The sequence below is a fragment of the Candidatus Brocadiia bacterium genome (assembly GCA_041658285.1).
Classification (GTDB): domain Bacteria; phylum Planctomycetota; class MHYJ01; order JACQXL01; family JACQXL01; genus JBBAAP01.
Genome location: JBBAAP010000010.1, coordinates 1 through 57,671 on the forward strand (window position 1 = coordinate 1; position 57,671 = coordinate 57,671).

Annotated in this window: 45 protein-coding genes and 1 tRNA gene (1 of these 46 running past the window's edge); 15 read left to right on the forward strand and 31 right to left on the reverse strand. The window is 50.6% G+C overall.

Translation table 11 applies throughout. The annotated features are described in order from the left end of the window. Positions 1 to 846 precede the first annotated feature (846 nt). The 3 genes from WC980_08700 to WC980_08710 are packed head-to-tail and all read right to left on the reverse strand — an operon-like array spanning position 847 to position 7,256. Positions 847 to 1,848 carry a type II secretion system protein gene (locus WC980_08700; GenBank protein MFA5795122.1) on the reverse strand — a complete coding sequence of 334 codons (1,002 nt, stop codon included), beginning with the start codon at positions 1,846 to 1,848 and terminating at the stop codon, positions 847 to 849. A 10-nt stretch (positions 1,849 to 1,858) separates the two neighbouring features. After that, positions 1,859 to 6,190, reverse strand: a complete 4,332-nt coding sequence (locus WC980_08705; GenBank protein MFA5795123.1) for a prepilin-type N-terminal cleavage/methylation domain-containing protein — start codon at positions 6,188 to 6,190, stop codon at positions 1,859 to 1,861. Beyond that, positions 6,111 to 7,256: a hypothetical protein gene (locus tag WC980_08710; GenBank protein ID MFA5795124.1), complete on the reverse strand. Its 1,146-nt coding sequence runs from the start codon at positions 7,254 to 7,256 to the stop codon at positions 6,111 to 6,113. The genes WC980_08705 and WC980_08710 overlap by 80 nt, the downstream gene beginning before the upstream one ends. A gap of 259 nt (positions 7,257 to 7,515) precedes the next feature. Here WC980_08710 and carA point away from each other — a divergent pair, with 259 nt between their 5' ends. After that, positions 7,516 to 8,673 carry a glutamine-hydrolyzing carbamoyl-phosphate synthase small subunit gene (gene carA, locus WC980_08715; protein MFA5795125.1) on the forward strand — a complete coding sequence of 386 codons (1,158 nt, stop codon included), beginning with the start codon at positions 7,516 to 7,518 and terminating at the stop codon, positions 8,671 to 8,673. Between the two features lie 54 nt (positions 8,674 to 8,727). Next, complete coding sequence (gene carB / locus WC980_08720; GenBank protein MFA5795126.1) at positions 8,728 to 12,108, forward strand: carbamoyl-phosphate synthase large subunit; 3,381 nt, start codon at positions 8,728 to 8,730, stop codon at positions 12,106 to 12,108. A gap of 43 nt (positions 12,109 to 12,151) precedes the next feature. On the opposite strand, the gene WC980_08725 is transcribed toward carB, so the two are convergent. The 9 genes from WC980_08725 to WC980_08765 are packed head-to-tail and all read right to left on the reverse strand — an operon-like array spanning position 12,152 to position 21,212. After that, the gene (locus WC980_08725; protein MFA5795127.1) at positions 12,152 to 13,234 is read right to left on the reverse strand and encodes an MraY family glycosyltransferase; all 1,083 of its coding nucleotides are present in this window, start codon (positions 13,232 to 13,234) and stop codon (positions 12,152 to 12,154) included. Between the two features lie 12 nt (positions 13,235 to 13,246). Beyond that, entirely contained in the window at positions 13,247 to 13,936 is a 690-nt protein-coding gene (locus WC980_08730; GenBank protein ID MFA5795128.1) for a WbqC family protein, read from the reverse strand. A 12-nt stretch (positions 13,937 to 13,948) separates the two neighbouring features. Further along, positions 13,949 to 14,620, reverse strand: coding sequence for a TIGR03936 family radical SAM-associated protein (locus tag WC980_08735; protein ID MFA5795129.1), 672 nt, complete (start codon positions 14,618 to 14,620; stop codon positions 13,949 to 13,951). A gap of 12 nt (positions 14,621 to 14,632) precedes the next feature. Continuing rightward, on the reverse strand, positions 14,633 to 16,429 hold the full coding sequence (locus WC980_08740; protein ID MFA5795130.1) for a hypothetical protein: 1,797 nt from the start codon (positions 16,427 to 16,429) through the stop codon (positions 14,633 to 14,635). A 12-nt stretch (positions 16,430 to 16,441) separates the two neighbouring features. Then, positions 16,442 to 18,082 carry a hypothetical protein gene (locus WC980_08745; protein MFA5795131.1) on the reverse strand — a complete coding sequence of 547 codons (1,641 nt, stop codon included), beginning with the start codon at positions 18,080 to 18,082 and terminating at the stop codon, positions 16,442 to 16,444. Between the two features lie 28 nt (positions 18,083 to 18,110). Then, the gene (locus WC980_08750) at positions 18,111 to 18,719 is read right to left on the reverse strand and encodes a GspMb/PilO family protein (protein ID MFA5795132.1); all 609 of its coding nucleotides are present in this window, start codon (positions 18,717 to 18,719) and stop codon (positions 18,111 to 18,113) included. 1 nt (position 18,720) lies between these two features. Next, positions 18,721 to 19,353 (reverse strand): hypothetical protein, encoded by a 633-nt coding sequence (locus WC980_08755; protein MFA5795133.1) that lies wholly within the window; start codon positions 19,351 to 19,353, stop codon positions 18,721 to 18,723. A 6-nt stretch (positions 19,354 to 19,359) separates the two neighbouring features. Beyond that, positions 19,360 to 20,418 (reverse strand): type IV pilus assembly protein PilM, encoded by a 1,059-nt coding sequence (gene pilM / locus WC980_08760; protein MFA5795134.1) that lies wholly within the window; start codon positions 20,416 to 20,418, stop codon positions 19,360 to 19,362. 17 nt (positions 20,419 to 20,435) lie between these two features. Next, positions 20,436 to 21,212 (reverse strand): nucleotidyltransferase family protein, encoded by a 777-nt coding sequence (locus WC980_08765; protein ID MFA5795135.1) that lies wholly within the window; start codon positions 21,210 to 21,212, stop codon positions 20,436 to 20,438. A 112-nt stretch (positions 21,213 to 21,324) separates the two neighbouring features. On the opposite strand from WC980_08765, the gene miaB reads away from it, so the two are divergent. The 5 genes from miaB to WC980_08790 all read left to right on the forward strand — a co-directional run bounded on the left by miaB (position 21,325) and on the right by WC980_08790 (position 26,623). Then, entirely contained in the window at positions 21,325 to 22,446 is a 1,122-nt protein-coding gene (miaB, locus tag WC980_08770; GenBank protein MFA5795136.1) for a tRNA (N6-isopentenyl adenosine(37)-C2)-methylthiotransferase MiaB, read from the forward strand. A gap of 26 nt (positions 22,447 to 22,472) precedes the next feature. Next, a complete protein-coding gene (gene ribD, locus WC980_08775) occupies positions 22,473 to 23,573 on the forward strand; it encodes a bifunctional diaminohydroxyphosphoribosylaminopyrimidine deaminase/5-amino-6-(5-phosphoribosylamino)uracil reductase RibD (GenBank protein MFA5795137.1) in 1,101 nt (366 codons plus the stop codon). 263 nt (positions 23,574 to 23,836) lie between these two features. Further along, positions 23,837 to 24,292: a hypothetical protein gene (locus WC980_08780; protein ID MFA5795138.1), complete on the forward strand. Its 456-nt coding sequence runs from the start codon at positions 23,837 to 23,839 to the stop codon at positions 24,290 to 24,292. A gap of 29 nt (positions 24,293 to 24,321) precedes the next feature. Beyond that, positions 24,322 to 26,094, forward strand: coding sequence for an aspartate--tRNA ligase (gene aspS / locus WC980_08785; GenBank protein MFA5795139.1), 1,773 nt, complete (start codon positions 24,322 to 24,324; stop codon positions 26,092 to 26,094). 4 nt (positions 26,095 to 26,098) lie between these two features. Beyond that, the gene (locus WC980_08790; protein MFA5795140.1) at positions 26,099 to 26,623 is read left to right on the forward strand and encodes a nitroreductase family protein; all 525 of its coding nucleotides are present in this window, start codon (positions 26,099 to 26,101) and stop codon (positions 26,621 to 26,623) included. A gap of 27 nt (positions 26,624 to 26,650) precedes the next feature. Here WC980_08790 and WC980_08795 read toward each other — a convergent pair whose 3' ends face one another. Both WC980_08795 and WC980_08800 read right to left on the reverse strand, forming a co-directional pair. Beyond that, positions 26,651 to 28,429, reverse strand: coding sequence for a TIGR03545 family protein (locus WC980_08795; protein MFA5795141.1), 1,779 nt, complete (start codon positions 28,427 to 28,429; stop codon positions 26,651 to 26,653). 11 nt (positions 28,430 to 28,440) lie between these two features. Next, positions 28,441 to 28,965, reverse strand: coding sequence for a TIGR03546 family protein (locus WC980_08800; GenBank protein MFA5795142.1), 525 nt, complete (start codon positions 28,963 to 28,965; stop codon positions 28,441 to 28,443). Between the two features lie 187 nt (positions 28,966 to 29,152). Here WC980_08800 and WC980_08805 point away from each other — a divergent pair, with 187 nt between their 5' ends. Then, positions 29,153 to 29,782, forward strand: coding sequence for an RluA family pseudouridine synthase (locus WC980_08805; GenBank protein MFA5795143.1), 630 nt, complete (start codon positions 29,153 to 29,155; stop codon positions 29,780 to 29,782). Positions 29,783 to 29,915: 133 nt separating this feature from the next. Next, complete coding sequence (locus WC980_08810; protein ID MFA5795144.1) at positions 29,916 to 30,446, forward strand: DUF2914 domain-containing protein; 531 nt, start codon at positions 29,916 to 29,918, stop codon at positions 30,444 to 30,446. A 594-nt stretch (positions 30,447 to 31,040) separates the two neighbouring features. On the opposite strand, the gene WC980_08815 is transcribed toward WC980_08810, so the two are convergent. The 5 genes from WC980_08815 to WC980_08835 form a co-directional block, all read right to left on the reverse strand. Then, a complete protein-coding gene (locus tag WC980_08815; protein ID MFA5795145.1) occupies positions 31,041 to 34,727 on the reverse strand; it encodes a fibronectin type III domain-containing protein in 3,687 nt (1,228 codons plus the stop codon). Positions 34,728 to 34,862: 135 nt separating this feature from the next. Next, positions 34,863 to 37,523, reverse strand: coding sequence for a zinc-dependent metalloprotease (locus tag WC980_08820; protein MFA5795146.1), 2,661 nt, complete (start codon positions 37,521 to 37,523; stop codon positions 34,863 to 34,865). Between the two features lie 60 nt (positions 37,524 to 37,583). Then, positions 37,584 to 38,762: a phosphoglycerate kinase gene (locus tag WC980_08825; protein ID MFA5795147.1), complete on the reverse strand. Its 1,179-nt coding sequence runs from the start codon at positions 38,760 to 38,762 to the stop codon at positions 37,584 to 37,586. 85 nt (positions 38,763 to 38,847) lie between these two features. Continuing rightward, a complete protein-coding gene (gap, locus tag WC980_08830; GenBank protein MFA5795148.1) occupies positions 38,848 to 39,852 on the reverse strand; it encodes a type I glyceraldehyde-3-phosphate dehydrogenase in 1,005 nt (334 codons plus the stop codon). Between the two features lie 147 nt (positions 39,853 to 39,999). Then, a complete protein-coding gene (locus tag WC980_08835; protein MFA5795149.1) occupies positions 40,000 to 42,015 on the reverse strand; it encodes a sulfatase-like hydrolase/transferase in 2,016 nt (671 codons plus the stop codon). Positions 42,016 to 42,152: 137 nt separating this feature from the next. Between WC980_08835 and WC980_08840 the strand changes: the two genes are divergently transcribed. The 3 genes from WC980_08840 (at position 42,153) to WC980_08850 (ending at position 44,465) form a co-directional block, all read left to right on the forward strand. Further along, the gene (locus WC980_08840) at positions 42,153 to 42,932 is read left to right on the forward strand and encodes a class I SAM-dependent methyltransferase (protein MFA5795150.1); all 780 of its coding nucleotides are present in this window, start codon (positions 42,153 to 42,155) and stop codon (positions 42,930 to 42,932) included. Position 42,933: 1 nt separating this feature from the next. Beyond that, positions 42,934 to 44,280, forward strand: a complete 1,347-nt coding sequence (locus WC980_08845) for a CCA tRNA nucleotidyltransferase (protein MFA5795151.1) — start codon at positions 42,934 to 42,936, stop codon at positions 44,278 to 44,280. 109 nt (positions 44,281 to 44,389) lie between these two features. Next, positions 44,390 to 44,465 (forward strand) — tRNA-Pro (locus WC980_08850). Positions 44,466 to 44,539: 74 nt separating this feature from the next. On the opposite strand, the gene mce is transcribed toward WC980_08850, so the two are convergent. From mce to WC980_08900, 10 genes are all read right to left on the reverse strand, one after another. Continuing rightward, the gene (gene mce / locus WC980_08855) at positions 44,540 to 44,932 is read right to left on the reverse strand and encodes a methylmalonyl-CoA epimerase (protein MFA5795152.1); all 393 of its coding nucleotides are present in this window, start codon (positions 44,930 to 44,932) and stop codon (positions 44,540 to 44,542) included. A gap of 8 nt (positions 44,933 to 44,940) precedes the next feature. Then, positions 44,941 to 46,503, reverse strand: a complete 1,563-nt coding sequence (locus WC980_08860) for a methylmalonyl-CoA mutase family protein (GenBank protein ID MFA5795153.1) — start codon at positions 46,501 to 46,503, stop codon at positions 44,941 to 44,943. Between the two features lie 32 nt (positions 46,504 to 46,535). Beyond that, entirely contained in the window at positions 46,536 to 47,837 is a 1,302-nt protein-coding gene (locus WC980_08865; protein MFA5795154.1) for a (Fe-S)-binding protein, read from the reverse strand. A 6-nt stretch (positions 47,838 to 47,843) separates the two neighbouring features. After that, positions 47,844 to 48,509: a hypothetical protein gene (locus WC980_08870; protein MFA5795155.1), complete on the reverse strand. Its 666-nt coding sequence runs from the start codon at positions 48,507 to 48,509 to the stop codon at positions 47,844 to 47,846. 7 nt (positions 48,510 to 48,516) lie between these two features. After that, positions 48,517 to 48,834: a TusE/DsrC/DsvC family sulfur relay protein gene (locus WC980_08875; GenBank protein MFA5795156.1), complete on the reverse strand. Its 318-nt coding sequence runs from the start codon at positions 48,832 to 48,834 to the stop codon at positions 48,517 to 48,519. Between the two features lie 33 nt (positions 48,835 to 48,867). Continuing rightward, positions 48,868 to 50,076 carry an aminotransferase class V-fold PLP-dependent enzyme gene (locus tag WC980_08880; GenBank protein ID MFA5795157.1) on the reverse strand — a complete coding sequence of 403 codons (1,209 nt, stop codon included), beginning with the start codon at positions 50,074 to 50,076 and terminating at the stop codon, positions 48,868 to 48,870. A gap of 277 nt (positions 50,077 to 50,353) precedes the next feature. Further along, positions 50,354 to 51,454 carry a hypothetical protein gene (locus WC980_08885; GenBank protein MFA5795158.1) on the reverse strand — a complete coding sequence of 367 codons (1,101 nt, stop codon included), beginning with the start codon at positions 51,452 to 51,454 and terminating at the stop codon, positions 50,354 to 50,356. A gap of 168 nt (positions 51,455 to 51,622) precedes the next feature. Further along, positions 51,623 to 52,429: a hypothetical protein gene (locus WC980_08890; protein MFA5795159.1), complete on the reverse strand. Its 807-nt coding sequence runs from the start codon at positions 52,427 to 52,429 to the stop codon at positions 51,623 to 51,625. Between the two features lie 194 nt (positions 52,430 to 52,623). Further along, complete coding sequence (locus WC980_08895; GenBank protein ID MFA5795160.1) at positions 52,624 to 53,328, reverse strand: serine protease; 705 nt, start codon at positions 53,326 to 53,328, stop codon at positions 52,624 to 52,626. A 7-nt stretch (positions 53,329 to 53,335) separates the two neighbouring features. Then, a complete protein-coding gene (locus WC980_08900; GenBank protein ID MFA5795161.1) occupies positions 53,336 to 53,605 on the reverse strand; it encodes a hypothetical protein in 270 nt (89 codons plus the stop codon). 655 nt (positions 53,606 to 54,260) lie between these two features. On the opposite strand from WC980_08900, the gene WC980_08905 reads away from it, so the two are divergent. Together WC980_08905 and WC980_08910 are read left to right on the forward strand one after the other, a co-directional pair. Further along, a complete protein-coding gene (locus WC980_08905) occupies positions 54,261 to 54,848 on the forward strand; it encodes a hypothetical protein (GenBank protein MFA5795162.1) in 588 nt (195 codons plus the stop codon). 36 nt (positions 54,849 to 54,884) lie between these two features. Further along, positions 54,885 to 55,415 carry a winged helix-turn-helix domain-containing protein gene (locus tag WC980_08910; GenBank protein ID MFA5795163.1) on the forward strand — a complete coding sequence of 177 codons (531 nt, stop codon included), beginning with the start codon at positions 54,885 to 54,887 and terminating at the stop codon, positions 55,413 to 55,415. A gap of 934 nt (positions 55,416 to 56,349) precedes the next feature. On the opposite strand, the gene WC980_08915 is transcribed toward WC980_08910, so the two are convergent. Together WC980_08915 and WC980_08920 are read right to left on the reverse strand one after the other, a co-directional pair. Then, complete coding sequence (locus tag WC980_08915; protein MFA5795164.1) at positions 56,350 to 56,760, reverse strand: hypothetical protein; 411 nt, start codon at positions 56,758 to 56,760, stop codon at positions 56,350 to 56,352. Positions 56,761 to 56,781: 21 nt separating this feature from the next. Continuing rightward, complete coding sequence (locus WC980_08920; protein MFA5795165.1) at positions 56,782 to 56,916, reverse strand: OadG family protein; 135 nt, start codon at positions 56,914 to 56,916, stop codon at positions 56,782 to 56,784. A 309-nt stretch (positions 56,917 to 57,225) separates the two neighbouring features. On the opposite strand from WC980_08920, the gene WC980_08925 reads away from it, so the two are divergent. Then, positions 57,226 to 57,671 carry the 5' portion of an adenylate/guanylate cyclase domain-containing protein gene (locus WC980_08925; protein ID MFA5795166.1) on the forward strand. It continues 1,279 nt past the right edge of the window, so the window shows 446 of its 1,725 coding nt (coding positions 1-446); its start codon is at positions 57,226 to 57,228; its stop codon lies off the right edge, out of view.

Genomic DNA, 57,671 nt, shown 5'->3' on the forward strand with positions numbered 1-57,671 from the left:
TCGAACCAACCCCGGCGTGAGCGACGATTAAGACTAACATCCTCTTTTTATCGGATATTTAGGCCGGAGTCTTTAATCTACCCCCCACCCCCTCCGGGAGGACTCCCCTCCCCGTATATCCCCCCCGGGTTATCTATGGAAGCGGTAAGTGCTTCCTTCGCCTCCAATACAGTAAATCCCTTATGCCGGTGGCATAATATATTTATGCTACGTACATAATGGCCTTGTGCCGGTGGCATAGTATACTTGTGCTACGTACATAATTGGCTTGTGCCGGTGGCATAGTATACTTGTGCTACGTACATAATTGGCTTGTGCCGGTGGCATAGTATACCTGTGCTACGTACATAATAGTCTTGTGCCGGTGGCATAATATACTTGTGCTACGTACATAATTGGCTTGTGCCGGTGGCATAGCAGATTTATGCCGGTGGCATAAACGGTTTAAACCTATAGGGAGAGAGTTGGTTTTTGTATTTTGCAGGCTTGTGCACTGAGAGAAAAGCCTCCCGCAGTGGCAATTTCTGTCACTTTATCCTCAAAAACCCCAGATTTTAGGCAAAAAGTGACAATTTTTGTCACTATGGGCGGTTACACTCTCACTTCTGATTGCGTGTCGCACCTACACACTAGCCCCGATGATGCTTTGCTCATCGGGATAAGTGCCGGATAACTCGTTTTACTCGAACCGACACTAATGCACTTCGGTCGCACTAATCCCACCCCACGAAGTTCATCCTGAGTATTTCGAAGGGTTTCGGGGAGTGCGTAGCCTCCAGCAGTCACTAATCCTGCTCCCTGTGGTCGCTGGATAAGTGCCACTAACTCCCTTCGGTCGAAGTGGCACTAAAATTCGTGCATGGTGGCAATGGTGCTGGCTTCGTTGGAGAAGATGGTTTGATTAGTACTGACGTAATAAGCCAGGACCAACCGGACAAATACCTGCCGGGCGCCGGTCGGGCCGATTATCTGGACCTCTAATCCGTGCGGGAATCCGGCGCCGGTAGCGTCCAGCGCCCCGAACTTGGGCACCGGGTCGGGCACCCAGAAGTCGTTGTCTTTATTCCAGGACACGCTGGCCCGGCCCATACCCAGATTACCGATAACCGAGGTGGCTGATTCTTGCTCGATGACATAAGCCGCGTCGGGCGCGTCGTCGATGCCGTCGCTGTCGGCGTCGCCCGCGCCGTCGTCATCCAGCTTGTAAAAAGCGCTGTCCGGGTCGTTCCCGGGAATCAAATAGTAGTTAATATTCCGGCTGGCCTGCAGGACGTTGGCAAACAAACTGCGCGAAACGGCCGGCGTGATGGCCATTATCTGCTGGTAATCGGCGAATTCCTTGCTCTGCCAGCGGACCAGCCTGAGGCTTGAATTCTTCTTGGCGATGGGCGTGGTGTTGGGCGAAAGGTAGTAATAAACCAGGTAATAGGTGTTGACCGACCGGGTTATGCCCAGTGCCGCGGAATCAATATAAGGATTGGATTCCTTTATGAACAGCAGGGCGTTACCGGTCCGGGTGGCCGGCGCCACGTCATTGTAAAAAGTACCCATCTGGTCGATGCAGGCCAGGCGCGTGGTGGTCAGCGCCGGGTAACGGGACTCCAAATCCAGCGCCGCCCGGTAGGCGTTGCCCTGGGTATCGTTCTGGTAGTTGACTCGAGCCTGGGTCAGGTTGAAGTTTATTTCGTCAATGGCTATCTGCCCCCATTGTATCACCTGGGTCTGCCCGTTGAGGTATTCGCTTGAGACGGTAACCTGCTGAATCATCAGTACAATAGAAAACATTATGGCCGTAGATAAGGCCATAACCATTACCAATTCTATCAAAGTAAAGCCTTTACGGTTCATAATATGATTCTCACCTATTGATGAATATCTTCTGCCGATGGTAGGCGTAATGCAGGTCCTGGGTCATACGGTAAGCCTCAAGCATTACGAGATAACTGCCTTCACCGAAAGACCCAACATTGGAAACATCCCAGAGATAACTTTCGTTGACGCCGGTGGCCGTGTCGGCAACCCATAGTGTTTTGTTTGGAACACCCGGCGTGGCCGCGGAGTCATCAACCATATGTAGCCAGTTTTTACCGTTATCACGGGAATAAAGCAGGGCGTATGCTAAATCAGGTTCGTTTTCGGTGAATCCTACCGGATAAGCGGTGGTATAAGTCTGCCCGTCCCAGCGGCACCATTCGGTTGACCAGGTCATACTGATAACCGTGGGATTTTCCAGTTCGGTGGTGACATTAGGCGTTTTAATCTCACAGCGCGGCACCTGAACAATCCGGCTGGGCGTAGCTGGGAGGCCGGCCGTCAGGAAGCTGTTTACCAGGCTGACCACCGCATAACGGCCGATAAAAGCCGAACCGCTTTCGACCGTCCGGTCCAGCCCATTGACCACGATAAAAGCGTTTGAGCCGGCCGGGTCAGCCAGCTCCATCAGCGAACTGCCCTGCCAGGCGGCGCCGTCTTGATGCCCGTAAAAATTGGTATTAACCGCGGCGGTACAGCGAATACCGGAATAATCGGCCAGGCTAAACTCATTAGACACATTACCCCAGTTATTATCATGCCGGAAAGGCCTGGAAATAGCGGCCTGGGTGGGCAGAGGGAAGTTATAACCGCTGGCCATAGCCTGCCCGGCCAGCGACAGGTTGCCGGTGGTGCCGTCCCGGCCGGTATGCCGAAAAGTCGAGGTGGTCGTGCCAACGTTAAAGAACGAGGTGCAACCATAGGCATTGGTCCGGCGGAGGCAGGCAAGCCCGTCAAAAGTCGTGCCGGCCGGCAAGGTCGATGCGGCAACCAGCGGCGCCGCGCCGGAGGTGCGGATATCCTGCCGCCTGATACGGACAAATGTACCGGCGCCGGTGCCGGTGCTAAGATTTCCGTTAGCCGACCATTGGGCCGCGTAAACGCCGTCCGGATAAATCTCGCCCAGCCATGGTTTGGACCACCAGGTGTATGGTGAAATGCTTTCCCGAACATATTTGACGCCTCCGGTCAGAGCATCGGTGATGGAATCTTCATTACGACTGCCAACAGCTCCGCCGTCAAAAGGCTTGCGGTGGGTGGGAATACTGTTTGCAAACCCGTTGGCCGAGTCGTAACCGATTTCATTGCCCAGCCCCATATAATAATAAGACCAGCCGGTAATGGATGTATAAACCGCGTTTGAACCGGTCACGGCCGTCCTGATGAACTGGAAAAACCTGGGCACGTCTATTTCCATCCTATCGCCGCCGGTGCCGCCGGCGCCGTGCCAGCCGTCGGTGGTATCGGCGGCGCCATTCATCCGGCCGCTGTCAAACCCGGGCCATTCGGCCTGGGCGTTCTTGGCCGCATCACGCAGATTATCGAAATACCAGTTATACCTGTGCCCCGCCTTGACATCGGCATAAGGACTGTGCCGCGGGTCGCCCTGGAACTGGTAGCGCTCGCTGAAAGGCACGTTATCATCACTGTCGGTGCGCCAGATATAGGTGGTGGACAGGTTGGCCGGTTTGTTGTTGACCGGCCACCTGGTGCCGGTATCCAAATCGGTGCCGATTCTGGTGTTTACGGTAACCAACGAATCGCCCACGCCTTTTTCCCGGTCAACCACAGCCTGAGGAACAGTAATAACCCAACGAGCAGTATTTTTGGGCAACGATGCCCCGCGCCAGAATGTAGTTGCCCCGCCCCTGAAGCCATAGATATACTCGCTGGTTGCAACCAAGGCGCCGCCTACGGCAACAGTAGCCGGAGCCGCCGCCGGCATAACCGCCCAGGAATTACCCGAAATGGAATAACGCAGGAAAGGCAGACTGGTATTACCCTGGAAGCCGTAGATATAATCGCCGGTGCCGGGATAAACCAAAGAGCCGCCGGCCCCGATATTATAAGGATTAGTAGCTGCCATGGCTACCCAGAGATTAGTCGAAATGGAATAACGCCAGAAGGCGGTATTTCCGCCCCCCTGGAAGGCGTAAATGAAGTCTCCGCCGGTAGCCGCCAAGGCGCCGCCGGTACCGACAACACCTAATGCATTAGCCCGTAAATCCCAGGCGTTTGCAGCCACTCCATCGCTGGCCGCGGCGGTAAAATTATAGCGCCAGAAAGCGTTGGTTCCGCCCTGAAAAGCATAGATGAAACTTCCTGTGCCCGGGTAAACCAAGGCGCCGCCGGCGGCGACATTACCCGGGGCAACCGTCCGCACCTGCCAGGTGTTTGCGTTCACCCCGTCGCTGGCCGCGGCGGTAAAGTTATAACGCCAGAAAGTGGTGGTCGCGCCGCCTCTGAAGGCAAAAATAAAATCACCCGCGCCGGGATAGACCAAAGCGCCGCCGGCGCCGACCATACCCAGGGCAACCGCCCGGGCGGCCCAGGCATTAGTCGATATGGAATAACGCCAGAAGGTGGTTTGAGTGCCGCCTCTGAAACCATAAATAAAATCGCCGGTGACTGGATAGCATAAAGCGCCGCCGGTTCCGATAGCGTTTGCCGTGCTGGCCATTACATCCCAGGAATTTACCGTGGATATCAAATCCTGGCTAAAATCATTGGCCGCTTCGACCGGACCGGGTATATAATCCATTCCATACAACCTCCGGCTCGTATCTAATCCGCAAAAATCAGCGGTCCTGGGCGTGCGCAGAGAGGTGTTATACAGGGTAATAATGGTACCGGTAACGGCATCGTAATTAAGCTCATAATACATCCGATTCTCTACGGCGGCAGTCAGCGCCGGACTTATCACCGCATAAGCATCCGGGCCAACCGGGTTACACTGGTCGGTGCCACCCTCGATAGCAGTAATTTGGACATCGGAAGCGGTTTGGGTCAAATCCATATTAGGTATTGTTAGAGTAATAGGAGCACTCATATAATTATCCGCTACGGAAGGGTCGGCCAGATAGGCATAAACCCGGAGCTTAAGGTCTTCGGTTAACGCGCACCGGAGTTTTCCCGGGTGGGTTACCACGCGCCACTGGGGATGCGTGGCCGGGTCCTTGGCGGCATCGGAATAATTACGTAAAGACGGCATCGGCAACAATTCACCGTGCAGATTAATGAACAAAGCGTTGCGGTATTTGGCCGGGTTAAGCACCATATCATCGAGCAATAAACGATAAGTAAGGTTGCCGGTGGTTTCCTGTCCGGATGCCAAGCGGGAATTATATAAAGCCAGTTCTTGCGGCTGACGCATAGCGTGGTTATACTGGTCAGCCAAGGCATAAGGATACGGATTAGTGGTAGCGCTGTAATCATTGGCGGTGGCGCCATCAATGTTAATACGGGCCCTGACATTGGACGGCACGTAGTATTGGCTGACGGCCGATCCGGCGGGCATAGTTCCGGGATAGAAATAGACGGAATTAATGGTTTGATTGGAGTCCGCGGCATTATTAAAATACGGCCGGTATTCCTGGTCGCGTCCGTAAGCCGCTTTGGTGACCCAATGGCGGCGGAATCTCATACCCGGGTTACGCGCTTCCATATCGCCCAGGGAATTCTCGATAAAAGCCGTCAGGTAAGCCAGATAAACCCACCAGCCGGGGATATTCTCTATGCCTAGCATATAGATGTCGTAAACCTGGGTGGTCGGGTCGGAACCGCCGCCGGTGGTAATGACCGAGGTGATATCGGCCAGCAGGGTTTCGTCATTTTTACCGGCCTGGGTCTGGAATATCTTGACGGTAACAATTCGGACATTGGAAGCCTCAAACGAGGGGAATTTCCGCACGGTAACCCGCCGGGCGTAAAACCAGCGACTGCCCAACCAGCGGTTACCGCTGAGGATATGGTCCGGCGCAGCAACTGCCGAATCTATAGTCAGGAACTCCGAGGTGGCCACACCGTCGTCAAAGGTATCCAGCGCCGACGCGCCGCCGGAGGCTTCGTGCGATTCGGCATAGGCCCGGAGTTCATTGATGATGGCAACGGCTTTCTGGATGGCGAATGAATAATCCTGATTAAAAGTGATGACTTTGTCCATGGTGGTGACAAAGTTAAGACTGATACCTATGGCCACGGCCATTATAGCCAGGGCAATGATGACTTCCAGTAAGGACATACCGCGGCGGGAATTTCTCAATGTCGTAAATTGCCCTTGCGGCCGAACCGTTGGGCAATTATTTGACCTCATAGACGCCCTTTCCGAGCCGATATTGGCCGGTATAGGTCTGGATCTGGTTGAGGATGCCGGCATCATAGTCTATTTCGGAAATATCGCCGGTGCTTTCTATATTGACCTGCCCTTTGGTAATAACCACTCCGCTTATTATCGAAGGGGCTAACTGGTGGTAATATCCCTTGCAGTAAATGACCCCGTTGTATGATGACCCGCTATTGGCGGCCATGGTCAGGGTACCGGTGATATAAAAAATACCCGTTCCTCTTAAATTATGGGTAGAATTGAATGTGGCATTGCCGTCGAAGAATACTATCTTGTAGTCAGGAATCGGGTTGGGCAACTGGTCAACCTGGGTAACGTAATAATCGGCAATAGAACGCAGTTCTGTTTCGGTCATGCCAAAAACGCTTTCGGTAGAATCACTATAAGGATTTACAGCGGACGTTGCGCCCAGCGTGCCACTAACCACGGCGCCGCCGTTAATATTGGGCGTACCTGTTAAGGGCGGGTAAACCACCGCAATCTGGCTGCCGCCATCGATTCTGCAGTTATTACCAATGACTGTTTGGGACGGCCTACCGGCGCATAACCCGGCCAGGGCCGGCGGCACGATGCTGACGCGCCTGATTTCCGTGGCCAGTTTAATCTCGGTCAAAACCCGGTTGGGCCAGACATTATAACTCTGGGCCGGATCCGCCTTCAGGAAAAGCAACCCTCTTGATTCAATATACCATACCGCGCCCGTTGAGCCTAATCCTCTTTGGGCTGAGATATCAGAAACAATAGACCTGCTTACTTCGTAACGACCCCAGATATTCTCGCTCTGGACCACTTCAAGTTCACGTACGATGCCGATAGCCGGATCATCCGTATCATTAACCGGGGGAACGGCAAAGAAATTCTGTTGCGGATTAAAGTTCGTTATCGGCTGGCTGATTTGACGCCTGAACCAGGACAAAGTATCCAGCAGGCCGGCTTTGGCCATCGCCGGGGCTTGGCCAAAGTACTGCATTTGAGACGTCAGCACGTTATTAGTGGTTTGAAGAACCGTTAACCCGACTGTGATTGCGCCTAACAGGACGGTAATAGACAGCATAGTCCATACCAGCATAGAGCCTTTTCGAGAAGAATTGACATTAAGCATAACTGTGTCCTTTCAGTTATAATACCCTCTTTTGTCTACTTATAATATAGGCTAAAAACCAAAATATGTCAAATAATTATTCCATTTCTTATCATATTTTCCGTCCATTATGCCTACAAGTCACTGAAAAATTAATGGTTTTTATTGACATTACTTTTCCGGTCTGTATGATATTGCCTCAAATCTATGGCACAAATTAATATCAACAGGAACAAACTATATCCGCGCAAATCTGCGCCCATCTGCGTACTAAATTATCTTGAAAGCTATTCTTGTATTGGAAGACGGGACTATCCTGTCAGGTAAAGGATTCGGTGCCGCCCACAAATCGGCATTTGGGGAATTAGTTTTTAATACGGGAATGACCGGCTACCAGGAAGCCCTGACCGACCCCTCCTATAACGGCCAAATCCTGATGATGACCTATCCCTTAATCGGCAATTACGGCTGTGTTCCGTTTTCGTCAGGCCGGTTGCCGCCCGAATGGCAGTCGCCTAAAATCCAGGCCGAGGGTTTTGTGGTCCGCGAGTTCTGCACCACGCCGGTGCACCGGCATTCCGGGCTGACCATCGACGAGTTCCTCAAATCTCAGGGCATTCCGGGCATCAGCGAGCTCGATACCCGGGCGCTGACCATCAAGACCCGGCAGTTCGGCACGATGAAGTCGGTCATCGCCACTTATGACGCGGATAGCGAAATAGACATAGATAAACTGCTCCAAACGGCCCGCAATACGCCGTCGCCGGATACTACTAACCTGGTCAGTGAAGTATCGACCACCGAAATAAACCACGAAACCCCCTTCGATAAACCTCAGGGTAAACTCCAGGATAAGAAAACCATCGCGGTGATTGATTGCGGGGTCAAGGCCAATATCATCAACGAGCTAACTGCCCGGGGATGCCGGGTGGTTAGGATGCCTTACAATACATCAGCGGACGAGATAAACCGGCTCAAGCCGGACGGCATTCTGGTTTCCAACGGGCCGGGCGACCCGGCTCATCCGGCCTTAATGAGTTCCACGGTCAAGACCCTGCAGGCGCTGGTCGGCTCATACCCAATATTCGGCATCTGCCTGGGCCACCAGATATTATCTCTGGTCTTCGGCGGCAAAACGTACAAGCTCAAATTCGGGCACCGGGGCGCCAACCAACCGGTTAAGGATTTGTCAAACGGCAAGGTATATATCACCTCGCAGAACCACGGGTTCGCGGTCGACCCCAACAGCCTGCCGGCCGAGATGGAGATTACCGGAATCAATGTCAATGACGGCACGGTCGAGGCGATGCGGCATAAGAAATTACCGGTCTTTTCGGTCCAGTACCACCCCGAGGCCTCGCCCGGCCCGTGGGACAGCAAGTACCTGTTCGATGAATTTATAAAATTAGCCACGGAGGCACAGAGAGCACAGAGTTAAAAGAAAAATTAATGGCATTCTCCGTGTACTCTGCGACTCTGTGGCAAAGAAACTATGCCAAAACGTAAAGACATAGAAAAGATAATGATTATCGGGTCGGGCCCGATTGTCATCGGCCAGGCGGCTGAGTTCGACTATTCCGGCTCGCAGGCATGTCGTTCCATCCGCGAGGAGGGTTACAAAGCCGTCCTGGTAAATTCCAACCCGGCCACCATCCAGACCGACCTAAAGATGGCCGAGCGCATCTACATCGAACCGCTGACGGTCGAGGTGCTGGAGCGAATCATAGAAATCGAACGGCCCCAAGGCATCCTGAGCGGCATGGGCGGCCAGATGGCGCTTAACCTGTGCTCGGAGCTGTCCGAGAAAGGCGTCCTGGCCAAGTATAATGTGGCCCTTTTGGGCACGCCCATCCAGGCCATTGCCGATTCCGAGGACCGCGACCTGTTCCGCAATATGATGCTCAAGATAAACGAGCAGATACCTAAATCATTCGCCTGCGAATCGCTCAAGAAAGCCAAGGAAGCAGTCCAGAAAATAGGCGGCTACCCAGTGATTATCCGGGCGGCTTACACCCTAGGCGGCACGGGCAGCGGCATCGCCCATAACGACGAGGAGCTGGCCGAGATTGCCGGGCGGGGAATGGATTATTCGCGCATCCACCAAGTGCTGGTCGAGGAATGCGTGCTGGGCTGGGACGAATTCGAATATGAGGTGATGCGCGACCATAATAACAATTGCATCATCATCTGCAATATGGAAAACCTGGACCCGATGGGCATCCACACGGGAGAGAGCATCGTGGTCGCCCCAGCCCAGACGCTTTCGGACCGGGACCACCAGACGCTCAGGAACGCATCGCTAAAAATCATCCGGGCGCTGGGTATCGAAGGCGGGTGCAACATCCAATTCGCATTCAACCGCAATACCGGCGACTACCGGATTATCGAGGTCAATCCGCGGGTATCGCGCTCGTCGGCGCTGGCTTCCAAGGCGACCGGCTACCCGATTGCCAAGGTGGCGGCTAAGATTGCGGTCGGCTACACGCTGGACGAGATACCCAACAAGGTCACCGGCAAGACCTACGCCTCGTTCGAGCCGGCACTGGATTACGTGGTGCTCAAGATACCGCGCTGGCCGTTCGACAAGTTCCGGATGGCCGACAAGCGCATCGGCACACAGATGAAATCCACCGGCGAGGTCATGGCCATCGGCCGGACCATCGAAGAGGCGTTATTCAAGGCGGTGCGTTCGCTGGAGATAGACCGGATTGCCTTTGAACCGGCCCACGGTTCGCCCAGCGCATTGGTATCCGAACTGGTCGAGCCGACCGACATGCGCCTGTACGCCATCGCCGAAGCCCTGCGCCAGGGTTATAATATCACTACCATCGCTGACCTAACCAAATGGAATCCGTTCTTCCTGCAGAAAATAATGAACATCATCCAGACGGAGAAAACGCTCAAGGGCCGTAAACTGGCCGATATCTCCGGGGACGTGATGAACCAGACCAAGAGCATCGGGTTTTCGGACGAGTACATATCATATTTGCTGAACAACAACCAGACCGAGCTGGATGTCCGGGCCCGGCGCAAGGAGCTGGGAATTCTGCCGGATTACAAGATGGTCGACACCTGCGCGGCCGAGTTCGCGGCCGAGACACCGTATTTCTATTCCACGTATAATATAAATGGGACGCAGATTAACGCAGATATTAAGGATAATAATAAATCAAATCAGAGCGCCGAAGGCCAGCGGAAACCTGCGTCCACTGGAAAAGGGAAGGTCCTAGTCATCGGCTCCGGTCCTATCCGCATCGCCCAGGGCATAGAGTTCGATTATTGCTGCGTCCAGGCGGTGATGGCGGCGCGCGAATCCGGAATGGATGCCATAATAATCAATAATAACCCGGAAACTGTTTCGACCGACTATGACATGTCGGACCGGCTCTATTTCGAGCCGCTGGCCTTTGAGGACGTGATAAACCTGATAGATTACGAGAAACCGGATGGAGTGATACTTCAATTCGGCGGGCAGACGTCGGTAAATCTGGCCATCCCATTGCAGGAGGAGCTGGACCGGCGCAAGGACTTAACCACTAAAATCCTGGGCACTTCGGCCAAATATATCGATATCGCCGAAGACCGCAAGAAGTTCGAGGTATTGCTTTCGGAGCTCAATCTCTGCCGGCCGCCGGCCGGGACGGGATTCTCGTTCGAGGAAGTCAGGGAAATCGTCGGGCAAATCGGGTATCCGGCGCTGATTCGCCCGAGCTACGTGCTGGGCGGCAAGGGGATGGAAATAGTCCATAACGAAAAGGAACTGGAATTCTACATGACCACCGCGGCCAAGGTCTCCAAACAGCATCCGGTGCTGGTGGACAAGTACCTGACGCACGCGGTGGAACTGGATGTTGAAGCCATATCCGACGGCAAGGACGTATTCATCGCCGGGATAATGGAACACATCGAGGAGGCCGGGGTGCATTCGGGCGACGCCATATGCGTTCTGCCGCCACAGACCCTGCCGGAGAATATCCTTAGCCAGATACGCAATATGACCCGCGAGATTACGCTGAAACTAAACGTAATCGGATTGACCAACCTGCAGTTAGCCGTTAAGGACGGCGAGGTTTATATACTCGAGGCCAACCCCAGGGCCAGCCGGACCGTGCCGTATGTCTCCAAGGCCATCAATATACCTATAGCCCAGGTAGCCACCCGGGTTATGCTGGAGCCGTTGCTCAAGACCGGAGAAACACTAAAATCCATTATCCAACGCGTCTCATCCTTGCCTATAAAAGAAACGTCCGAGGGATGCCTTGAAGTAACCATCAAACATACGGCCATCAAAGCTCCGGTATTCCCGTTCCAGAAACTGCCCGGAGTGGATTCAATACTCGGCCCGGAGATGAAATCTACCGGTGAGGTGATGGGCATATCACAAAGTTTTGATGAGGCCTATTATAAGGCGGCCCTGGCGGCCGGGAATAAGCTCCCGACTTCAGGGATGGTTTACATCACCGTACGCGATGAAGATAAAGACAAGCTTATCCCGATTGCCAGGCGAATGAACCAGGCCGGCCTGGAACTGATGGCCACTAAGGGAACGGCCCAGCACCTCAAGAATCATCAGATACCAGCCACCACGATATTCAGGATAAGCGAGCGAGAAACGCCCAATGCCCTTTCGCTGATGAGGGAAGGCAAGATAAAACTGATTATCAATACGCCGACTGAAGGAACAGGCCCTCGTCGCGACGGCTATCGGATGAGACGGCTGGCCGTGGAAGCGGGGATTCCTTTTATCACTACTATGTCGGCGGCCCGGGCCGCGGCTAATGCCATATACCGGATTAACAACTTGACTAAATCCGATAAAACCAAGTCAGCCATAACGGTTCAGGCAATGCAAGATTACTTTCCTGCCAAATAACTACAAAACCACGGATAAGCAAATTAAGACATCTCTATCTCCTTTAGGACTTCTGCTTATCCTGAGATAGATGCACCTCGATAAAAATGAATATTATAAGAAATGTCAGGCAAAACTGGGCCAGAAGAAGTATTGCCTCGTATTTCGCCGTGTTTCGGAGTATCACCGCTCCTAGTGATACAGAAAAGGATATCAAATAAATCAGCAGCACAGATTTATGGCGCGAGAACCCGGCCTGATTTATCCGGTGCGAGAAGTGATCAGTCCCGGAGTAGACAATGATATCCTTAAGCGACTTCGTAATTCCCAATTTCTGGCGCCGAAAAATAACATAAACCAAATCCACCAGAGGAACACCCAGAATAAAAATGGGTATTATCGAAGCCTTAACCGGATTGCTCGACCAGCCGCCCATAACACTCATGACCGCCAGGGTAAAGCCCAGGAAGAAACTACCGCCGTCGCCCATAAATATTGAAGCGGGTTTTTTAGATATGGGGTGGAAGTTATGGAAAAGGAATCCCAAATTACCGCCGATTAAAGCCGCCGCTATGATTCCCCAAACAAATTGATAGGTCTGGATTGCCACGGCCGCATAGGCCATCGCCGCGATAAGTGAAATCCCCGAGGCCAGCCCATCCATATTATCCATAGCGTTGAATGCGGACGTGCAGCCAACCAGCCAAAGCAAGGTCAATGCTATGTTTATTTCCCTTGGAAACGGCAGATTTATTATTATCCCGTTCAAAGACAGGATGAACGTAAGCACAAAAAGTATCGCCAGCTTTATCAATGCGGAAAGACCGTCAGAGTGTATCTTCCTGAAATCATCCCACAAACCCACCAGAAGCGTCATAAGGCTGCTGATTGCCAGGATATATACCGAATCATCGTGGCCAGGAGAAGCTGTATAAAAAAGGAAGTATCCAATGCTTATAATAAATCCGGCATATATGGCGATACCGCCCAATCTCGGCGTGGCCTGGACATGGAGTTTATATTTATCGTCAGGCCGGTCCATACAATTAATTGCGCGTGAAATATACTTAAGAATAAATGAGGCCAAGTATGTGCCAGTAGCAGAAATGCCTATAACAATGAGGTATCTGATTATCCATTCTTTCATAAAATTAGCGCCCTAACCCTTAATAATATTTTCGCTCTCCGGGCCGCAGTTAAACAGCAAATCAATTATGGCCATTTCGGAAGTAAACGGTTGATACCTCTGCGGATAAACCGGGTGCTCAAATTGTTGGTATATCGACTTGATATTATGCTGGTTCATTTTATCCTCGTCAACATAATCCCGCCCATGCTTCCCATGCAGGTAAGTATCCGCATTTACCGCCTGGCACATATTTATAATCAGGTCTGTTGCCTTGCCGTCAACGTTAAGTTCTGATGATTTAACTATGGCCGCCTTTATATGCATCTGTTCGCAGACATAGCGGATTATCGCCTCATTAAGCGCGGATAGATACTCCCATTCCTTCTGATACAGCTGGCTAAAAAACTTGGAATACTGGGCAAAGTATGTGGCAGATTGATAGTTACGCTGGATGCTGGCCCAATGTTTTCGGCGCCAGTCCGTGGAATTATCTATCATCGTATCCTTAATCGACTGGAGATATTTACCCTTAGTGATTACCGGCACAGTAAGCCATATCCAGCCGGTGGCGGTACGAATTCGGTTCCGGTTTATCCAGCCGAAAGGACCGCGTTTTACAAACTGGACGTTATCAACGATGATAAATTTATCACAGCGGGCGGCCTTGTGGAAGAACCCTATATAAGGAAAATAATTAGGTTGATGACCTGCGGCTATCATTTACAACTATTCCTATTTAAATATTGTTTTAGCTTTCATGATAGATAAAACCCCTTGGGTAAAAGCCTCGTTTAAACCCAGCGCCTCAATAATCTCGTCAGGCCGGACCGTGCCCCGGTTTGTGACCTTGGCCGTTAATACTATTATATTATTATCCACCTTAATATCCTCAATGTATGGCCTTATATCGACGCCTTTCTGTCCTTCAGAATTCTCCCTTAGCACCAGAATCTCCTTTTTGGCAAGCAAATCGCCAGCTTTATTTTTATATTCGCCTGAAAAATCACCGCCGCCATTACTTATACGGTATTCCACGGAAAATTCCTTGGGATTATCAGAAGAATGCTGCGGGATTACCTCGGTAATTCTGATTAACTGTTTGTTTTGAGTTAGTAAGTCTGAAACAAAAAGCGAACACAATTGGGCGTTAAGACGTTTTTGGACTTCGGCAGGAGAAAGCCATTCGGCCAGATGCAGATAAATTACTTCATCCTCCGAAGGTACCCCCAAACTTAGCGCACCGAGAAATGATATTCTTGGACGAGGATTAAAACCTTCTGAAAGCGCCACCGGAATGTCCGCCCGGCGAACAGCTCTTTCTATTAACGTCATCAACTCCCGATGAGGAATAAATCTAGCCCGACCAACCTTATTAAACCGCACCTGAAAGGTAAATTTCCTCATTAAGATGATAACTCATTTAGTGCCTTCTAATAATTTCTCTTGGGCGTCAATCTTTTTGGACATTTTAACCGTTGTTTCAGCGCCGGTCTTGATAATATGCGGCGTCAGGAAAATCAAAAGATGTTCGGTAGTATGCGTATCGTTACGATACTTGAAAAACGTATTAAATATCGGGATATCGCCCAGATAAGGAATCTGTTCGACTACTTTTGTAACCCTGTCTCTGGAAAGACCTCCGATAATAGCCCCCTGCCCGCTTTCCAACAAGAGATATGCCACGATAGTCGATTGCTGTGTCCTGGGCAAATCGATATATTGTTCCCCGCTCCCGCTATTCAGTTTATACCTGTCAAAACCCGGAACTTCTGATGTACTCCCAGTAAGAATTTCTTGCTGCGGTATTATTGTTAACATTACCTGATTGGTATCTTTAATAACGTAAGGCAACACCCAAAGCTGAAAGCCTTGCTTGGCAGGTGATTTTGCCGCTTCCCCAATTGAATAAGAGATCGTACCTGATTGTGATGAAGAAGCTGTAGTCTGTGCAAAACTAACTGATTCCCCTACGAAAACTGTTGCTTCACGCCCATGTAATGTTAACAAAGTCGGTTCCTGTATAAGCCGGCTTTTTGTATCTTGTTTAAACAATCTTAAAGTCGCGGTTATATCATATTGAGTCAGGTAAAGAGGGTTATACGCCGCATAAGATCTGCCCCGACCAAACGGGAGACTGGAGACAATCCTATCCGCCCTTGGCGCAGTTAGACCGCCCATTGTATCAGATGCACCCGTCGGACGTGAATAAGCTCCTATGCCTTTGCCAAGCTGCCAGGCATAGTTTATGCCAAAATTCAAGAGGTCATCGTTTGAGGTGACTATAAACTTCAGTTCAACCAAAACCTGGGGCGGAGGTGTATCCAGTTTATCAATTATCTTCTGTATTTCATCAAGAACAGGTTTAGTATCTTTAACAATAATCGTATCGTGCTCACGGTCATACTCCAAACTTCCGATTACCGTCCCGCCTCTCTTGGTAAGCATATTCTTCAATACTGTAAGCAGAGTAAAATCCTTGACTGGATCGGACTGCCGCGGAGAACCAACCGCGTATGACGTAACAATTGTAGCTTTAAAATCACCGGGTGGTTTTAGATATTTAAGCTGAAAAATCCTTGTTTCCAGTTGTTCCTGCAACGACTCGTTTTTGATAACCCTAATAACATTATGCTTTTCCTGAACAATGGCATATCCCGTGGTTTTTATTATGTTATTAAGAGCCTCCATCCAGGGAATATCCCTAAACATCATTGTTACGCTCCCTCGGACATCATCAGCAATAATAACGTTTATATTGGCTACCGCCGCAATGGCCCTGATTACTTCCTCTAAAGGCTGGTTCTTAAATGACATCGTTACAAGTGGCGGCTTACTCACCCGATAAAGAACAGGCGTAACTTCTTCCAAAATACATTTGTTCTGGCGGACAACTTCATCCAAAGCCAGTTTCCATTCCAGATTCCGAAAAGTAACCGTTACAATATCATCTGAAGTTATTGTAAAATCAGCAACAATATTAACATTGGCTATTTCCGCAATAGACTCCAAGGCAGCCCGCAGTGGCTTTTCACGCCACTCCACCGTAACCAATGCCATTGGCGCCTGTTCTTTATCTGCTTGAGTTGACAAAGATACCTTGGCGCCCTCTTTTGCCGTTGCTTCCGAAGCTGCCGGCGATGGTTCGGCAAAAATGCCACCCGCTAACAATAAAGATATCATACCGACAAATACAACTCTTAAAACCTGCCTCATATTTCCTCTCCTTTATTTCTTTCCCGCTATTTCGACTGTTAGAATTTCACCCCTGTATAAAAACACAACTTCATTTGAAGATATCGATTTAATCAACGTGTCGCTATTTAATTTAGCGCCCTCGCTGTAAGCCACATTATTAATTATTGCGCTTGAAGATGGCACATACTCAACATACACAACGGGTAAAGATATTTGATTCCCCATAAATGATGCTTTCACTGAAGGCAATGTATTTTCCTGGGCTTTAAGATAATATACAATACCAGTTATCTTGGGCGGATTACGTAAAAATTCATGAATGGTGGCTATTCTGGCCAGGATTACTTCGACCTCCTTAATCAGGTCGTCGATCTTAGCAGCATACTCGGTATCTTCAAGCTCTCTTTTCTGCCTCAGCAGTTTGATTTGCGACAACTTGGAATCTATCCCCTCATATGTCTTCATGTCAAAAAGCTTTTTGCATTCATCCCTTAATGATACAGCTTGCTGATAAACGACCGAAGCTACACCGGAAAATAACCTTTCGGCATCATCCCGGATAATCATCATCTGGTTTTTCGCCGCTTGGGAACCAATATTCATCACCGCCGTATATATATCCAGTATTCTGCCGTATGGAACGGACATGGCATCACCCCGCTCCTCCTCTGGAACCTGTTCGTATATTTTCTTCATCTGCTCAAGCTTTTCCTCAGCTTCTTTAAGCAATTTCTCCACCTGATCTACTTGTGGAACAGGTGGTGGCAAAGGTGGTGGCCCGCCCTTCTTCGTCTTTGTTACCTTTTGTTTAAAAGGGTCATCTCTCCCTTTTTTCCCAAATACAGGTCTCTCTTCAATAAGTGCATCCTCCTTTGTTGTTTTCAATAGGGTAATTTCACCGAGTTGATTATTTAATACAATATGTTCTTCAAGAACTATGCCGTTGGCATCAATAATATATTCGATTTCCTTGTATAAAGCTGTTGGACTGGAAACGATAAGATTGCAACGATATTTTAGCTGCTCTTTTTCGCTCCCAGGAAGAATCTTTTCTTTCACTATCAATAAAGCCGAAACACAATAATTACTTATATCTAATAATTTAATGGGGTAGCTTTGGTTAACCTCAATCCCCTGGCTCACTAAGTATATACCTATTTCCTGCCCGGTTATATACGGCTCCTCTGGATTATTTTCAAATTCCTTACCCGGCAGGTCATTAAATACAGAGATCCGCATCTTTTCGCCCTCAGAAACCGCTTTGTATTTCACAATCACTTCTTTTATTGAAGGCATAGTCGCCCTAACTTCGGATTTTATAAGTTTCATCCGGCCTTTTTGCCCTGCCCCAGGGGCTTGGGTTTCGAATAATATTTCTCCGATAATCCTGGTTCCGGCAGCCTCACTAATCATCTGTTTTTTCAGCTCCATCTCGGTTTTTACTTTATACTGCTTACTTTGACTTGCAGATTGGGTATCCAAAAGTTCTATTGTCACAACCTCATAACCCATTTTTACTTCTTTGCTTCCGGCAAGCTTCCCGATAATAGCGTACCACGATTCCGAGGTATTAGTCGGCGTAACCGTTTGTTCACCTTCGGCAAAAACCAATGAAGAAACGGTTAAAACACAAAAAATTATTATTAACGTACTTTCAGTCACTTTAAACATATGTTTTAAGCTACTCATCATAAACAAGCTATTTTTTTTCTGCACTCGGAGCATTATATGTGTAACTTGTTATTTTTATATCTAACAAATGTCTTATTGCCTCGCCGGTTTTTTCCACATCCATAAGATTTGAAGGCCTTAACGAAAACCTATCCACCTTAATAAACCTCTTGCTTGTTTCCAATAAATATATAAAGTTAATACACTCATAAAATTCGCCCTCAACCCTCATGCTATAGGATATCTTTTCGAATGCTAACCCGCCTCCGCCGGTCGGAGGGCCTGATTTCTTAGCATCATCTGCCACATTTGCTCCGTGCACAATAAGCTTAGCTTCCTGCGCGGTTTTAACCATTGAATTCAAAAAGTCTTCATAGAGATCGGCTGTTTTAGCTGGCAACAAATCCTTTATGCTTTCTTTTTCTTTGCGTAACGCCTCAAGCCTCTTGTCCAACTCAATCATTTGAACTATTTTAGCTTCCGCATCTTTTACTTGAGAATTAACATTCTCTATTTCCCCCTGTATTTTCGTTAATTGATTGTATTGGATGAAATAACCGTATACAGCCAATCCAATAGCCAGCACTCCCGGTATAATAATGGTCAAAATAAGAAGTTTTCGTTCTGTCAATCTCATATTAATTAGTTTTAGGGGCTGCCTTGCTCTTTTTCAACTCAATATCAAACTTCAGCGCAAACTCCTCCTGATAATCCGGCATAGCTGTTTTAACAAGATTAAGAGCATCCTCATAACCCAAATCAAATATTTTCCCTAATTCCGGATGACGTCTTAATTTAATTCTGAATTCAGTCATTCTTTCAAGATTATCTGTTGCCGAAAGACAACTAAAACCAAGGGTATAAGCAATCTGTCCTTTAGATGAAGTCTTGCTACCCCCCTCTTCAGCCCGAAGAGAAGTAATCCAGATGGTAGGAGAACCCGATACAAGATCACATAATTGATCCACTGCTTCGTACCACAAAAATGGCCTGGTTGATGTGACAGAATCAACTGCTTTTTTCCATTCCGAGAGATTCCTCTCCTCAACAACCTTCTTGTCAAAATCAACCGTTTGCTGTTGCAGTTTGTTTAAATTACCACGAACCCCTTCAAGAGTTTTATTTTTGCTATTTAATTTCGCCATCATGAAGGCATTCCAGAATATCAATAATAATAGCATTATGATGGCGGCGTTAAGTAACAAAAATCGCGGAAGCGGCGTCCGCTCTTTGTATCGTTTTTCTTCCGGTAATAAATTAATCGTTATCATATCGCGTTATTTTATTATTCGTGCGGCCAAGCCGGTTGCAACAGCAAAATTAGACGCTATTTTCTTAAAGTCGACAGGATCAACTCCGTCTACTAATATCTCTAAAGATTCACAAGGATCCCATCGTATGGGCCGTTTCTCAAATGTGCTTTCAATAGCTTCATCTAATCCAATTATCTGTGAACCACCACCAGAAAGATAAATATGCTCAACTTTCTTGTCAGATTGATGCTCAAAATAATCGAATGATAACCCTATTTCATGGCAAAGTTCTTCGATAATTGAAGAAACAACTTCCTTAACTTCCTCCTGCTTAAGACCTGGATCGCGCTTCAATGCTTCAGCTTGGGCCGGTTGCATACCAATTCTTTTAACCAGAGCCTCGGTCAAATCGTTTCCGGCTATATGAATTTCTCTGGTAAAGTATGAGTTCAGCCCATAAATAACATTCACATTCGTTTTGGTCGCACCTATATCAATCATAGCCGAAACCTTTTTGTCCGGACCGCTGGCTCCGGCAGTGCTGAATTTTTGATTCAGTTCAAAAGCATTTCCCAGCGCAAAACAATCAACATCAATAATCAAAGGCAATAAACGAGTTTGTTCAATAATAGAAATGTGATCCTCTATTGTCTGCTTCTTAACTGCCACCAAAAGAACTCTCATTTCTTTTTCCTCGTGCTCTGGTTTCTCATCCTCCAATGGTGGCAATGGAGCGCAGTCAATCATCACCTCTTCAATTTCGAAGGGAATATACTTACTGGCTTCATACTTAATGGCGCTTCTCAACTCTTCGTCAGACATCTTGGGCATAGTAATATACCTGACGACCACTGATTTACCAGACACCGCGGTAACCACTTTTCTTGTATGCAACCCAGCGGTATCAAAGAATTCTTTAATGGCATCTTTAATATTCTGCTGAGGTAATAGATCCTTTATCCCATAACCGCTTACTACATAACTACCTGATGTGGTCGGCGAAGGCGTCAATTCGATAGCTTTTATGGCACTGGAACCAATATCTAATCCTATTATTGACTTGTTTACTTTAAGCTTAGCCATAACAAAATACAGGTGTTTTAATTTATTATCTTGCCCGGAACTTTCTTTTGTCTTTTTGTATAAAAATCATTGGCCTCATTATAAGAATCAATATCTCCGATATCAAACCAATGATGCTTCATTACATACCCAAAAACATCGCGCTTCTTATGCAACCACTGAATATAATAACCGGGTGCATCCGGATTAAGATAGCCGTCCAGATACTCCTTAATCAATCCGAAATCCTTAGCCGGAAAAACGTACAAACAAACCGCTATTAATGTGCTTTTAGGATCCGGCGGTTTTTCCTCAAAATCAATTACTTTATCCTCATTGTCCAAGGTCACAACACTATACTGACTTATTAATTGCCTGTCAACATCTTTCATATTTTTCAGGGCAATTGTCAAACCATGTTTTTTGTAACATTTAATTACGTCAGCGATATTTTCGCCGAAAAGATTATCGCCGGCAATAACCAATAAATCATCCTTTATCCCGCATTTGTCCAGCACAAATTTGATATCTCCGACAGCTCCCAGCTTGTTATCATTCGTAGTCGTCCCATCATTAATCAAGGTTATCTTTTTCTTAAACTTCTTCTGCACCTCAGGCAACCAGTTTTGATAACTCTCATAAAATCTCTGGTTTACTACGATAATAATCTCACTTATATCTTTAACCGGCGATAATAAGTCCAATGTCCATTCTATTACTGATTTTCCGGCGATATTTAACAGCGGCTTGGGGGTATTTTTGGTCAGCGGATACAATCTGACGCCATAACCGGCACCCAGAATTAATGCTTTCACGTTGCAGCCCTTCTTCTTTTAATATTTGATTTCTTTATGGTAACTTCATATAAACTAATGTCAATAAAAATATATCTTGACCTCCATAAATTTGATATTATCTTATATTACCATGAAAGATTCGGTTTACATCCAAACTTTCGGTTGCCAGATGAACAAGCTCGATTCCGAGCTTATCGCCAATGCCCTGGCCGACCAGGGCTACAATCTGGTCAACAAGGAGGAATCAGCCGATGTGATACTCCTGAACGCCTGCTCGGTCCGAGCCCATGCCGAAGAACGAGTCTACAACCGCCTGAGCCTGCTCAAGAAATACAAAATAACTAACCCCAAACTAATCATCGGCCTAGTCGGATGCATGGCCCAAAAGGACAAAGCCCAGGCCTTTGAACGCATTCCGCACCTGGACCTGGTCTGCGGTCCTCACCGTTACAAAACACTGGCCAAGCTTATTAACGATGCTCGAACCAAACATAATCCGGTCAACTGCACCGACCAAGCCGGCTTGCTCTCCGACGAGAACCCGAACCGGCGCGTTAATACGCCAACAGAACATCATGCATACATCCAGGCCATGCGCGGGTGCGACAACTACTGCAGTTACTGCATCGTGCCCTATGTCCGGGGCAAGGAAGTCAGCCGGTCCGTTAATGATATTACGACCGAAGCCAAAACCTTGGCCTCACAAGGCGTCAGAGATATCACCCTACTCGGCCAGAACATCACCGCCTACGGAAAACCTTCCAAATCTGCTTTCATAAACCTGCTGCACAACCTGCATTCTATAAACAGCATTGACAATATCGGATTCATCACCGGCCACCCGGCATTTGTCACCGACGAACTCCTTAAAACCATGGCCTCTCTCCCAAAAATACGGCGCGAACTCCATATGCCGGCCCAGTCCGGCTCGGACCGGATACTAAAAGACATGAACCGTGGCTATACTTCCAAGGAATACAGCACTATTATTAAACAAGCCTATCGTTTGATGCCGGACGTAAAAATTATCAGTGATTTTATTGTCGGATTCCCGTCCGAAAGCGAAGATGATTTTCAAGCTACGGTTGACTTAGTCAAAACAGCCCGGTTCTCCAAAATATTCGTATTCAAGTACTCACCTCGATCGGGAACGACCGCGGCTAAAATGACGGATGATATCCCGATGGCCATCAAAAAGGAACGAAATAACACGCTCCTTAAGGTTCAAAAGGAGACACATAGAAACAGTTAATCCTCTGGGCTTTTGCGCTGAATACAATGAATGCTATCAAATATATGTCCCTATCAGTAAAACTGGCCAAATCAGGCCAAGGTCGGGTAGAGCCTAACCCACTGGTCGGCGCGGTGATTGTCAAATCCGGCCGTATCATCGGCACAGGCTATCACCAATACTTTGGCGGGCCGCATGCCGAAATCAATGCCATCAACTCGGTCAAGAAACCCAAACTGCTCAAGGGCGCGACCCTATACATTAATCTAGAACCCTGCGTGCACTTCGGCAAAACGCCGCCCTGCGCACCGGCTATTATCCAGAGCGGTATTAAAAAAGTCGTTATTGCCCACCCCGATCCCAATCCCCTGGTCAGTGGCAAAGGCATCCGGATGCTCAAAAACGCCGGCATTAAAGTAGCCATAATAGAATCACAGGAGGCAATGATTATGAACGCGCCATTCTTCAAGTATCACAAAACCGGACTGCCCTATGTCATCGCTAAATGGGCTATGACCGCGGACGGCAAGCTCGCATCCGTCACCGGCGACTCCAAATGGATATCGTCCGAACAATCCCGCGCGCTGGTCCAGCAAATCCGCTCAAAGGTCCAGGGTATACTGGCAGGCATCAATACTGTTCTCAAGGACGACCCGATGCTAACCCCGAATCTTAAATCAAAGACCCATCTTTCGATTATCCCGGCCAGAATAATCGTTGATACCCGTGCCCGCATCCCGCTGGATTCCTGGATAGTCAAAACCGCCTCAACTATCAAAACCTATATCGCCGTCGCGGCGTCGGCCCCGGCAGGGAAACTGCAGGCCTTGGCAAAAAGAGGTTGCATCATAATAAGGACAACCGGAAGAAATACGGTTGACATCAAAGACCTGCTAAAACAACTGGGCAGAATCGGAATAATCAAAATACTCGTGGAAGGCGGCGGACAGATTCACTCCAGCGCCCTTATGGCCGGCCTGGTCGATGAGGCTTACATATTCATAGCACCCAAAATCATTGGCGGCCGCGACGCTAAAACCCCGGTCGAAGGCCCGGGCATTAAGCTTATGCGTCAGGCCATCAACCTGAAAAATATATCCGTCAAAAGCATCGGCCCGGATGTGCTGATACACGGATTGATTAAATAGAACTAACCCCTGACACGTTGTTTCAGGAGGCAAAGTTTACCCCGCCTATTCGGGGGGGGGCTCTGCCACTAACTCGCAATGCACTAACCTTATTCGCTAGAGCTCAAGGATAAGTCCTTACAGGAGGCTGACGCTCTGCCACTAACTCACGATGCACTAACCCTGTTCGCTATCGCTCAAGAATAAGTGCCAGTACGTCGCTACGCTCCTACTGGCACTAAATTTCTTGACCTACAAAACACCTTTGTCATAATGCCTTTATTATGGCCAGAATAACCCTGATGATATCGGCAATGATCCTGTTCCTAACAGCCGGCTGTGCCGTCCAGGAACAACAGAAATTGGCAACCGGCCTGGAACAAGGCGATATCCAGACGGAAATGATATCGTTCAAAACAATCAAGGATGTCACTGATACCGTCATCGGCTATATCGAAGAAGTGCGCTGGCGCGAAACCCAGCGTTCGGGCTGGCAGCCGGGCGCGGAACTGTTCTATGTCCAGTATATCTACGACAGCTCTTTCCGGCAAAAAGGATTCGTCTCGGCCCAGGGCGAGGCGCGCAGTTACCGCCAGGACGTCAAAGGCGAGGTCAACTACCACGGCATCATGCCCCTGTCCGACGCGGTCAAGCGCATTCTGGAAATCGACCCCAAGGATAGAATATATATCGATGACATCCAGCCCATGTACCGGTGGGAAGCCGACCTTAAGAAATAACTCCTTCTTATTAACCGAAAGTTTATACTATGAAAAGAACCCATACCTGCGGCCAGCTGACGGAAAAAGACATCAACCAAGCCGTGACCCTGTGCGGCTGGGTCAAGTCGCGTCGCGACCACGGCGGACTGGTCTTCCTGGATATCGAAGACCGCTACGGCATCACCCAATTGGTTTTTAATCCACAAACGGATAAGGCGCTCCATCAGCAGGCCGAACAGGTCAAACCGCAATACGTTATCAGAGCCACCGGCAAAGTCGCCGCCCGTCCGGCCGGCACGGAAAACGCCGAGCGCACCACCGGTCGTATAGAAATCCAGTCCAGCGCCCTGGAAATACTTTCCACCAGCGAACCGCTGCCCATAGACCTGGAAGCCGATAATATCCAAACCGAACTACGCCTCAAATACCGTTACCTGGACCTGCGCCGCAAACCGATGCGCGATATGCTCATCCTGCGCCATCAGGTAACCCAGGCCATGCGGGAATACTGCTCGAGCCAGGGCTTCGTCGAAGTTGAAACGCCGCTCATGACCAAGAGCACGCCCGAAGGCGCGCGCGATTACCTGGTACCCAGCCGGATTTTCCCGGGAAGTTTCTTCGCACTACCCCAATCACCGCAGTTGTTCAAGCAATTATTAATGGTCGGCGGGCTGGATAAATATTTCCAGATGGCCCGCTGCCTGCGCGACGAAGACCTCCGAGCCGACCGCCAGCCGGAATTCACCCAGCTGGATATCGAGATGTCATTCGTGGACGAACCCGACATCCTGTCGCTGATAGAAGGCCTGATGGTCGAGGTATTCCGCAAAGTGCTCAAGGTAGAACTTAAAACTCCATTCCGGCAGATGCCTTATGACCAAGCCATGCGCTATTACGGCTCGGACAAACCGGACCTGCGATTTGAGATGCTTATGGCCGATGTCGGCGCGCTCTTAAGCCAAAGCGATTTCAAGGTCTTCCAGCAGGTGGTCAAGGACTCAGGCATCATCAAGGGCATCGCCGCCAAAGGCACATTCTCCCGGAGCGAGATTGACAAGCTGACCGAGTTCGTCAAAGGCCTGGGCGCCAGCGGCCTGGTTACCTTCACCGTCCAGAACAACGCCCTGACCGGCGCCGTGGCCAAATACTTCAAGCCGGACATCCAGCAGGCGCTGATAAAAGAATGCCGCGCCCAGGAGGGCGATTATATATTCCTAATTGCCGGCAAGCCCGGCATCGTCAACCAGTCGCTCAGTAACCTCCGACTGCACCTGGCCGAAAAACTGGGACTGCTCAAGAACCCGTCCGAAAAGTACTGCTTCTGCTGGGTGACCGAGTTCCCGCTCTTGAAATACGACGACGAGTCCAAACGATTCGTCAGCGAGCACCATCCCTTCACCTCGCCCCGGCTGGCCGATATACCCCTGCTGACCGATAACCCAGGCGCGGTCAAGGCCCGGGCTTACGACCTGGTCCTCAACGGCGTGGAACTGGGCGGAGGCAGTATCAGAATACACTCGCAAGAACTGCAGAAAAAGATATTCAGCCTGCTGGGTATCGGGCCCGAAGAGGCGCAGTCGCGCTTCGGCTTCCTGCTCGAGGCCTTTCGCTACGGCCCGCCGCCGCATGGCGGCATCGCACTGGGAATGGACCGGCTGGTGATGCTATTATCGGGCAGTGATAATATCCGCGACGTCATTGCCTTCCCCAAAACCATGACCAGCTCCTGCCTGCTCACCGGCGCGCCCAGCCAGGTCGATGAGAAACAACTGAAAGAATTGGGAATCAACCTATCGAAACCTCAAGTGGCAAAGGAGTAATAATATGGATATCTACGATGCCATAAATAAAAGGACCAGCATCCGCAAATACAAACCCGACGCCGTCAGCGACGACAAGCTCAACCGCATCCTGGATGCGGCCCGCCGGGCGCCGTCCGGCAAGAACGGACAGCCATGGCGCTTCATCGTCGTCCGAGACAAGAAGATAAAACAAGACCTGATTCTGGCCTGCCGGAACCAGGCCTTCATCGCCGAGGCGCCCGTCATCATCATCGGTTGCGCCGTCGAAGCCGAATCATACCAGAAACAAGGCGGCTATATGAAAAGCTGGTCCATCGACCTGGGACTGGCTTTTGAGCACCTTATGCTGACGGCCGTGGCCGAAGGACTGGGCAGCTGCTGGATCGGCGCCTTTGACGAGGTCGAAGTCCGCAAAGTCCTTAACATACCGAACCAGTTCCGCATCGTCGGCCTAGCCCCGCTGGGCGTGCCGGCCGAATCGCCCGCGCCCAAGCCGCGTAAGCCGCTTAACGAAATAGTCTCATACGACAAGGCTCCGGATAAATAGAATGTAAATGCTGTCTTAGGCGAGAAATTATTTGTCCAGCTTGCCGAACTTATCCAGTTTGGCGTCAACCTCTTTTTTCAGGTCGTCCACCGCGGTGTTGTTGCCTTTTAACAACTCGTTAATCGAGCCGCGCTTGGCGGTCAGGTTGGACATCAACGCATTCTTGGGACCGTCAATTATCTGGTCCAGCTTCTTGCGTGCTTCCTGCTTGGCCGCCTCGACCCGGGCATCAATAATCCGCTTGAAAGAATCAGTGATAATCTGGTCAACCGTGGAGGTAATCTTAAAATCCGGCTTGCCCTTCTCGATGGTTATTTTACCCTCGATTTTTAGGTTCGGAGCCGTGGCCAGCGCGTTGGCGATTTCCCTGGCCAGGTCGTTGGCCGGCACGTCCTCGGGAGCAAACACTAAATTACGCGGCAGTATGTTCATAAGCAACTCCACCCGGCTGCCCTGGCTGGTGATGTCCACGGTTATGTCGGCCAAGCCCTGGGATACCTGCTTGGGCAACAAAGCCGATGACTTGGCCAGCGAGAATCCCTTGATGTCCATACCGTTGATGTTGACCCGGCCGGTGTCGCGGCTGACCGACTGGGTATGGTCCAGCACGGCCTGGAGCTCGAAGTTGGGCTCTGACCCCTTGATGATCAGAAATGCCGGTTTGCCGTAAAGCCGCGGGTTGGACGAGATGCCCTCAATCTTACCATGAAACTTCAACTCGGCCGGATTATTGCCCAACCCGGTGGTGATGGACGCGACCTTGAGCAGGAATCCCGGATAAGAATTGATTCGGGGAAATTCCACATCGATACCTTTAAACTTAGGAGGCGCCGGCGGTTTCTCATCGCCCGAGGGCATATAGTTCTTGGCCAGGTCCAGCCAGTAAAGGAAACTGTTGACCCGGTCCAGCCAGACCGGCCCGAAAAGCAGCCGGGCAATGCCTTCCTTGGTGATGCTCTGTATGCTCGATATCGAACCGATGACGTTGAGATAATCCTGCTCTTTCATCTGGTCGATGTTCTTGAGCGAACCAGCCAAACCATCAAAGTCGGCCTGGACTGTCCGGTCGGTGCTGGTCAGGTCGGTCTTGAGCTGGTCGACGTTCTGCTTGATTTCCTTGAGCTTCTTGACCTCCTGTTTTAGCTTAGCCGGCTTAATCTCCTTGAAATCGAGGTCGTTCACCTGCTGGCGAATCTGAACCACCCGGGCGCTGATATTCAGCCCGTTAACCGACGCCTGGGCGGCCTGGTGCCTGGCGTTGACCGCATCCTCGGACTTCTTTATCTCGGCCGGCGTAGCCAGCTTGTCGGCACTAACCAGCTCGTCGGCGTTGAACTTCTGGTTACCCTTAAGCATCTCCATTATGGGCAGTTTGGCCGTTTCGTCCTCGATGGCCGTCTTCTCGCCGGTAAAGTCGTGTTTCTTTTTCTCCTTCTTCTTTTCCTCGACCACCGGTAGTTTGCCCGAAGTGGTCCGCTTGGTGCCTCGCTGGATGCAGTCGATGGCCATCTCGTTGATGACGATTTTCTTCTGCAACAGCGCCGACCAATCCATATCGAAACGAACGTCCTTGATTTCTATCTGGTTCTGCCACTCGTTGTCCGGGTCAGCCACCTGCAACCCGCCGATATTAAGAAGCAGTTTCAAGGCACTCATCTGAAACCGGGCGATTTCCACCCGGGCCCCGGCAATACTGCCGCCTATGGACTCGAGCGCGCCCTTGACCATATTGTCCGCGAAGAACAGCCCGAAGCCGCACAGCAGCACCAGGATGACGGCGAACGCGATGACGCCTTTCCAACGCATAATGTTATCCTTTAGTTCCTGAAATTACTGATACGCGCGTACCACTGGTAAATCCAGCTGGCCTTGAGCACCTGGAAGATTCGGAGCTTTTCCAGCCTGGGCTTGACCGATGCCCGGTAAGCCAGCACGCCCTTTTCCGATGCTATCAATCCGGGATAGAACAGTATCAGCGATATAACCAGACTGCCCAGCAATAAGGTGTTGTTGAACCCGGTCAGCGGAATGAGCGGCATGTTGTAGAATACCGTCCAGAGCGGCTTAAGGAACTCCATCCGAACCAAAAGCAGGTAACCCAGCTGGTGCGACAGCGGGTCTATGGCCCACGAGGCCAACCCGAACAATAACCAGGAAAATATGACGGCCGAGACGTTGACCCGGATAATGCAGATAAGGAAAACCACCACCAGGTTATGCAGGCTGAAGGTAGGGGTCAATCCCAGAATCATGCCGAAGGCGATGCCGCCGGCCACCTGACGTGGCGCGACCTCGCCGTTAAGAATCTGGAAAAGCTGTTTCAGGAACTTGAGCAAAAGCATAAACGGAGTATACCGATTTATCAGTCCCTGTCAAATAAATAGGGAAATAGTCCACAGATAAACGCAGAGCCCTGCGGGCTACGCAGATTAATATTATTAGGAATTATCCGCGTTAATCTGCGAAGATCAGTGTACTATTTACGGATTTAGTTGCTATCAGCCGATTAATTCATATCATAATCAGCCTATGAACAAGCCTTACACTATGGTTTTCGAGGACGACCAGATTATGGTGGTGGACAAATCCGCCGGCCTGCTGGTCATCCCCACGCCGGCCGGGGAAACGCACACCCTGACCGACCTGCTTAACCGAGAGCTGACGGCTAAGGGCCAGACCTCCCGGGCGCACCCCTGCCACCGGCTGGACCGCGAGACCTCCGGCCTGATACTCTACGCCAAGGGTAAAGCCACCCAGCAGTCCCTGATGGAACAGTTCCACAAGCACCTGGTAAAAAAGAAATACATCTGCTTCGCCCAGGGCTATATCAAAACCGGACCGAATAACTGGATGACCATAGACTCGCCGCTCGAAGGCAAGCACGCCCTAACCCGCTACCGGGTAACCAAGCTCGACCTACGCGGGTTCAGCATCGTTGAGGTCGAGCCGGAAACCGGACTGACCAACCAGATAAGACTGCACTTCAAGGCCATCAGGCATCCACTGGTGGGCGAGCGTCGGTTTTCATACGCCAAGGACTACGCCCTCAAATTCCGCCGGGTGGCCCTGCACGCCACCTATCTCAGCTTCCAGCACCCGGTCACCAAAGAACAGCTCGAATTCACCAGCCCCCTGCCGCCGGATATGGCGGAGTTTTAAGATTACCACGAAAGCTCGAAATAACGAAACTATAAAATTATTTCGGGTTTTAATCTTTCGTGCCTTCGTGGTTGTTTTTAATCTGTGTAATCTGTGGCTAAAGTTTCCCCACCCCTTTGCCGAAGATGTTAATATGGCCACCAAAAAACCTATTGTCATAGCCGGAGCGGTGTTTTGCCTCATCGCGCTCTACCTGATTTTCGGCGGTTCGGGCAGTCATTCCCAGACCCAGGAACCGGTATTCCAGGGCGCCGGCGATTCGATAATGGAACTGCGCTTCAACAACAAGTCCAACCCCCGGGACAAGGCCATTAGCATCGAAAAGGCCGTGCTCTGCCTGGACGTCAAGAGCCGCAATTACGTGACCGAGATGAGCCGGTTCACCTCGGACGTGGGTACGATTTACTGTTGGGCCCGGATAATCAACGGCGACCGGCAGAAAATCAGGTTCATCTGGCAAGTCGGCAATAATATATCTCCCAGCCCCTGGCTGGACGTCAACAGCGACAAATTCCGCATCTGGTGCCCCAAATACATCGACCCCAAGGCCTCCGGAGAGGGAACCGTTGACATCGTCGACGGCACCGGCCGCCTGCTCAAGAGACTGCAGTTCGAAGTGGTCCGGCTCAAAAAGCCGGCCTACCGGAGCATCCGCAAGATATAACCATACCCCCTTATAAGGCGATGAAAGTTACCGGTTTGTCACATATCCAGAGATGCTTAATTTTGGCAGTTTTACATAACTCATTAAATTACAAGAGATTAGAACAAAAATAATTTATTGCTAAATTCCCGGATTTTGACAAAATGTAACTTTTGCTCAATTTATGGGGGTACAGAGGGGGTACCCCCACCCCCTACCCACCCTCCCCCCTCCCCCCTTACACCTCTTCTACTAAACCATAAAGAGGTCACAATTACCCCCCCGAAAGTGCCAGGGATAAAACATAAAGAGGTCTAGACTACTACTTCTATGTAGCAGGGCTACTGGGGGAATATGGCTGGGATACTGGGCGAAGACGACAGAGATACTTGGTGAAGACTCCAGGGGTAGCCCCCGAAAGCGGCACGGATAACCCCTCAAGATGTGAGAACTACCGGCCGTGTAGAACAGGGTATGGTGTACCTCAAAACCATTGCCCCGATAGCATACCCATAGATAATTGGCTAATTTGGTAAAAATAGCGCTCTGCAATCCAATTATTTAGCGCATTTCCCAAAGGTTTATTTTTATCCCCCAAACTACTGGCGACCCCACCTACTGCCCAATCTGGGTGGGAGTGGAACGGTTAATCGTATCTCCAAGACCTAATTCATAATAAGTATTCATGCCCCATCCCCATAAGGTGTTATTATATTTTACCGCTAAAGAGCGAAGTCCACCAGAAAAAACATCTTTCCAATCAATATCAGTGCCGACCCGAACAGGTGAGTTACGGTTGGTATTATCACCCAAGCCTAATTGGCCACAGTTATTACTACCCCAAGCCCATAAAGAACTATCTGTCTTGACCGCTAAAGTGTTGGTGCCGCCAGAAACTTGTTTCCAATTGATATCCGTGCCGACCCGGACAGGTGAGTTACGGTTGGTATTATCACCCAAGCCTAATTGACCATAGTTATTACTACCCCAAGCCCATAAAGTACCATCTGTTTTGATTGCTAAAGTATGATACTCTCCACCGGAAACTTGTTTCCAATTAGTATCCGTGCCAACCCGGACAGGTGAGTTACGTCCGGTGTTATCGCCTAAACCCAATTGGCCATAGTTATTACTACCCCAAGCCCATAAAGTACCATCTACTTTAATAGCTAAAGTGTGCTGCCACGCACAGGCAACATCCTTCCAATTAGTATCCGTGCCGACTTGGATTGGAAAGTTTCTATTAATTGAATTTCCTAACCCCAACTGACCGCTGGCATTTTGTCCCCAAGCCCATAAAGTACCATCTGCTTTAATTGCTAAGGTGTGCCATCCTCCACCGGAAACCTGCTTCCAATTAGTATCCGTGCCAACCCTGGTAAGTGAGTTACGACTGGTGTTATCACCTAAACCCAATTGGCCATAGGGATTACTACCACAAGACCATAAAGTACCATCTATTTTAATCGCTAAGGTCTGCTCTTCTCCACCAGAAACCTGCCTCCAATTAGCATCAATACCAACCTTGGCAGGTAAACTACGACTACTATTATCGCTTAACCCTAACTCACCATATCCATTATATCCCCACCCCCATAAAGAGTTATCTATTTTAATTGCTAACGTATGATTACCTCCACAAGCAACCTTTCCTCCATTTTCACCACTACTAACGGATTGAGTTGGTGATATTTTATCATTAGTATCCCCTGTTCCTAACTGTCCATTATTATTGTCTCCCCATGATATTAATGAATCATCATTTTTGATTCCGATAGAATGCTTCCAACCGGCCTCGACTATGGACCAGTCGGTGTCTGTGGCTACCCGGGTCGGTCCGGTCCGGGTTATCAGGTCTCCCAGGCCTAACTGGCCTTGCGAGTTGTCGCCCCATTCCCAGATGGTCCCGTCTGTTCTTTTAGCCATAGTATGCTTATATCCGACCGATATATCAGTCCAGTCGGTATCGGTCAATACCTGTGCCGGCGCGGTCCGGTCTGCGGTATCTCCCAATCCCAGCTCGCCTTCGGCGTTATCGCCCCAGGCCCAGATAGTGCCATTGGTCTTACGGGCCACGGTGTGGTTATAGCCGCTTTCGGCCTCGGCCCAGTTGGTATCCGAGCCAACCTGGGTCAATGATGTCCGGCTGACGGTGTCGCCCAGGCCCAATTCGCCGTCTGAGTTGTCGCCGCAGGCCCAGAGCGTGCCGTTGGTTTTGACCACCTGGGCGCTTTCGTATCCGCAGGCGATGGAGGCCACGCTGGAATCGGATATGACCCGGGTCGGGTCATAGCGGAATACGTCATCGCCCAGGCCAAGCTGCCCGCAGAGGTTATCGCCCCAGGCGTAGGCGTTGTTGTCAGCGGTTTTGGCAAAGCTGTGTGAATGGCCGCCGGCCGCGATGTCGGTCCAGTTGGTGGCCATGCCTATGCGGGTAAAGACATTGGTACCGGTAACAACTATGCCCAGTCCGAGCTGGCCTTCGGCGTTATCACCGCAGGACCAGATGGTGCCATCAGCCTTGAGTCCCAGGGAGAATCCGGCGCCGACCGCCACCTTGGTCCAGTCAGTATCTGTAAATACCTGGGTGGGTGAGGTCTTGGTGACATAATTACCCAGGCCTAATTCACCTTTAGAATTATCGCCCCAGGCCCAGAGGGTACCGTCGTTCTTAACGCCCATGGTGTGGAATTCGCCCCCGGCGATATGCGTCCAGCGGGTGTTGGTTACGGCCGTAAATGACTGGTTTGAACCGTAGACCGTACCCGAAGCATTGATAGCCATCAACCTGAAATTATAAGTAGCGTTTGTGGCCAACCCGGTTATCGGCTCGTTGATATTGATATATGCCGTGCCGGAGCCGATATTCCTTAAAGTGGTTGATGAGCCGTAGCCGGTGGTAGCACCCCATTGGAATTGTATATCCGTGCTCAAGCCGTTGGGGTTGACCGTGCCGTTTAATTCGGCGCTGGAGAAATCTATGTCCGTGGCCGGATTAGTCAGGGCCGTGGGCGGCCCGGCCGGGGTGACAAATGTCTGGTCGTTGCCAAAAACAGTGCCGGAGTCGTTATTGGCCACCATCCGAAAGTGATAGGTGGTGCTGGCGAATATTCCTATGAGCGCATCAGCTACATTGACGCTGGACAGGCCGCTTCCGATATCTATGGGCTGAGTGGTACTGCCGTAGGCGGTGGTGGTGCCCCATTGGAAGTAGGCCGTAGCCGCGAATCCGTTGGGATTGGCCGTGCCGGTCAGGGTTACGGAGTTATATGTGACATTAGTGGCTGAGCCGGTGGTAGCTGAGGGCGGCACCGGCTGGGCTGAGGTGTTGAAGGTCTGGTCTGTGCCGTAGGAGGTACCGGAGCTGTTGGTGGCTACCATACGGAAATGGTATATAGTGCTGGGCGTCAGGCCGGTGATATCGGCCGAGGTGCTGGTCGAGGTTGTGCCGTTGCCGGCTGATTGCGATGCGGTGGTGGTACCGTATGATGTCGTGGTGCCGTATTCGAAATAGACCGTGGTGGCCAGTCCGTTAGGGTTAAGATTTCCATAAAATGAGGCAGTATTATGGCTGACGTTACTGAGGTAGTTGGTCATCACGGTCGGGGCAATATTCAGGGCGCTGGTGGCGGCCGAGACCTCGCTGCAATAAGCGCTGTTGCCGGAGGCGCTGTATGCCCTGACCCGGTAGTAATAGATAAATCCGCTCATCAGTCCAGTGTCGCTGTAGGTAATAGCATTAGCTGATAATGAGGCTATCTGGGCATAGGCTCCGCCGCCCATTTTCTGCTCTACTTTAAAGCCGGTTTCGTCTGAGGAGTTGTCCTGCCAGCTCAGGTTTATCTGGGTGGCTGATGCCACCGTGGCAACCAGGTTAAACGGAGCGGTCGGCGCGGGCACGTCGGTGACGGTGATAGTAATGGTTTCTTCGACATAGAGACCTATAGCGTCGGCTACTTTGAATCTTACGGTGGAATAGGTACCGGACTGGTTATAGGTAGGCACCCAGGTGAATACCTGTGTAGCGACATTGAAGGTAGCTCCGGCCGGCAGGTTATAGGCGGTGAATGTCATGGTATCGCCGTCCGGGTCGGTAGCCGATACGGTAAAGGTCAGGGTTGTGCCTTCGGTGATAATCTTATTGCCTATGGCGTTGAGAACCGGTGTCCGGTATGACGTTGAGGCGCTGCTGCCGCTGTCAGAGCTCTCGCCGCCTCCGCCGCCGCAACCGCCGTAATTAAACGCGGTGAGATAAGCAATAAACACAATAACTGCGGCTATTTTAGTCAAACTGCTGCGCATACTTACGTCCTTTCATCGAGTTATTTCAGGAGAGCATATGCTGTCTTAATTAGATGCAATATAAACTAAAGGGGAAATTTGTCAAGGGAATATATTGTTTTCGGGCTATAAATTATTACGACTAGCCTCAAATCCCTACATCCCCTTGTTGACCTTCCAGTCTAAGGCACTGATGACGCGGGCGTGGATGTCCTGGATATGCGCCTTGGTGGCTGGGTCTATGGGTACGCCCATACTCTTGGTGATGATTACCTGGCAGTTGTCCCTGATGGTTATCAGGTCGGCCCGGGCCAGGGCGATAGCATCCGAAGGAATGCCGTTCCGGGCCTCGGACAGGGACAGGCTGATTATCTTTTCCAGGTGCGCCCGCTGGAGGTTGCGCCGGAATGGATTGATGGCTAGGTCTTCCTTGAGGTCCAGCCAGGCGCCGTCTTTATCCAGTATCATAATCTCCGACCAGATGCCGTTCCACAAAGAGTCGAACAGCTCGGCCAGTCCGAACTGCTCCTGGTCCTTGTCGTAACGCAGGCTGATGTTGGCTACCCGGTTGAGCACCATCGGGTCGTAGAGGTAATTAAGCGCCGCGCCCTGGATGGCTAGCACCGTGCCGTAGAGCTGCGGCTCGACAGTCGGCGCGCTGCCCGGCCCTCCGCCGTAATCGGGCATCATATCCACACCCAGCTTGTTAATCACGCCGGCCGGAGGCAGGGTCTGCCCGGAAATATTAAATATCTTGTCTTTGAGGAATTCCATAGCCAGTTTCTGCTTGGCGGCCGTAACGGGTTCGAAAGGCGATTTACCGTCCGGGTCACCGATATGGTCGCGCCGGTGGTAGATGCCGCCGATGAAGCGGGCGGCCATTTGGGCGGACTGGGCGTATTCATTGACGCCCTGGCGGAATACCCGGCGCATCTTGGGGTAACCCTGGCCGGGCTTGCTGAACTTGGGCTCTATCTTGCGCCAGAGCTCGTTGGCCAACTCGATGCGCAGTTGGGCGAATTCGAGCGGGTCACTGCCCAGGTCCCACATATTGCAGAGCGGGTCGATGCTCTTGGAGGCGTTGCCATAGGCGTCTTCGTCGGTACCGTAGGCCAGCTCCGGCTGGGCGCAACGCGAGGCTATCTCGCTAAGCTTAGCCAACTCTTCTTCAGGTGCCTTGGCACCCAGCGGCTTGTAGGCGTACTCAATAGCCCAGCAGTCATACGGCCCGACCGTGGAATGCCAGAACTCACCCTGCTTGGTCTGGTCCAGCGCCACGTTTGACGGGCAATAATCCATAACCGAACCGGTCAGGCCCTGCCGGCTGGTCAGCTCCTTGTCGTGAAGCTTGCTGACCGGCAATGCGATGCTGGACTTGAAGTTATGCCTCAGGCCCAGGGTATGCCCGACCTCGTGGCAAACCAGGTCAACGACATAATCCTGCACGAATTTCTCGGCCTCTTCTTCCTTGCCTTCGAGGAACCCGCGCGCTTCCATCAACGATAGGGCCAAAGATGCCTGGTAGGCCAGGCCACGGCCATATTCGCAACAGGCGTTATTCTTGCCCAACCGTGCAGGCTGTGACAACGGATTGACGAATTCCTCGAACTCGTTATAATTATGGCGGAACATATCGGAGCTGATGCGGATATCGGCGGCGTAGAGCTCGCCGGTGAACGGGTCGTCGTGCGACGGTCCGACCGCGTAGCCGAATCCGGGGCTGACCATCCAGCGGATGGTGTTGTAACGCACGTCGGCCGGGTCCCAGTCGGCGTCATCCGGCTGTTGGTAAACAACCATAGCATCCTTGAAGCCGGCCTGTTCAAAGGCCTTGTTCCAAAGAAGCACGCCTTTCTTGACCGATTCGCGGTATTCCAGCGGGATGGTTTTTTCCAGCCAAAAGACTATCGGTTGTTTAGGCGGCGAGAGCGGCGCGGCGGGGTCGGATTTTTCCAGCCGCCAGCGATTGACATAACGAACATAGGGTGTTTCCGGCTTGACCGAGGAGTAATCGGCGTACATGGTCAGGAAATGCCCGACCCGGTCGTCGGCCAGGCGCGGCACGTAGCCGGGTTTGGGCAGAGTGCAGATGGAATAATAATATTTAATGAACAAGCTGCGCGAATCGGCCAGGGTGGACGACGCGCCGGACTTTCCGGAGCGAAAATGCATGTTGATTTCGATGTCAACATTTTCAGGGAAGGTCTTGAGCTGGGAGAAACAGCTGTTTTCCCGGTCGAACCCGAAGTCGGCCTTGGTGGCTTCGCTGAGATGATGGGCCAGGTTATAACGGTCGAACAGGAACAGGTCGTTGAGCGACACCAGCACCGAACCGGTGGGCGTATGCGGCTTGGACATGACTACCGACGAAGAAATCATCGAGTCGCTGATGCCTTTTTCCAGCGCCCGGAAAATGGGCTTGTCCCGGTCGGCCCGGAAAAGCACATTCTTATGTATCAGCTGGATGCGGTTATTGACCCGGCGGAAAAAGAACGGGAAGTTGTCCTGCAAAGCCGATTGGTCGAAGAAACCGCCGTCGCCGGTTTCCCGGGTGACCGAACAAAGGTATACCGTGTCGAACTGGTCGGATTTTATCTCCAGGATGGCCCGGCCGTCCTTGGAATGCTGGTATATGGTGAAGAGCCCGCCGGTAATCGGCTTGAAGTCCTTGATAATCTCGGAGAATTCCTTTTCGTCGCCGTTCTTGGCCGGCTCGGCCTTATTCTCGGCCGCCGGTATGGCCGCACAGCCGGCATAGATGCCAAGCATCAAACATAGGGATACAGAAAACGCACAGGCCTGTAATTTATAATTCATATTTCTCCTTGCCACCGGTGCTAAATACGGCCATGCGCCCTAAAATATCCCGGTGCTAAATCATTTATTGGTTAACGCCGCGATGCCCGGCAGTTCTTTGCCCTCAAGAAACTCCAACGACGCACCACCGCCCGTGGAAACGTGCGAGAATTTCTCGGCTAGACCGAACTTGGTAACGGCCGCGGCCGTATCGCCACCGCCTACCACGGTGGTGGCCTTGAGCCCGGCCAATACCAATGCAATAGAACGCGAGCCTTCGGCGAACTTGTCTATTTCAAATATGCCCAGCGGCCCATTCCAAATAACGGTCCGGGCGGACTTGAGCTTTTGGCTAAAGAGCTTGACTGTTTCCGGTCCGATGTCAACGCCGAACCAACCGTCCGGTATGGAATATTTTTCCACCCTGATACGGGCCTTGGCTTCGAGGTGGTCAGCCACCAGGTGGTCAACAGGTAGAACGATTTCCACCTTGCGGTCTTTGGCGTGGCTGAGAATCTGCTTGGCCACGTCAATCTTGTCCTTTTCCAGCTTGGAGGAACCGATATTTTTGCCCTTGGCCTTGAGGAAGGTATAAGCCATCCCGCCGCCGACGAGGATGGTATTTACGTTGCTGAGCAGATTGTCAATCACAGCAATCTTGTCCGAGACCTTTGAACCGCCCAGGATGGCCACATAGGGCTTGTCGGGCGATTCCACCACCCGGGACAGATATTCTATTTCCTTAGCCAGCAGGAAACCGGCCGCGGATTTGAGGTATTTGGTCACGCCGACGATGGAAGCGTGGGCCCGGTGCGCGCAGGCAAAGGCGTCATCAACATAAATATCGCCCAGAAATGCCAGTTTCTTGGAAAAATCGTCGTCGTTCTTTTCCTCCTCGGCGTAAAACCTGAGGTTTTCCAGCAGGACCACATCGCCGTCTTTCATCTTAGAAACGGCTTTTTCTATGGGCAGGCCGATGCAGTCATCCATTTTGGTAACCGTTTTGCCGAGCAGTTTACCGAGAATAACAGCCACCGGGTCAAGCTTGAACTTCTCGTCCTTGCCCTTGGGCCGGCCCAGGTGTGACATAAGCACCACCCGGCCATTGTTGGCAAGGATGTAATTGATGGTCGGCAGTGTGGCCCGAATCCTAGTGTCGTCGGTGATGTCGCCCTTATCGTCCTGGGGAACATTAAAATCCACCCGGGTAAGAATCCGCTTACCGGCCATTGGTATATCGCGAATGGTTAGTTTAGCCATATCTTACCTTTCTTCTTATGCACAGATTGGCGCTGGATACAAACACCGGATTAGCGCCTACTTATTCAATACTTACCGACCAATATTATTTCAGTTTGTTGGCGTAAGCGATGATATCGGCAATCCTGTAAGAATAGGCCCATTCGTTGTCATACCAGCCGAACACCTTGACCATGTTCTTGTCGATAACCATGGTGGACAGCGCGTCAAAGATGCAGGAATGGGTATCGCCGATGATGTCGGTCGAAACAATCGGGTCTTCGGTATAGGCCAGCATACCCTTCATCGGTCCTTCGGCCGCGGCCTTGAAGAGCCTGTTGATATCGGCTGGAGTAGCTTCCTTTTTGACATCGACCACCAGGTCTACCAGCGAACCGGTCGGCACCGGGACGCGCACGGCAAAACCGTTAAGCTTGCCGACTAATTCCGGAATGACTTCGCCGATGGCCTTGGCGGCTCCGGTCGAAGTGGGGATGATGTTAACCGCGGCGGCCCGGGCACGCCGGAGGTCTTTGTGGATCAAATCGGTCACAGACTGGTCGTTGGTGTAAGCGTGAATGGTGGTCATTAAGCCGCGGATAATCCCAAAATTATCATTAAGCACTTTAGCCAGCGGAGCCAGGCAGTTGGTGGTGCAGGAGGCGTTGGAGAATATCCGGTGCTCCTTCTTAAGCTTGGATTCGTTGACACCCATAACCACAACAGCATCGACCGGCTCCTTGGGCGGCGCGGTCAATACCACTTTCTTGGCCCCAGCGGCCAGGTGCTTTTCCAGGTCGGAACGCTTGGTAAATACGCCGGTGGATTCGACCACGAAATCGATGTTATACTTGCCCCAAGGCAGCTTGGTCGGGTCTTTCTCGGCCGAGACCTTAACCTCTTTGCCGTTAACGATGAAAGCGCCTTCCTTCACTTCAATGGTTCCGTCGAACCGGCCGTAAATGGAGTCGTACTTCAACAGGTGCGCCAGCGTCTTGGCGTCCGAAAGGTCATTGATGGCCACGATTTCGAATTCGGGCCTCTTGAACATGGCTTTGAATACGTGGCGTCCGATTCTACCAAAACCGTTGATGGCTACTTTGATACCCATATGCCCTCCTTTGATGCGGGTTGATGATAATATAAACCTCCGGCAGCAAAAGACCCTTTGCTCTTGATGCCGACTTCCAGATAATCTATAAAGTTAATCAGGGGTGTCAAGAATTTCCAAGAAACTGCCGGTAATCAATATGCAAGTTTACTTAAGGTCTTCTTCCCGACAGATGCGGTTCTTGGAAATGGCCGTAGAAACCGACTGGATATAAGCCAGCAGGCTGTGCCTAAGCTTCAGAGCCTGGTCCGGGTATTCCGATTGCAGGTCTTTTTTGGCCATCGGGTCGGCGTGGTAATCATACAACCCGATGTTTTTCTCCAGGTCGTTAAGCAAAACAAACTTATCGGAAAAGATGGCGTACCTGGTACCGTCGCTGACCACGGCATAGTGCGGCTGGCTGCTGTCCGTCAGGTTAACGCCCATCGAGGCGTGGGTGGCTGAAATACCAAGAACGCCAAGAATGGTCGGCAGGATGTCCACCTGCGAGCCGATTACGCCGTTCCGGGCCGGCTTTTCCAGGCCGGGCGAATATATCAGCAACGGTATATGGAAACAGGAATAGAAATCATTGACTGCCGAATGCGAGGCGTGGTCCGCGGTGATGATAAAAACAGTATCTTTAAACCAGGGCTTGTCCTGGGCAAACTTGAAGAACTGTTCCAGGCTGTAATCAGTATAGCGCAAAACCTTCTGGAATTTTGTTTCATCGGCATATTTATCAAACAGCGCCTGGCGATGCGGCGGAATCCGGAATGGTTCGTGCGAGGTCAGAGAAAATATTACCGAGCAGAAAGGCGTCCGGAACTGGTCCATCCGTTTCAGGGAATCCAGGAAGAATTCCTCATCCCAGACGCCCCAGACCGCGTCCTGCGAGGCGTCGGTCAGGTTAAGATAGTCTTCCTTTCCGTAATAATGCTGGAATCCGGCCAGCTTGGTGTAGACATCAAGTCCGAGCGCGCCGGTGTTAGCTCCGTGGTGGAACGAGGTGATATAACCCTGCCGGGCCAGGATGCCGCCCAGACCGACAAAGTTATTGACCTCTGATTGCGATTCGATGAAAGAATTCTTTTTGCCCATGCCGGAATCCGAATAAAATCCCGGTATCGAGGCCAGTACGGACGGCGCCGCGACAATTGTCCGGTGGCCGGTGGCCAGGAAGTTAGTAAAAAGTATGCTTTGCTGGGCCAGACTGTCGAAAAATGGCGTTGATGACGGTTCTTTGCCGGAAACACTGCCGACAAAATCAGCCGTCCAGCTTTCCATTATGAAAACGACAATGTTTTTCTTGTTAGGCACGCCCGGATGTTTGATCTGGCGCAGGAATGGATATTGCTCATCAATAATCTGCTCACCGGGTTGGAAAAACATGCTGATAATTTCGGCCGAGGCCTCGGCCTGGGGCATGAATTTATATTCCGGCATCCCGGCCTGAAAGATGCTTTTGATAACCGTGAATGACGAGTTAAGGGTCAGGTAGCCGGCCGCGCGGTGAGAAGAAAAAAACGCGTGCGCCGGGCGGATGGGCTTGGTCTGGAAACCGCCTTTAACCCCGGGCACCAGCAGAAAAGCGATAAAGATAAAATGCATCAGCTCGCGCCGGAAGCTGTAAGCGTATTCGAAAGACCGGTCCAGCCTCTGGAGCAACCTCCAGGTGGTCCAGACGAACAGCCCGCCGCCCACGGCCAACCCGATAAAGAGATAATAAAAATCCGTTATCATGCTGGGCAACATCTTCATTATGTCCAGGAACATCACGTAGATTTCCGACATCAACCGCCGCTGGGCAGTGGCAAAATAACCGTAATCAGCCAGGTTAATCGTGATAAAGGCAAGGTTCAAAACCCAGAAAAGAACCAACAGACCGGTCTGATACCATTTCCAGCGGTGGTGGTTTATGGGCAGGTTATAAAGCAGCAATAACGGCCCGTTTATCATCAGCAAGGCCGATAAATCAAATCTCAGGCCGTAAATAAACGCCCGGATAATCTCCCCCGCACCGACCTCTTTAAAAAACCCGTAATTGGCCGCCAGAAATCCCAGCCTTAATAATGTATAGCAGGCCATCAGGTAAATAATCATGACCAGGCTGATTTTAACCTGTTTGGTAATTCTTTGGCTCAAGAACCGCCTTGCGTTATCAATAATTTTCCATAACGTCATATATTTAAGATTACAAAACTAACCGATGATATCAAGTAAAAAGTTAGCTCTCAAGCCCTGACCATACGTAACATACAAGCTTTAAAAGTCTTGATTTATAATTTAGCCAATATACTATCTGATTAATTAAAACTTATATGAAGAAAATCATTGCTTTTATATTAAGGTATTTCTTCGGGTTATTCGCCTCCGTATACCTATTTACCATGGGTTTTATTAAGAGCCAAAACCGGATCCTAATATCAACCATCTGCGCCCATTTCGGTTATAAACCAAAAGCTCATGAACTGATAATCCCGGAAATCAAGTTGGCTGAGGTAGCGCCGGACGACCTGCTCGCGAAAGTAGTTGAGCCTATCGGCGTGGACGGGAACGCCTCGCTCCTGGAAATCATGACCATAAACAAGCTGATTACCCGGCATCAGCCGCGGAGAATCTTCGAGATTGGCACATTTGACGGCCGAACCACTATAAACATGGCCGTCAGCGCTCCGGCCGAAGCAAAAATACATACGCTGGATTTACCCAAGGAACAGATCAGCACCACAAAATTACCCATAGTCCAGGGCGATAAATTATATATTGACAAAAACCGTTCGGGCTCGCGGTATATCGGTAGACCTGAAGCCAATAAAATTACCCAATTGTATGGTGATTCGGCCACGTTTGATTTCAACCCGTATTTCAACAGTATCGATTTTGTATTCATCGACGGCTCGCACGCCTATGACTATATCCTTAACGATTCCCGCATAGGTCTAAAACTATTGAGAAATAACCGTGGCATCATCCTGTGGCACGATTACGGCGTATGGGAAGGCGTAACCAGAGCATTGAATGAACTGCTGGCCGGGAATGCTGATTTTAAAGAACTCAAGCATATCGAAGGAACATCGTTGGCATATTTGAATCGATAAAATGGATAATCTTTATAAAATAGCGTTGGAAGTAGTCAAAACCCTGCAGTCAAAGGGGTATCAAGCCTATTTTGCCGGCGGCTGCGTGCGCGACCGGTTGATGAAGCGGATTCCTCAGGACTATGACGTGGCTACCAACGCCCGGCCCAATGAAGTCATTAAACTATTCCCCAAAACCCTGTCCATCGGCAAGGCCTTCGGGGTGATAATAGTTCTCGTGCCCATCCAGCGCAAACCGGGAAAATCAGTGGAATCTGTGGCTATAGAGGTCACCACCTTCCGGGCCGAAGGCCCTTATAGCGACGGACGCCGCCCGGACAGCGTCAAGTTTACCCAACGCGATGATGACGTGGCCCGGCGCGACTTTACCATCAACGGGCTTTTGTACGACCCCATCAAAAAAGAACTGGTCGACCTGGTCAAAGGCAAAAATGATATCAGGGCTAAGGTGATAAAAACCATCGGTGACCCGGCCAAGAGGTTTAATGAGGACAGGTTAAGGATGCTCCGGGCCATCAGGTTTGCCTGCCAGTTGGGATTCAAGATAGACCCCAAAACCAAATCAGCCATCAAGAGATTAGCCCGCCGGATAAAAGGCATTTCAGCCGAACGCATCCGCGAGGAACTGAAAAAGATTCTTATCTCGCCGCGCAGCGCTGAGGGCATCGAAATGCTCCGGGAAACCGGGCTGCTCAAGGAAATATTGCCCGAAATCGTCAAGATGCGCGGGGTCAAGCAACCGGTCCAGTTCCACCCCGAAGGCGACGTTTACGTCCATACATTAAAAGTCCTTAAACATCTGCGCAAGCCGTCCTTCGACCTGGCCCTGACGGCGCTGCTGCATGATATCGGCAAACCGGGCACGTTCATGATAACAGATAGAATCCGGTTCCACGAACACGAGCGGGTCGGCGCGGAGATGGCCGAACGCATCTGCAAACGCCTGAAATTATCCAATGCCCAGATAGAAACCATAACATGGATCATCAGCAAACACCTGGTTTTTAAGGACATCGACAAGATGAGGGTGAGCACCCTGAAAAAGCTCTTCGTCCACCCGGCTTATCCGGAACTGAACGAACTACACCGAGCCGACCGACTGGCCTGCGACATGGACCTTAAGCCTTATCATAAAGCTGTCCGGCTTTATAAAAAATACTCCAAAAAAGAACTGAAACCAACGCCTCTATTAAACGGTTACGACTTGATAAAGCTCAAGCTCAAGCCCGGGCCGATATTCTCGGAATTGTTGCATAAATTGGAAGAAGCCCAGCTGGAGAACAGCGTCAAGACCAAATCCGAAGCCATCGCGTTGATAAAGAAAATACTGGCGGACAAGCCCAAATAACATCAACAACTCATCAATGCTTATACAAAGCGGAATAACTGCCGACAATATTTATTGGGATTTTGTTGAATAGTAGACGTAGATTATTATCATTAGAAGGCAATATTAACGGGGCGTGGCGCAGTCTGGTTTAGCGCGCTTGCTTGGGGTGCAAGAGGTCGGTGGTTCAAATCCACTCGCCCCGATAATCATTAGGAATTAGTGGTTTCCGCCAAAGGCGGATCCGCCTCTGGCGGACAAATCCACTCGCCCCGATTTACTATTCCAATATTTCTATAAGCACGCCGAATGTATCCCTGGGACTGAGAAAATTCACCTTATGCCCGCCGGCGCCAACCTTGGGTTCCGGATATACCGGCTTATAACCTTTATCAATCAACTCTTTGGTTAACGCCATCACGTTATCGGTCTTCAGGCAGATATGGTGGATGCCTTCGCCTTTGTTGGCCAGGAATTTGGTCACGGCTTCCTCTCCGGCCAGAGGCTGAATCAACTCGAGCGTACTCTCACCCACCGCCAGCTTGGCCACCCGGACCTTCATGGCCGGCACTTCTTCAATATGCGGATTAAGATTCAACCCCTGCTGGTAAAAGGCCAGCGCCGTGTTGATGTCCTTTACGGCAATACCGATATGGTCAATCTTCTGTAACATACCACCCCCTATAATCTGGTCGTCTGCGACCGATACTCGCCGAATGCCTTTCGTAAAACCGTGCAGATTTCTCCGAGCGTCGCATCCGTCTTGATGCAGTCTATTATCAACGACATCAGGTTTTCATTGCCGGACGAAGCAACCCCGGCTAATTTCCGGCAGGCCGCGCTCACCCGGGCAATATCCCTTTTTTTCTTATACCTGGCAACGTTATTCACCTGTTTCCTCTGGGTATCAGCGGAAACCTTAAGGTATTTAACCTTGCTTGACTTACGGTTCCTACTATCCAATTCATCCTGGTATTTATTAACTCCGACGATAGTTCGGTGTTGTTCTTCTATGGATTTCTGGTATTCATAGGCGCTGTTGGAAATCTCCAGTGTCTGGTAACCCTGTTCTATGGCCTTAGCCGCGCCACCCAGCTTGTCTATATGCCTGATATAGTCTTCGGCCTGTTTCTCTATCTGCCCGGTCAGATGTTCTATGTAATACGAGCCACCCAGAGGGTCGGCCACGGCCGGCACTCCGCTCTCGTAAGCCAGCAGCTGCTGGGTGCGCAAGGCCGTCCGGGCCGCCTGCTCGGTGGGCAGGGATAACGCCTCATCAAAAGAATTAGTATGCAGGCTCTGGGTCCCGCCCAGCACCGCGGCCATAGCCTGCAGCGCCACACGGGTGATATTATTCTCCGGCTGCTGAGCGGTCAGGGTGCAACCGGCTGTCTGGGTGTGGAATCTCAACATCATGGCCCTCGGGTCGGTGCAGTTGAACTGTTCTTTCATGCGCTTAGCCCAGAGCCGCCGGGCCGCCCGGTATTTGGCCACCTCTTCAAGCAAGTCGTTATGGGCGTTAAAGAAGAACGATACCCGCCGCCCGATTTCCTGGATATCCAGCCCGCGTTCCAGCGCCGCCTGCACGTAAGCAATGCCGTCGGCCAGAGTGAACCCCACCTCCTGCGCGGCCGTCGAGCCGGCCTCCCTAATGTGATAACCGCTGACGCTGATATAATTCCATTTGGGAATATTCTTCAAGCAGTATTCTATCAGGTCAATGGTCAACCTCATAGACGGCTGGGGCGGGAATATATAAGCGCCCCGGGCGATGTATTCCTTGAGAATATCGTTCTGGACGGTGCCGTTCAAGGCGTCCAGCGGAATGCCGCGCTTCTGGGCCAGGACGATATACATACCCAGGATTACCGGTGCCGTGGCGTTTATGGTCATCGAAACGCTGGCCTTGTCCAGCGGGATGCCGTCAAAAAGCGTGTCCATATCGTCCAGCGTGGAAATGGCCACGCCGGTCTTGCCCACCTCGCCGTCGCTCATCGGGTCGTCCGAATCGTAACCCATCTGGGTGGGCAGGTCAAAGGCAATGCTCAGTCCTATCTGCCCGCGCTGGAGCAGGAACTTATAGCGCTTATTGGTTTCTTCGGCCGTGCCAAATCCGGCATACTGTCGCATGGTCCAGAGCCGGCCCTGGTACATAGTCGGGTGGATGCCCCGGGTAAACGGATACTCGCCGGGCTTATCAGATAGAGGCAGTTTGATATCGGACGGAATATAAAATGGGTTCATAATTGCCGAATTTACTACTGTGAGCCTAAGCGTCAAGGTTTATCCAGGATTACCGCTTCAGCCAGGACTTCGGTGACGGTCTTTATTTCCACGCCGAGTTTATAGTGGTCATTGAGCTCCATCAGCTGGTCGATGCAGTTATGGCAGGGTGTGGCTACGATTTTAGCTCCGGTCGCCTTTATCTGGTCGGCCTTGATTTTGCCGGCCTTGATGCGCCGTTCTTTATATTCGCCCATGGCCAGCATACCTCCACCTCCGCCACAACAGAAGTTTTGCTTCCTGTTAGGTATCATTTCCACGAAATCCTGAACCGCGTGCTTAAGAATGTAGCGTTGTTCCTCAATCACGCCGCCGTTGCGCACCAGGTTACAGGGATCGTGCAAGGTCACGCGTTTGGAGTTCTTTGAGGGATCAAGCTTGAGCCGGCCTTCTTTGACATAAGCGGCGAATACCTCCAAAACGCTCTTTACCGGCACGCCTAATTTTCCACCAGTCCAGTTGGCCGCTTCCCAGCGGGTGGCCCGGAATCCGTGTCCGCATTCGGCCATCGCCAGCACCTGCGCGCCCATCTCTTTTGTGCGGATTATCAGGCGTTCGGCAATCTGGCGCGCCTCCTTGTCATTGCCGGAAAACAGGGCGTAATTGGTAACGTCAAAGTTATGGCGGCTGAGCGTCCAGTTTTCATTAGCCGCATAAAACACCTTGGCTGCCGCGGTGATGGAAAGCGGAAAGAATTTCGGCTCGCGCGGATTGAGGGTATAAAGAATATTAACGCCGGATTTATCCAGCGGGATGGTTATGGTCTTAACGCCGGTCTCCAGGCGCAGGTCATCCTGAAGCCACTCTATAGTTTCCACGAAATCATTTTCGCTGATGGCCATATTATTGCCTGTCCTGACGGCCGTGTCCACGGTTGACTGGAGCGATTTCGGCACCAGCCCAACCTCGGCCAGAACGGTTCGGGCCGCCCGGATAATCTGGCCGGCGTGCAAACCGATTGAACAGTTCAAACCGCACCGGCCGCACATAGTGCACCGGCCGAAAACCGCGTCAATGAGTTTCTCCACCCGCTCCTGGTCCAGTTCTCGGGCGCCGACCCATTTAGGCATCATCCGGCCCAGCAGGGTATGATATCGGCGATAGAGAGAAGTGATTTGTTCTATCTTAGCGGCCGGCAGCATGGCCGGGTCCTCCGGGTTAGCCAGCGAATAATGGCAGGTGTCGGCGCACAAGCCGCAATGAACACAGGCGTTCATATAAACGCTCATCTTACCGTCCAGCAGAGCGTCCAACTTGGCCAGAGCTTTCTTAAAGTCAGTCTTCTTTTCTTCCATGGTTCTTTATAATCCAGACTTGGGCAATATGCCCCGGTGCCCGTAAAATATCCCAAACATTATCCGCGTGGCCGGGAAGAAGGCGCAGTGTTTCAGCTTGCCCAGCGGGATATACAACAACAACGCCGTTTCGATATAATACATTATGTAAGAACCGGGCTGTAAAACGGAATACACGGACGAGGCCAGGAACAGGTTCACCAATATATTGGAGAAATAATCGTCAAACGAGCTGATATACCTCAGACGCGGCACGGCGACTCTTTTTACCAGCAGCCCCAGCCCACAGGCCAGGCCGACCGGTATCAACACCAGCATCGCCGGCGTAAAATAGTTAACGTAGAAAATGGTGATACCGGTTTCATAATAATCGGCAATCCTGTCAAATAGCAGGTTGGTTACCAGCGGCTGAACCGCGCTGTATAAAAACGCCGAGAATATGCCGATGTGCAGGATAATCCCGGCCAGATAGGTGATAATATGATGAGAGATGCTTTCCTTGGCGCCGGGCAGCATCCCGACCGTAAAGGCATAGATAATCCCGCTAATTTTACTGCCTCTGGGTTCGGCCAGGTCGGCGCGGTATTTGCGGAATGCGCTGATGAGCATCACGGCCAGCGAAATAATGCATATGATTGCCGCGCCGGATGTCACATAAAGGATTGGATGCATAATAGGATTAAACGCAACCGTCAGGCTTGGGCAGTCCGGCCCACTTACAGGCGCCCTTGGCCGGCCCGGCCGGGAATATTTCGTATATCTTCTTCAACGGCAGGCTGGTGGTTTTGCAGATATTCCGGACCATCGGCGCTAAGTCGTGCTCCAGATAATAGGTCCGGATATAGCGGATAACCGCCCAATGCTCATCGGTCAGCTTTTCGATACCCTCGAGCTTGGCAAAGTTTTCCGCAATCACTTCGTCCCAGAGCTTGGGATCGGTCATAAACCCTTCCTGGTCCACTTCTATTTCTTTGCCATCAGGCAATTTAATCAGCATAATTAATTCTCCCAATCCCGAATATTATCAAGGCTAAGACTCAAGGCAGGGTTCATAGACCATTTTATTCTTACCCGCCCTTTCGACGCCGCTCTTTGCGATATCCCTTACGGCCGTTATGGCCGTATCAATATCCTTATCATTATTTAGGGGTCCGATGGAAAACCTTACCGTGCCGGCCTTGATAGTGCCAAAGTGCTCGTGGACCTTAGGCGCGCAATGAAGACCGGTGCGGGTAACAACATTATAATCGACATCAAGCTGCGTGCCCACATCAGCCGATTCAAACCCGTCAACGTTAAACGAAATAACCGGCAAGCGGTTGGCCAGGTCTTTCGGGCAATAAACAACCACGCCTTTTATCTCACGAATGCCGTCAGCCAGTTTTCGGGCTAATTGCATTTCGTGCTTCCTGATATTATCCAACCCCTGTTTGGCTATCCATTTCTGGCCCGCGTGCAAACCCGCAATGCCGACCAGATTAGGAGTGCCGCATTCAAGACGCCAGGGGTATTCCTCCAGATGATACGGGTAGGCAGAATGAACGCCGGTGCCGCCGACGCGCAGAGGTTTGACATCAACGCCTTCCCGGACGAACATACCGCCGATACCCATCGGGCCGAAAAGCGATTTATGCCCGGTAAAGGCCAGCAGGTCTATGTTCATTTCTTCCATATTTATCGGGACCATTCCGGCTGTTTGCGCGGCATCAACCGCAAATAACACCCCTTTGCCGCGGCAGACAGCGCCGATTTCCTTCAGCGGCTGGATGCTCCCAACCACGTTAGAGCCGTGGTTGACAATAACCAGCCGGGTATTTTTGCATAGCAATCTTTTTATTTCATCGGGGCTAACCACCCCTTTTTTATCAGCCTTGGCCCAATCAACGGTTATTTTCCCGTCCGCCTTAAGGTGGTTCAGGGGGCGGATGACGGAATTATGCTCCATTACTGTGGAAATGACGTGGTCACCCTTTTTAGTCACTCCGTTAATTATGGTATTCAGCGAATCGCTGGCATTACAAGAAAACACCAGACGGTTATAATCGCCCTTTGCCCCCAAGAATTTGGTCAGCATCTGCCGTGTTTCTTGGATAACCTTTTCCGCTTCCAGGGCCAGGTCACAGCCAGTCCGGCCCGGATTAACGCCGTTATTGCGGTAGAAGTTAAACATGAAATCATATATTTCAGGCGGTTTGGGAAATGTCGTCGCCGCGTTATCAAGGTAGATAAGTTTTTCCATAAAATCACTTTCATCCGGCCGGGTCCTCCCGCAGTTCTGGCAACCGGCTGCTGAACCGCAGGATACCGCTATCCGGTATAACAAACAAAAACTCAATACTACGAACCGCCGTCCGAAAGTCAAGAAATTCTAAAGCAACCTTAGTGCCGGTTCGACCGAAGGGAGTTATCCCTAGACCCTGAGGGGTCTTGAAACAGCTCCGCAAAGCCTCCCGCTGATAGGGACAAGACCCTCACGGGCCGGCACTTATCCCCGAAACGAAGTGGAGCGAGACAAATCATTCAATATATCCCTTCACCCATATGTTAGTAGATGTAAACACTCCGTTCTTCATAGCAAATACCTTAATCTGTCTTACCCCATCCACCCCCAGAACACTCTCCTTGTAGGCGTTATTGTTAAAGCCCGCAGTATTTTGCCATATAAAATGTATGGTTGAATTACCATAATCCGCACCGGCCCTTCTACCGAGGACGGTCAGTATCTGCTCCGAACTGGCCGGGACGGACATAGCGTTGAGCTGGATTTCCACCAACACCGCTTGTGCCGTTACCGGAATCCAGGCCGACAGGTCTATCAGTTGGTCTATGTCCGCCATCGAGTTCTCGGAGAATACTAAGGGCTGGCTGGGCAACAGCGTCAACTGCATTCCGCCCGCACCGCCGGTAGGCGGAGCTATCCAATTGAACTTGCCTGTCGCCGCATCGAAAGACAGGATTTGGCCATCCGTGGGCGGAGCGACGTTATAGAGCAGTTCGTGGTTGATAGAAGCCAAGGCAATCTTGACCCAGTCCACCGCCCGGTCCGCTATCTTGGGGTTGGTCACCTGAGCATCGCCGATTTCATCTGTAGCAATGGCTGGGGTCAGGGGACGAGTAACTCCGCTCGCCATCGGTTTCCATTCCAGCTTGGACTGTGCCTGATTATATGTAGGCACTTCGCCGTCCGCCGGAGAATCAACAGCCGCCAGTTTGGTCGGCGTGACTTCGCCCGTGCCAATTTTGGATGCCGTCACCGCTCCTTCATTAAGTTTGGTAGATGTCACCGAGTGTGTATCCAGCTTATCCGGCGTTACACTGCCATCCCGCAACTTAGAACTCGACACTGCCGAATCTGCAATCTTCGGCTCCGTCACGGCATTGTCCTGTAACGGCACAATGCTGACATTACTACCCAGCTTCGCTAATGTAACAGCGCCGTCGGCGATGTCATCGGTCTGGACCTGCCCGGCTCCGATATCGGCTCCGGTGATAGTCTCATCCTTAATCTTGGCTGATGTTACTGCATTGTCCGCAATCTTCTCCTCGGTAACAGCCTCGCCGGCAATAGCCGGAGATGTCACCTGTCCGTCAAAATATCGTCTTCTGAATGTTGTCATAAATCACCCTTAGTGGCAGTTAGCAATTACCCGGTATCAATCGGGTAAGAGCGTTATCTGCCACTTAGTCCCGTCCCGCTCAAGCGGGAACGGGATAATTTCAATTTATCAAAGTGTGGTCGGTCCCGCCCTTTGTTTTGCAAAGAGCGGGACACTCACACCAACAGTTTAGACTGTCAAACCCACTTGGACCCTGAGAACGAGACGCCCTTCGGCATCAACCTCCCACGAGCAATAGCACTTGTCTATTGCCGGGGTGTCCACAAAGGCATCGCTTTTGGCCGGGTCGCGCAAGCTGGTCAGGAGTTCCGCATTAATCCCGTTCTGGCGCAGGATTTCATCTGCCGCATCGTTGCCCGAATTAGCAATCATTATCCCGCCCTGGATGAATCTCTGCAGAATCGCCGCCTTGACCGCGTTACGCTGGCCTATCTTAGCGATATTGTACGGCTTACCGTCGGCTGTGCCCGGTGCGGGCCAAATTTCAGCGCGCTCATCACCGACCAGGTAATAGGTCGCGAAAGGGGCCACGCCCAATCCGCGGGCTTTGTCGCCCGTAAAACGTAATGCCCCCTTGCCCATCTTAAGGGCCCAGCGATCCTTGGCCGCCTGGACTTTATCCTTAAAGAGCTTGGCAATCACGCCATCGACCGTGGCAAACGCCTTGGCCAGGTTTTCCTTCCATTTCAGGAATGCGCCTGACAGATTGCTCTGCCTGGTGCGCCTGATATTGTCCAGGGTTCTTTCGCTTTTGGACATGAATGCCGGATTGACAAACGGTCCAAAGGCATTGCTGGACGGGTTGACCATAGTGTTGATGAAAGTCCCATCGTCCGGAAACTTCTCATCAAGCTTACCCTTCATCAACTCCGCCGCGTCCATCATGTGTTTTTCCCAATTATCCGCCATGTGTCCGGCAACTTCCCAGTTTTCCGGCACACGCAGGGTTAATTCGAACTTCTTGTTGAAAGCCATAAAAACCTCACTACCGAAGATATATCATAATCAGCCCAGCCGGGCCGCCGCGCCTTGCTTGGCGCTTCGGGGCGCCATGACGCCGATGACGGCCCAGGCTGAACTGTAGATTCACTTACGGTTCTTCTTTCCTTCGAGATAATCCAAAATAATCCCAACGACTACCTGGATTATCCTCCTCCAGAAACCTGACATCATTTGAAACATACATCATTCTCCTCCAGAAAATCGTAGATTTTCTGTATTGGAACGATACCTGCCATAGTAGTCACCAACTGCTCTTTGCAGGTATGGACCCAAACGGAAATCCCAATTACTTCATAGGTTCGAGCATCGAATACCGGGCCTCCAGAGTTGCCCGGTAAAATAGGTGCGTTGATTTCCCAATAATCCGGTTCGATGATTGAGATAATGCCGTATGACGGGCGCACCTTCAGACCCAGAGAGCACCCAACGGCATAAACTGGACTAAAAATATAAGGGGTATAATTCCGCGGAGCCAGAGTAGCGGAATAATTACAAATTCCAGATTTCAGATTACAAATTTTAATTAAAGCCAGGTCTTTGGCCGTGTCCGTTATAACCACTGAAGCGCTGAATTCACTGAACTCAGGATAGAAGATTTCCACTTTAACTTCAGATTCGTTATCAACCACGTGAGCGGCAGTTATTATGTAACCGTCAATAATAACGCCTGAACCGCAAGAAAACCCGGCCTTAACCCTGACGGTCGTATAGAGCATAGACTCGTAAAGCCCTATAAACGGATTAGCCGACTCAACCTGCGCCGGAACCTCTTTGGACAGGTCGATAATAAAGGTATCGCCCTCAGGCGGCTCAAAGGCGCATCCGCCAATCATCACAATTGACAAGAGCCAATAAATTAATGTTCTTCTCATAAGTCACCTATTCCTTTTGGGCCTCTTCCATCCATTCCCAGGGTGAAGTATTAGCGCAATCAAACATATCGCCGTTTGACTCACTCTCGGCCGGGACAGAGAACCCGTCATTCGGATATACAGCTATCAGTTTGGGATGGGCCGGTTGTTCTGGAAACTTAGCCCGGTAGCAATACCGGCACAGGTGGAGCATCTGGTAGGCAAAGCTGATTATACCCTTGGATTTGGTTGGCACCCTTTTACCGCATTCTTTGCAGGTATCTATAACCTTTTTCATACATCACCTCTCTTAGAGCCAGTTAGTCACTCCGATGCACACCCGCCTGAACCGAACGGGCAGGTCGGAGGGACGTTACTGGGTCTTAGACCCCGACTATTCCGTCGGGGCTTCCCGGCTCACCTGGGGAGCCATTCCCTGGGAAGGCTTCTTCGCCCTCCCCCCTCATAATAACACCCGGAAAATACCAAAAGGTTATATGGAAAAATGAGAATTCCGGTGAAATTTCCCCAAAAAAGTTCAATAATTCTGAAAATAAAATGAACTTTTCCCGATATTTTACGTTTAATATATATAGGGGAGGATATAGTATCTATTAGGTAGTATGTAGGGCTGGAAACCCTATAAAACCTGTATTTGCGAGCGATTATTTTAGCAAAATTCTCATTATTTTGCAGTAAAATGACCTCGCCGATCATATATATATTGGGGGAGGTGAATTGGTTTCGCCCTTAAAAGGCTTGATATATGGCTCATCGGGCGGTTCGCCGAAACATATAGGAATGCCGCACAACACGTTCCTTTATGCGCCACCGGTGAACCCGCCCTTGGGCCTTAGGGAAGACAATGGACTATCCCGTCAAGCTGCGCTTGCGGGATCTAAGTGACACTACGTCGCTATGCTCCAAGTGTCACTAAGAGATTGGGGTTGTTTATGGAAGAGGATGACCAATCAGATGAGCAATTAGCCCAGGAATACCTGTCCGGCAAGGAAGAGGCTTTTGACGAGCTTTTTAGCCGCTATTTCGGCCAGATTCGCTACTACCTCTTGACACGCAGTTGGTATCACAAAGATGATAACTATATTGACGAACTGGTCTATGCGGTGTTCCGTGTGCTCTGGGAATGCCTTGAAGCCAAGGGTTTCAAGAACGAAGGCCCCGGTTCGTTCCGCCGTCTGCTTTGCACCATCGCCCGACTGGAATGTTATAAACACGATACCGAGCACGCCAAAAACCCGATGACCACCTCAGCTATGTTCCCGTCATCGTTCGCGGATATACCAATAGGAACCATAGATGAGCCGGTTAACGATGAGCCGGAAAAAGAATCAACCATGGATAAACTCAACAAAACCCTGGTGAAACTTACGCCCGACGAACAGAAGCTGATGCGCCTGGTGGCGAATCAGGTTAAATATAAGGATATTCTTAAAGAACCGGAGTTCTGTAAATATTCCCTTGACTACCTGAAACTCAAAATATATAATATTCGCAACAAACTAAAGAAAGTGGCGCCATAAGGGCGCCATGGCGCTTCGGCGCTAGAGGATATTAATATGGCAAAAAAGAGTAAGTGCGAAAAATACGGCATGGCCATTACCGATTATATCCTGGGCGAGCAGATGGATATGCCGGAATCGGAACTGTTCAGCCACGTGGCCAACTGCGATAACTGCCGGAAAGACCTGGTCAACTGGCGCAATACCTATGCGGCCATGAAGAACAAGGCATACCTGGAAAAACCCGAGGTCCAACAGAAATACCGGCATATGCTGGAAAGCATCAAACAGGGCAAGGCCTGTCCGGAGGCCAACCTGCCCAAGGACGAAAAACTGATAGACATCCAATGGGAAATCGGGCATCCGGCCGGGACCATCTGGAACCACTTGGCCAAGCACGGCAAGATGACTATGGAAGAACTGGTTGGCAAATCAAGCTTAAAACCGATTATCTTCGAGCGGGCCATCGGCTGGCTGGCCAAAGAGAATAAAATCTGCATGACCCAGGCCAAAGATGCGGTTTACGTATACCTGACCCCGACCGAGCAAATCATCGCCCGTCGCAGGCAAACCGAGGCCAATCGCTAAAAAGTTTCTGTATGGGCAGGGGGGTACTAAATAACCCCACCCCCTGGTATAAATGGCTCTACAAGGTGGTATATCCGACCTTCACCCTCAGTATAAATGACCCTGCCCGGTAATATGCATGGCTCTATAAGGTGGTATATCCGACCTTCACCACTAGTATGAATAACCCTGCCCGGTAATATGAATGGCTCTATAAGGTGGTATATCCGACCTTCACCCCCAGTATGAATGACCCTGCCCGGTAATATGCATGGCTCTATAAGGTGGTATATCCGACCTTCACCCCCAGTATGAATGACCCTGTCCGGTAATATGAATGACTCTTCAAGGGGCTATATCTAACCTTCACCCCCGGTATGAATGACCCTGCTCCCTAGTATGAATGACCCCACCCCCTTTTAGGGGATACCCCACCCCCTGGGGGGGTATACCCTACCCCCGTTGGGGGTACTCCCCCTCCCCCCTATACCCCCCCTGCCAAATATGCATTATATTGGGATTTGGGCGCGGAGAAAAGCTGATTTACAAAAAAACAGCGCCCGGCGTAATGGCGATGAAGTCCCGCCCTTAAAGCGGGAGAATGAGCCTGGTTACTGCATTATCATGCCAGAGGCAGATCAGCCTTTGGCTGACAAAATTAGGTGTCCTTTCAGGAGGCTATCGCTCTGTGTCACCGGTCCCGATCTGGAAATTCCGGAGACGCCATACCGAATTAGTGTTCCAAATTAGAATCTCACGTCGAATACCAAACCAAAACGCATATCCCGCCCATTACAAGGGTATATACCAAGTAGAATTTAATATCATATTTTGGTATTATTCGTAAATACACGGCTAAAAAACATAGCCCGAACATTAGCAAAAAATAGGCCGGCCATAAAATAACAGCGTAGTTTCCTATCATTGTATCATTCCTTTTTCAACCCACTACTTATTAAAGTATCTGGCTCAGAACAAACCTGGCCACGACCCAAAGCGCGACACCGGCAATGAATATGATGATGCTGTATTTAACAACAGGACTAGGCTCGGACTCGGCGGGCTTGCCTTCCATCTTCTCAACCTGAGGCTCATGCCCGCCAATTGGCAGGCGGGGACCAGTCTCCGGCTGGGGTGGACGGTCTACCAGCCGCGCCATAACTACAAGTATTAAAAGAACGCCATAAATAATATCCAATATGCTTGGAAAAGCGGTCGGGTGGGCGGCCAGTATCACCGCAACCATTATCAGGAATACCGGCCCAAGCAGTGTCGAAAATACCTTAATCAGGCAACCACTCAACGATGTAACATCCGCTTCTTTATTAACTTCTTTGTTTATTTCCTTGCTTGGTTCTTTATTCATTTAAAACTCCTTTACTATAATTTATTTATTAGAGGTTTTCTTCTCTATGAGTTTTACTATATAAGCGGTCAGTTTTATGGTCAGTATCAGGGTGACCATAGCGATGAACACCATGCTTAAACCTATGATGCATATTTTAAGACCCTGGTATAACATATGCCCCCTTTCAAAGTGCTTAGTCCGGCATAAATCCGGAGTTATCCGTGGCTAAAATAAGACTGATTCGCGCGAGATGTGTGTTTAAGCACGTGGGGGGTCGCGCGGGATGGGTGGAAAACCGGGCTTGAAGATTTCTCTAGCTCTGATTCGTTTGTTCTTGAATTGTCCGTGTCTGTTCAACATGGCTTTAGAATACGCCGAATAATCATATTGTCAAGGAAATTACTTCAGACAAGTCAATTTATTTGACCAAGGCACGCCCCCTAAATCTTGACATTTCAACTGCCGGTTTTATACTGCCCTATTATGGGTCGATTGATTGTTAAGTTAGGCTCACGGGTGGTCAAGGATATATTCCTGGACAAACCGGTTTTCCGCATCGGCCGTTTGGATGACAATGACCTGCCTTTGCCGGATAATCTGGCTTCGCGCCACCATTGCGAAATAACCTCCAAGGACAATAAATACTACCTGACCGACCTGAAAAGCGCCAACGGCACCCAGGTCAACAAGAAAAAAATCTCCACGCACCCTCTGGTTAACAGCGATGAAATCCAGATAGGCGCTTACACCCTTATTTTCAACGAGGGCTCGTCGTTTTCGATTCCGGGCTCCGGCGGAACATCGCCTTTCGCGGCGGCTCCGGGCGCGCCGCCCAGACCGGCTCCGGGCACGGCTTTCGGCAGCGATATCATCAAGAAGGTGACCGATATCGACGCCTCTTACCAGATTAACATCAAGGATATCTTCGA

What these genes read in the sequence shown, in the direction of transcription:
- WC980_08900 (MFA5795161.1), bottom strand. Translation starts at nt 53,605, where the DNA reads ATGAAAAAGGTTATAGATACCTGCAAAGAATGCGGTAAAAGGGTGCCA.
- aspS (MFA5795139.1), top strand. Translation starts at nt 24,322, where the DNA reads ATGAAAAGAACCCATACCTGCGGCCAGCTGACGGAAAAAGACATCAAC.
- WC980_08885 (MFA5795158.1), bottom strand. Translation starts at nt 51,454, where the DNA reads ATGACAACATTCAGAAGACGATATTTTGACGGACAGGTGACATCTCCG.
- WC980_08880 (MFA5795157.1), bottom strand. Translation starts at nt 50,076, where the DNA reads ATGGAAAAACTTATCTACCTTGATAACGCGGCGACGACATTTCCCAAA.
- WC980_08750 (MFA5795132.1), bottom strand. Translation starts at nt 18,719, where the DNA reads ATGAGATTGACAGAACGAAAACTTCTTATTTTGACCATTATTATACCG.
- WC980_08790 (MFA5795140.1), top strand. Translation starts at nt 26,099, where the DNA reads ATGGATATCTACGATGCCATAAATAAAAGGACCAGCATCCGCAAATAC.
- WC980_08825 (MFA5795147.1), bottom strand. Translation starts at nt 38,762, where the DNA reads ATGGCTAAACTAACCATTCGCGATATACCAATGGCCGGTAAGCGGATT.
- WC980_08815 (MFA5795145.1), bottom strand. Translation starts at nt 34,727, where the DNA reads ATGCGCAGCAGTTTGACTAAAATAGCCGCAGTTATTGTGTTTATTGCT.
- WC980_08800 (MFA5795142.1), bottom strand. Translation starts at nt 28,965, where the DNA reads ATGCTTTTGCTCAAGTTCCTGAAACAGCTTTTCCAGATTCTTAACGGC.
- WC980_08860 (MFA5795153.1), bottom strand. Translation starts at nt 46,503, where the DNA reads ATGAACCCATTTTATATTCCGTCCGATATCAAACTGCCTCTATCTGAT.
- WC980_08905 (MFA5795162.1), top strand. Translation starts at nt 54,261, where the DNA reads ATGGAAGAGGATGACCAATCAGATGAGCAATTAGCCCAGGAATACCTG.
- WC980_08700 (MFA5795122.1), bottom strand. Translation starts at nt 1,848, where the DNA reads ATGAACCGTAAAGGCTTTACTTTGATAGAATTGGTAATGGTTATGGCC.
- WC980_08725 (MFA5795127.1), bottom strand. Translation starts at nt 13,234, where the DNA reads ATGAAAGAATGGATAATCAGATACCTCATTGTTATAGGCATTTCTGCT.
- WC980_08780 (MFA5795138.1), top strand. Translation starts at nt 23,837, where the DNA reads ATGGCCAGAATAACCCTGATGATATCGGCAATGATCCTGTTCCTAACA.
- WC980_08710 (MFA5795124.1), bottom strand. Translation starts at nt 7,256, where the DNA reads ATGCTTAATGTCAATTCTTCTCGAAAAGGCTCTATGCTGGTATGGACT.
- WC980_08920 (MFA5795165.1), bottom strand. Translation starts at nt 56,916, where the DNA reads ATGTTATACCAGGGTCTTAAAATATGCATCATAGGTTTAAGCATGGTG.
- WC980_08795 (MFA5795141.1), bottom strand. Translation starts at nt 28,429, where the DNA reads ATGCGTTGGAAAGGCGTCATCGCGTTCGCCGTCATCCTGGTGCTGCTG.
- WC980_08840 (MFA5795150.1), top strand. Translation starts at nt 42,153, where the DNA reads ATGAAGAAAATCATTGCTTTTATATTAAGGTATTTCTTCGGGTTATTC.
- WC980_08870 (MFA5795155.1), bottom strand. Translation starts at nt 48,509, where the DNA reads ATGCATCCAATCCTTTATGTGACATCCGGCGCGGCAATCATATGCATT.
- WC980_08915 (MFA5795164.1), bottom strand. Translation starts at nt 56,760, where the DNA reads ATGAATAAAGAACCAAGCAAGGAAATAAACAAAGAAGTTAATAAAGAA.
- WC980_08820 (MFA5795146.1), bottom strand. Translation starts at nt 37,523, where the DNA reads ATGAATTATAAATTACAGGCCTGTGCGTTTTCTGTATCCCTATGTTTG.
- WC980_08890 (MFA5795159.1), bottom strand. Translation starts at nt 52,429, where the DNA reads ATGGCTTTCAACAAGAAGTTCGAATTAACCCTGCGTGTGCCGGAAAAC.
- WC980_08810 (MFA5795144.1), top strand. Translation starts at nt 29,916, where the DNA reads ATGGCCACCAAAAAACCTATTGTCATAGCCGGAGCGGTGTTTTGCCTC.
- WC980_08875 (MFA5795156.1), bottom strand. Translation starts at nt 48,834, where the DNA reads ATGCTGATTAAATTGCCTGATGGCAAAGAAATAGAAGTGGACCAGGAA.
- WC980_08805 (MFA5795143.1), top strand. Translation starts at nt 29,153, where the DNA reads ATGAACAAGCCTTACACTATGGTTTTCGAGGACGACCAGATTATGGTG.
- WC980_08705 (MFA5795123.1), bottom strand. Translation starts at nt 6,190, where the DNA reads ATGATGCCGGCATCCTCAACCAGATCCAGACCTATACCGGCCAATATC.
- WC980_08895 (MFA5795160.1), bottom strand. Translation starts at nt 53,328, where the DNA reads ATGAGAAGAACATTAATTTATTGGCTCTTGTCAATTGTGATGATTGGC.
- carB (MFA5795126.1), top strand. Translation starts at nt 8,728, where the DNA reads ATGCCAAAACGTAAAGACATAGAAAAGATAATGATTATCGGGTCGGGC.
- WC980_08910 (MFA5795163.1), top strand. Translation starts at nt 54,885, where the DNA reads ATGGCAAAAAAGAGTAAGTGCGAAAAATACGGCATGGCCATTACCGAT.
- WC980_08835 (MFA5795149.1), bottom strand. Translation starts at nt 42,015, where the DNA reads ATGACGTTATGGAAAATTATTGATAACGCAAGGCGGTTCTTGAGCCAA.
- WC980_08740 (MFA5795130.1), bottom strand. Translation starts at nt 16,429, where the DNA reads ATGAGGCAGGTTTTAAGAGTTGTATTTGTCGGTATGATATCTTTATTG.
- WC980_08865 (MFA5795154.1), bottom strand. Translation starts at nt 47,837, where the DNA reads ATGGAAGAAAAGAAGACTGACTTTAAGAAAGCTCTGGCCAAGTTGGAC.
- WC980_08745 (MFA5795131.1), bottom strand. Translation starts at nt 18,082, where the DNA reads ATGTTTAAAGTGACTGAAAGTACGTTAATAATAATTTTTTGTGTTTTA.
- WC980_08845 (MFA5795151.1), top strand. Translation starts at nt 42,934, where the DNA reads ATGGATAATCTTTATAAAATAGCGTTGGAAGTAGTCAAAACCCTGCAG.
- WC980_08755 (MFA5795133.1), bottom strand. Translation starts at nt 19,353, where the DNA reads ATGATAACGATTAATTTATTACCGGAAGAAAAACGATACAAAGAGCGG.
- ribD (MFA5795137.1), top strand. Translation starts at nt 22,473, where the DNA reads ATGAATGCTATCAAATATATGTCCCTATCAGTAAAACTGGCCAAATCA.
- WC980_08735 (MFA5795129.1), bottom strand. Translation starts at nt 14,620, where the DNA reads ATGAGGAAATTTACCTTTCAGGTGCGGTTTAATAAGGTTGGTCGGGCT.
- pilM (MFA5795134.1), bottom strand. Translation starts at nt 20,418, where the DNA reads ATGGCTAAGCTTAAAGTAAACAAGTCAATAATAGGATTAGATATTGGT.
- WC980_08730 (MFA5795128.1), bottom strand. Translation starts at nt 13,936, where the DNA reads ATGATAGCCGCAGGTCATCAACCTAATTATTTTCCTTATATAGGGTTC.
- miaB (MFA5795136.1), top strand. Translation starts at nt 21,325, where the DNA reads ATGAAAGATTCGGTTTACATCCAAACTTTCGGTTGCCAGATGAACAAG.
- mce (MFA5795152.1), bottom strand. Translation starts at nt 44,932, where the DNA reads ATGTTACAGAAGATTGACCATATCGGTATTGCCGTAAAGGACATCAAC.
- gap (MFA5795148.1), bottom strand. Translation starts at nt 39,852, where the DNA reads ATGGGTATCAAAGTAGCCATCAACGGTTTTGGTAGAATCGGACGCCAC.